Annotated in this window: 53 protein-coding genes and 2 tRNA genes (2 of these 55 cut by a window edge); 18 read left to right on the forward strand and 37 right to left on the reverse strand. The window is 53.1% G+C overall.

What is annotated here, in order from left to right; all coding sequences use genetic code 11:
• A protein-coding gene (locus IVG45_RS11005; RefSeq protein WP_196437846.1) for a hypothetical protein crosses the window boundary here: on the forward strand, window positions 1-474 show its 3' portion. It extends 1,371 nt beyond the left edge of the window; only the last 474 of its 1,845 coding nucleotides appear in the window; the start codon falls outside the window, past its left edge; it ends in the stop codon at window positions 472-474.
• A 172-nt stretch (window positions 475-646) separates the two neighbouring features.
• Here the strand turns inward: IVG45_RS11005 and erpA are convergent, their stop codons facing one another.
• The 4 genes from erpA to pgaB all read right to left on the reverse strand — a co-directional run bounded on the left by erpA (window position 647) and on the right by pgaB (window position 4,844).
• Entirely contained in the window at window positions 647-979 is a 333-nt protein-coding gene (gene erpA, locus IVG45_RS11010; RefSeq protein ID WP_196437847.1) for an iron-sulfur cluster insertion protein ErpA, read from the reverse strand.
• Window positions 980-1,132: 153 nt separating this feature from the next.
• Window positions 1,133-1,573 carry a poly-beta-1,6-N-acetyl-D-glucosamine biosynthesis protein PgaD gene (gene pgaD, locus IVG45_RS11015; RefSeq protein ID WP_196437848.1) on the reverse strand — a complete coding sequence of 147 codons (441 nt, stop codon included), beginning with the start codon at window positions 1,571-1,573 and terminating at the stop codon, window positions 1,133-1,135.
• On the reverse strand, window positions 1,570-2,919 hold the full coding sequence (pgaC, locus tag IVG45_RS11020; RefSeq protein ID WP_196437849.1) for a poly-beta-1,6-N-acetyl-D-glucosamine synthase: 1,350 nt from the start codon (window positions 2,917-2,919) through the stop codon (window positions 1,570-1,572). Before pgaC ends, pgaD begins: the two co-directional genes overlap by 4 nt.
• 5 nt (window positions 2,920-2,924) lie before the next feature.
• Window positions 2,925-4,844, reverse strand: coding sequence for a poly-beta-1,6-N-acetyl-D-glucosamine N-deacetylase PgaB (gene pgaB / locus IVG45_RS11025; RefSeq protein ID WP_196437850.1), 1,920 nt, complete (start codon window positions 4,842-4,844; stop codon window positions 2,925-2,927).
• Window positions 4,845-5,316: 472 nt separating this feature from the next.
• Here pgaB and nhaD point away from each other — a divergent pair, with 472 nt between their 5' ends.
• From nhaD to IVG45_RS11055, 6 genes are all read left to right on the forward strand, one after another.
• The gene (nhaD, locus tag IVG45_RS11030) at window positions 5,317-6,762 is read left to right on the forward strand and encodes a sodium:proton antiporter NhaD (RefSeq protein ID WP_196437851.1); all 1,446 of its coding nucleotides are present in this window, start codon (window positions 5,317-5,319) and stop codon (window positions 6,760-6,762) included.
• Between the two features lie 63 nt (window positions 6,763-6,825).
• Window positions 6,826-7,014 carry a Sec-independent protein translocase subunit TatA gene (locus IVG45_RS11035; RefSeq protein ID WP_196437852.1) on the forward strand — a complete coding sequence of 63 codons (189 nt, stop codon included), beginning with the start codon at window positions 6,826-6,828 and terminating at the stop codon, window positions 7,012-7,014.
• Between the two features lie 99 nt (window positions 7,015-7,113).
• Window positions 7,114-7,698, forward strand: coding sequence for a DedA family protein (locus tag IVG45_RS11040; RefSeq protein WP_196437853.1), 585 nt, complete (start codon window positions 7,114-7,116; stop codon window positions 7,696-7,698).
• A 289-nt stretch (window positions 7,699-7,987) separates the two neighbouring features.
• A complete protein-coding gene (locus IVG45_RS11045) occupies window positions 7,988-9,328 on the forward strand; it encodes a hemolysin family protein (protein WP_196437854.1) in 1,341 nt (446 codons plus the stop codon).
• A gap of 297 nt (window positions 9,329-9,625) precedes the next feature.
• Complete coding sequence (locus IVG45_RS11050) at window positions 9,626-11,083, forward strand: TrkH family potassium uptake protein (protein WP_196437855.1); 1,458 nt, start codon at window positions 9,626-9,628, stop codon at window positions 11,081-11,083.
• Window positions 11,084-11,170: 87 nt separating this feature from the next.
• On the forward strand, window positions 11,171-11,950 hold the full coding sequence (locus IVG45_RS11055) for an exodeoxyribonuclease III (protein ID WP_196437856.1): 780 nt from the start codon (window positions 11,171-11,173) through the stop codon (window positions 11,948-11,950).
• 56 nt (window positions 11,951-12,006) lie between these two features.
• On the opposite strand, the gene IVG45_RS11060 is transcribed toward IVG45_RS11055, so the two are convergent.
• From IVG45_RS11060 to IVG45_RS11095, 8 genes are all read right to left on the reverse strand, one after another.
• A complete protein-coding gene (locus IVG45_RS11060) occupies window positions 12,007-14,700 on the reverse strand; it encodes a nitrate reductase (protein WP_196437857.1) in 2,694 nt (897 codons plus the stop codon).
• A 10-nt stretch (window positions 14,701-14,710) separates the two neighbouring features.
• The gene (locus IVG45_RS11065; protein WP_330165393.1) at window positions 14,711-15,931 is read right to left on the reverse strand and encodes an NAD(P)/FAD-dependent oxidoreductase; all 1,221 of its coding nucleotides are present in this window, start codon (window positions 15,929-15,931) and stop codon (window positions 14,711-14,713) included.
• Window positions 15,932-16,075: 144 nt separating this feature from the next.
• Complete coding sequence (locus IVG45_RS11070) at window positions 16,076-17,329, reverse strand: alginate export family protein (protein ID WP_196437858.1); 1,254 nt, start codon at window positions 17,327-17,329, stop codon at window positions 16,076-16,078.
• A gap of 117 nt (window positions 17,330-17,446) precedes the next feature.
• Window positions 17,447-19,210, reverse strand: coding sequence for an ABC transporter ATP-binding protein (locus IVG45_RS11075; RefSeq protein ID WP_196437859.1), 1,764 nt, complete (start codon window positions 19,208-19,210; stop codon window positions 17,447-17,449).
• A gap of 10 nt (window positions 19,211-19,220) precedes the next feature.
• Window positions 19,221-20,234: an ABC transporter permease gene (locus IVG45_RS11080; RefSeq protein ID WP_196437992.1), complete on the reverse strand. Its 1,014-nt coding sequence runs from the start codon at window positions 20,232-20,234 to the stop codon at window positions 19,221-19,223.
• Between the two features lie 230 nt (window positions 20,235-20,464).
• A complete protein-coding gene (locus IVG45_RS11085; protein ID WP_196437860.1) occupies window positions 20,465-21,859 on the reverse strand; it encodes a CmpA/NrtA family ABC transporter substrate-binding protein in 1,395 nt (464 codons plus the stop codon).
• Between the two features lie 914 nt (window positions 21,860-22,773).
• A tRNA-Met gene (locus tag IVG45_RS11090) sits at window positions 22,774-22,850 on the reverse strand.
• Window positions 22,851-23,039: 189 nt separating this feature from the next.
• Window positions 23,040-24,212 (reverse strand): phosphoglycerate kinase, encoded by a 1,173-nt coding sequence (locus IVG45_RS11095; RefSeq protein ID WP_196437861.1) that lies wholly within the window; start codon window positions 24,210-24,212, stop codon window positions 23,040-23,042.
• Between the two features lie 130 nt (window positions 24,213-24,342).
• Here IVG45_RS11095 and IVG45_RS11100 point away from each other — a divergent pair, with 130 nt between their 5' ends.
• From IVG45_RS11100 to IVG45_RS11110, 3 genes are all read left to right on the forward strand, one after another.
• A complete protein-coding gene (locus IVG45_RS11100) occupies window positions 24,343-26,100 on the forward strand; it encodes a VWA domain-containing protein (protein ID WP_196437862.1) in 1,758 nt (585 codons plus the stop codon).
• Window positions 26,097-26,711, forward strand: a complete 615-nt coding sequence (locus tag IVG45_RS11105; RefSeq protein ID WP_196437863.1) for a hypothetical protein — start codon at window positions 26,097-26,099, stop codon at window positions 26,709-26,711. The genes IVG45_RS11100 and IVG45_RS11105 overlap by 4 nt, the downstream gene beginning before the upstream one ends.
• A gap of 433 nt (window positions 26,712-27,144) precedes the next feature.
• Window positions 27,145-27,221, forward strand: a tRNA-Arg gene (locus tag IVG45_RS11110).
• Between the two features lie 151 nt (window positions 27,222-27,372).
• Here the strand turns inward: IVG45_RS11110 and radC are convergent.
• The 17 genes from radC to IVG45_RS11190 all read right to left on the reverse strand — a co-directional run bounded on the left by radC (window position 27,373) and on the right by IVG45_RS11190 (window position 41,259).
• Window positions 27,373-27,894 carry a RadC family protein gene (gene radC, locus IVG45_RS11115; protein WP_196437864.1) on the reverse strand — a complete coding sequence of 174 codons (522 nt, stop codon included), beginning with the start codon at window positions 27,892-27,894 and terminating at the stop codon, window positions 27,373-27,375.
• Window positions 27,895-28,821: 927 nt separating this feature from the next.
• The gene (locus tag IVG45_RS11120; protein WP_196437865.1) at window positions 28,822-30,885 is read right to left on the reverse strand and encodes a cell wall-binding protein; all 2,064 of its coding nucleotides are present in this window, start codon (window positions 30,883-30,885) and stop codon (window positions 28,822-28,824) included.
• Entirely contained in the window at window positions 30,882-31,814 is a 933-nt protein-coding gene (locus IVG45_RS11125) for a toprim domain-containing protein (RefSeq protein ID WP_196437866.1), read from the reverse strand. The genes IVG45_RS11120 and IVG45_RS11125 overlap by 4 nt, the downstream gene beginning before the upstream one ends.
• 85 nt (window positions 31,815-31,899) lie before the next feature.
• Window positions 31,900-32,442 (reverse strand): S24 family peptidase, encoded by a 543-nt coding sequence (locus IVG45_RS11130; protein WP_196437867.1) that lies wholly within the window; start codon window positions 32,440-32,442, stop codon window positions 31,900-31,902.
• Window positions 32,439-32,714 carry a hypothetical protein gene (locus IVG45_RS11135; RefSeq protein WP_196437868.1) on the reverse strand — a complete coding sequence of 92 codons (276 nt, stop codon included), beginning with the start codon at window positions 32,712-32,714 and terminating at the stop codon, window positions 32,439-32,441. The genes IVG45_RS11130 and IVG45_RS11135 overlap by 4 nt, the downstream gene beginning before the upstream one ends.
• 136 nt (window positions 32,715-32,850) lie before the next feature.
• On the reverse strand, window positions 32,851-33,495 hold the full coding sequence (locus IVG45_RS11140) for a hypothetical protein (RefSeq protein WP_196437869.1): 645 nt from the start codon (window positions 33,493-33,495) through the stop codon (window positions 32,851-32,853).
• Window positions 33,496-33,546: 51 nt separating this feature from the next.
• The gene (locus tag IVG45_RS11145) at window positions 33,547-33,813 is read right to left on the reverse strand and encodes a type II toxin-antitoxin system RelE family toxin (protein WP_196437870.1); all 267 of its coding nucleotides are present in this window, start codon (window positions 33,811-33,813) and stop codon (window positions 33,547-33,549) included.
• Window positions 33,797-34,021, reverse strand: a complete 225-nt coding sequence (locus IVG45_RS11150) for a DUF6290 family protein (protein WP_196437871.1) — start codon at window positions 34,019-34,021, stop codon at window positions 33,797-33,799. Before IVG45_RS11150 ends, IVG45_RS11145 begins: the two co-directional genes overlap by 17 nt.
• Window positions 34,022-34,061: 40 nt before the next feature.
• Window positions 34,062-35,186 carry a site-specific integrase gene (locus IVG45_RS11155; protein WP_196437872.1) on the reverse strand — a complete coding sequence of 375 codons (1,125 nt, stop codon included), beginning with the start codon at window positions 35,184-35,186 and terminating at the stop codon, window positions 34,062-34,064.
• 398 nt (window positions 35,187-35,584) lie between these two features.
• Window positions 35,585-35,815, reverse strand: a complete 231-nt coding sequence (gene tnpA, locus IVG45_RS23000) for an IS66 family insertion sequence element accessory protein TnpA (protein WP_442923358.1) — start codon at window positions 35,813-35,815, stop codon at window positions 35,585-35,587.
• Window positions 35,816-35,918: 103 nt separating this feature from the next.
• Window positions 35,919-36,158: a hypothetical protein gene (locus IVG45_RS11160; RefSeq protein ID WP_196437873.1), complete on the reverse strand. Its 240-nt coding sequence runs from the start codon at window positions 36,156-36,158 to the stop codon at window positions 35,919-35,921.
• Window positions 36,159-36,351: 193 nt separating this feature from the next.
• Window positions 36,352-37,287 carry a vWA domain-containing protein gene (locus IVG45_RS11165; RefSeq protein ID WP_196437874.1) on the reverse strand — a complete coding sequence of 312 codons (936 nt, stop codon included), beginning with the start codon at window positions 37,285-37,287 and terminating at the stop codon, window positions 36,352-36,354.
• 29 nt (window positions 37,288-37,316) lie between these two features.
• Window positions 37,317-37,919, reverse strand: a complete 603-nt coding sequence (locus tag IVG45_RS11170) for an MxaK protein (protein ID WP_196437875.1) — start codon at window positions 37,917-37,919, stop codon at window positions 37,317-37,319.
• The gene (locus IVG45_RS11175) at window positions 37,916-38,902 is read right to left on the reverse strand and encodes a vWA domain-containing protein (protein ID WP_196433930.1); all 987 of its coding nucleotides are present in this window, start codon (window positions 38,900-38,902) and stop codon (window positions 37,916-37,918) included. The genes IVG45_RS11170 and IVG45_RS11175 overlap by 4 nt, the downstream gene beginning before the upstream one ends.
• Entirely contained in the window at window positions 38,899-39,792 is an 894-nt protein-coding gene (locus IVG45_RS11180) for a nonribosomal peptide synthetase MxaA (protein WP_196433931.1), read from the reverse strand. The genes IVG45_RS11175 and IVG45_RS11180 overlap by 4 nt, the downstream gene beginning before the upstream one ends.
• A complete protein-coding gene (locus IVG45_RS11185; RefSeq protein WP_196433932.1) occupies window positions 39,789-40,628 on the reverse strand; it encodes a DUF58 domain-containing protein in 840 nt (279 codons plus the stop codon). Before IVG45_RS11185 ends, IVG45_RS11180 begins: the two co-directional genes overlap by 4 nt.
• 4 nt (window positions 40,629-40,632) lie before the next feature.
• Window positions 40,633-41,259, reverse strand: coding sequence for an MxaP protein (locus tag IVG45_RS11190; protein ID WP_196433933.1), 627 nt, complete (start codon window positions 41,257-41,259; stop codon window positions 40,633-40,635).
• Window positions 41,260-41,656: 397 nt separating this feature from the next.
• Between IVG45_RS11190 and IVG45_RS11195 the strand changes: the two genes are divergently transcribed.
• A complete protein-coding gene (locus tag IVG45_RS11195) occupies window positions 41,657-41,911 on the forward strand; it encodes a hypothetical protein (protein WP_196433934.1) in 255 nt (84 codons plus the stop codon).
• 542 nt (window positions 41,912-42,453) lie between these two features.
• Here IVG45_RS11195 and IVG45_RS11200 read toward each other — a convergent pair.
• From IVG45_RS11200 to IVG45_RS11220, 5 genes are all read right to left on the reverse strand, one after another.
• Window positions 42,454-43,473, reverse strand: coding sequence for an AAA family ATPase (locus IVG45_RS11200; RefSeq protein ID WP_196437993.1), 1,020 nt, complete (start codon window positions 43,471-43,473; stop codon window positions 42,454-42,456).
• A 169-nt stretch (window positions 43,474-43,642) separates the two neighbouring features.
• Entirely contained in the window at window positions 43,643-43,924 is a 282-nt protein-coding gene (locus IVG45_RS11205; protein WP_196433935.1) for a methanol dehydrogenase [cytochrome c] subunit, read from the reverse strand.
• Between the two features lie 141 nt (window positions 43,925-44,065).
• Window positions 44,066-44,542, reverse strand: a complete 477-nt coding sequence (moxG, locus tag IVG45_RS11210; RefSeq protein ID WP_196433936.1) for a cytochrome c(L), periplasmic — start codon at window positions 44,540-44,542, stop codon at window positions 44,066-44,068.
• Window positions 44,543-44,558: 16 nt separating this feature from the next.
• A complete protein-coding gene (gene moxJ / locus IVG45_RS11215) occupies window positions 44,559-45,401 on the reverse strand; it encodes a methanol oxidation system protein MoxJ (protein ID WP_196433937.1) in 843 nt (280 codons plus the stop codon).
• Window positions 45,402-45,498: 97 nt separating this feature from the next.
• Entirely contained in the window at window positions 45,499-47,307 is a 1,809-nt protein-coding gene (locus IVG45_RS11220) for a methanol/ethanol family PQQ-dependent dehydrogenase (protein ID WP_196433938.1), read from the reverse strand.
• Between the two features lie 350 nt (window positions 47,308-47,657).
• Between IVG45_RS11220 and IVG45_RS11225 the strand changes: the two genes are divergently transcribed.
• Complete coding sequence (locus IVG45_RS11225; RefSeq protein ID WP_196433939.1) at window positions 47,658-48,314, forward strand: response regulator; 657 nt, start codon at window positions 47,658-47,660, stop codon at window positions 48,312-48,314.
• Window positions 48,315-48,415: 101 nt separating this feature from the next.
• Here the strand turns inward: IVG45_RS11225 and IVG45_RS11230 are convergent, their stop codons facing one another.
• The 3 genes from IVG45_RS11230 to IVG45_RS11240 all read right to left on the reverse strand — a co-directional run bounded on the left by IVG45_RS11230 (window position 48,416) and on the right by IVG45_RS11240 (window position 50,554).
• Window positions 48,416-48,940, reverse strand: coding sequence for an SRPBCC family protein (locus IVG45_RS11230; protein ID WP_196433940.1), 525 nt, complete (start codon window positions 48,938-48,940; stop codon window positions 48,416-48,418).
• Between the two features lie 409 nt (window positions 48,941-49,349).
• Window positions 49,350-49,874, reverse strand: a complete 525-nt coding sequence (locus tag IVG45_RS11235) for a PepSY domain-containing protein (RefSeq protein WP_196433941.1) — start codon at window positions 49,872-49,874, stop codon at window positions 49,350-49,352.
• Between the two features lie 62 nt (window positions 49,875-49,936).
• On the reverse strand, window positions 49,937-50,554 hold the full coding sequence (locus tag IVG45_RS11240; protein ID WP_196433942.1) for a LuxR C-terminal-related transcriptional regulator: 618 nt from the start codon (window positions 50,552-50,554) through the stop codon (window positions 49,937-49,939).
• A 422-nt stretch (window positions 50,555-50,976) separates the two neighbouring features.
• Here IVG45_RS11240 and IVG45_RS11245 point away from each other — a divergent pair, with 422 nt between their 5' ends.
• The 6 genes from IVG45_RS11245 to IVG45_RS11270 all read left to right on the forward strand — a co-directional run.
• Complete coding sequence (locus tag IVG45_RS11245; protein WP_196437994.1) at window positions 50,977-53,013, forward strand: TonB-dependent receptor; 2,037 nt, start codon at window positions 50,977-50,979, stop codon at window positions 53,011-53,013.
• 99 nt (window positions 53,014-53,112) lie between these two features.
• On the forward strand, window positions 53,113-54,330 hold the full coding sequence (gene zigA, locus IVG45_RS11250) for a zinc metallochaperone GTPase ZigA (protein WP_196433943.1): 1,218 nt from the start codon (window positions 53,113-53,115) through the stop codon (window positions 54,328-54,330).
• On the forward strand, window positions 54,323-54,568 hold the full coding sequence (locus tag IVG45_RS11255; RefSeq protein WP_196433944.1) for a hypothetical protein: 246 nt from the start codon (window positions 54,323-54,325) through the stop codon (window positions 54,566-54,568). Before zigA ends, IVG45_RS11255 begins: the two co-directional genes overlap by 8 nt.
• Window positions 54,565-55,350: a ZIP family metal transporter gene (locus IVG45_RS11260; RefSeq protein ID WP_196433945.1), complete on the forward strand. Its 786-nt coding sequence runs from the start codon at window positions 54,565-54,567 to the stop codon at window positions 55,348-55,350. The genes IVG45_RS11255 and IVG45_RS11260 overlap by 4 nt, the downstream gene beginning before the upstream one ends.
• Before the next feature lie 11 nt (window positions 55,351-55,361).
• Window positions 55,362-56,078, forward strand: coding sequence for a DUF1826 domain-containing protein (locus IVG45_RS11265; RefSeq protein ID WP_196433946.1), 717 nt, complete (start codon window positions 55,362-55,364; stop codon window positions 56,076-56,078).
• A gap of 10 nt (window positions 56,079-56,088) precedes the next feature.
• Window positions 56,089-57,671: the 5' portion of a formylmethanofuran dehydrogenase subunit A gene (locus tag IVG45_RS11270; RefSeq protein ID WP_196433947.1), read on the forward strand. Its footprint extends 64 nt past the window's final position; only the first 1,583 of its 1,647 coding nucleotides appear in the window; the start codon lies at window positions 56,089-56,091; its stop codon lies off the right edge, out of view.

Below are 57,671 nucleotides of genomic sequence, written 5' to 3' on the forward strand. Positions count from 1 at the left end.
TTAGGCCATGAAACCGAACAACGGCTGGGCGGCGTCATCGATCCGGATTTGCACTTTATTCCGTTCACTGCCTATGCCAAGCTGCAATCCGCCTATCCGGTCAAAAATGTCACGGTCTTACCGTCATTCCGACAGCAACAACTGCAAAAACAATACCAGGAGGATTTCGCGCCCTGGGTCTACCTCCGGGAATCGAACATCTTCAGCGCCCAACTGTATCGCTATAATCCCGACGATGCCGCCTTCCTGTTTTTTACCGATGACGGCTGGCTGTTGCGGCCGCTGTTCGGAGCCTTTAATACCATGACCGGCCTGGGCCAGAGCTTGCTGGGCCTGTTCGAATTGCCTATTGACGGCGGCGAGGCACTGACCAACGGCACTCGCGGGCTGATGATGAGCCTGCCGGAGCTGGCGTTTATCAATATCCGCAAGGGCAGCTATAAATTTGCCTGGCCCCAGTCCTTGCCGGATTAGCCGGGTATTCTATTGCCGACGGCTTGTTCAAAATCATCTCCATCCTGATTTTATCGGCCATATTCATTAACCGGGCATTTTACCCACATTGCCGGAAACTCAAGTTTGAGCCTGCAGGGAGTGGCCCCGCTATTTAGGGCATAAAATCACCAGCACTACGAAGCGCCGAATGTTAGGCCGAGAAAGACGAACCGCAGCCACAGGTAGTGGTGGCGTTGGGGTTGCGGATCACGAACTGGGCGCCGGATAAATCTTCCTTGTAATCGATCTCGGCCCCATTCAGATACTGAATGCTCATCGAGTCGATCAAGACGGTAACGCCGCCGTTCTGAATCTGAGTGTCGTCGTCGTTGACTTCTTCATCGAAGGTAAAGCCGTACTGAAAACCCGAGCAACCGCCGCCGGTGATGTAGACTCTGAGCTTGAGGTTATCGTTGCCCTCTTCCTGAATCAAACCCGCGACTTTGCTTGCGGCACTGTCTGTAAAAACAATAGGATCGGCCATACAAACCTCTTTAACTGATTGATAAGGAATAATTATGCTTTTACCCAGTATTTTAATCAAGAATTTTTGCTCCCGCTTGAAATAACCCGCTCCGCATGACTCGCCATTCCGCATGACGGCTAAAAAATTGGCGTGGAAACACAGGCAATTGCCTTATTTTATGCAGTCGATCCGAGTGATGGCGGCGTGGTCATCGAAATGAACGGTCAGTGTCTTGCAAGCCTTGGCATTAAGCAGTTGAGCAGTCTCCAGCTCGAACAGATTGGCCAAGGCCCGATCGCTGACTGGTGCTAGGGTTTTGTGCTTGGTCGATGCATGCAGCCATGACAGGAAAAAAGTCCAAACCAACCAAAGCAGCGCAATGACGATGATGATGCCGCCGTACATCTGCAACAATTCCAACAGGGTTTTGTAGCCGCCGAACCAGCGGATTTCGTCCGACCAGCTTTTCACCCCCATCAACCAACCGCCCAAGGTGAACAACGGCAGCAGGAAATACAGCCACAATAACCAACTCATCGCCGATAAAAATACCGAACCCAGTCTTTGTTGCAGACTTTGCAAATGCGGCTGGTTGATGATGATTTCTTTCATTTTTGCCTCAAACCTCTATCCAAGGTGACCCACACCGCGCGTTGACCTCTCTTTTTGCGCAACGCCTTGATACAACCGTGAATGGTGGTGCCGACACTGATCAGCCAATACACAATCGGATACCAAATCATCCAATAGTAATGTTGCGCCGAACCGCCGCTAGTTTTTTCATAGACCGAATCAATCGTCAGACTAACGGCAAACTGAATCAGACAGGTGACGCATAACAACATGCTGGTCCAATGCGGGGATAAATCTTCCAACGCCTCTTGCGGCTGCTCGGTCATAATCCATTGCAACGGCGCGGCGATTAGTAACCCCGCCACCAAGAACGCCCAGCATAAACTGATACAACATTCCAAATACAGCGGCCACATGCCGCGCGAACCCCAGCGCCACAACGGCCGGAAATAGCGCCGCAACACTTCCACCCCACCCTGCGCCCAACGGCTGCGCTGCTTCCACAAACCTTTCAAGGTTTCCGGCATCAACACCCAACACAAGGCATTGGGTTCAAAATGGATGCTCCAGCCAGCCAGTTGCAGTTTCCAGCTGATGTCGATATCTTCGGTAACCATGTCGGGACTCCAATACCCCACATCATGCAGGGCGGTTTTACGAAAACCGGCAATCACGCCGGAAATGGTAAAAATGTGTCCGTATGAACGCTGGGCGCGTTTGATCATGCCGACAATCGCCGAAAACTCACCGACCTGGACCTTACCCAGCAGGGTAGACCGATTCCGGATACGCGGATTGCCTGTTACCGCTCCCACATTGGGGTTCTCCAGAAAATGCCTGGCTATCCAGGCGGTTGCATTGGGCGCCAACAAGGCATCGCCATCGATGCCTATCAGAATTTCGCTATTGGCCAGCAAGGCCGCCGTGCGCAACCCCACCGCCTTGCCTTGGTTGCTGGCCAGATTGACGACCCGAAGTATGGGATGTTGCCCGGCCAATTCATGCAGAATATCCAAGGTATTGTCCTGGCTGCCGTCGTTGATGGCGATGATTTCATAATTGGGATAGTTCTGCCGCAGTAAATACTCGATGGTTTCCCGGACATTATCGCCTTCGTTGTAACAAGGAACCAGAATCGACACCATCGGGTATTCGGCTAAAACCGGCAAATCGGACAGCACATTGCCTCGATTCCGCTCCCAGCGCAGATAGTAAATGATGCCGCCTATCATCCAGACATAGGCCATCAGCAGCGGATAATAAAACACAAACCGCGACAGCCATTCATTGAATGACTGCCACGGCATTTCTTCCAGATATTCCTGTGTTATCAGCCACCAGTCAATCAGATGCTGAACCACGGGGTACGTGATTAATTGATCCATAAGGGTCATTCCGGTTTAGTTGCCGGGAAAAACTTTTTCAACTCTTCCAGTTTTGGGTGATCGTGATGCACGTTATCGGGGTAATAACCGATATGTTTAGCGCCCAATTTTTTCAGCAAATTAAATTGCTCGGTGAAAATAGGCATTGGAACGTCTTGTTTTTTGTTCCAATCGACTGCTTGCAACTCGAACAGCATTTTTTTGAGGCCATCCGGATATTTGGCGGTTTTTTGAACCAGTTCGGTCAGCCACTGTTTAGGATGATCCGCTTTTTCCATGAACGGCATGGCTTCGATCGCGACGTAGTCGTAATGTTTTAAATAAGCCGGGAAAGATTGGGCATACCACTCTTCGCTATAGGGTTCCAATAAGGGCAATGCGTAGAAATTACGGGCGGTTTTAATATAAGGCCGGTAAAACCTGACCCTGTCGGCCAGGTAATCGGTAAATTGCCCCAACAGTTCGGTTTTGTGCTGGGCCCAGCGCAGGCTCAATTCAGGCGAGGCATGAATGGCCTCGAACTCGGCCGGCAAGCCCCAAACCTTATGAGTCATCTCCATCGCCAGCGGAGAAACATCCTCGAAATTAGATAGAATGCCGTCATCGTGAAACAGAATGCCGTTGAAATCGCAGTATTTAGCCAAGTCCTCGTAAATTTCAGCAATATACTGTCTGGCTTCCGGATTAAAGGGGGATAACCGGGTGTAAATGTGTCTGGATAATTGCGGCCCACCGTCGCGCCATTCCTTTACAAACCATTTTAACGGCACATCGGCTTTGTAAGCCAAGATCGGCATCCAGGCATACACTTTGACGCTAGCCTTAGTATGTAACTGCGAGGCGACGTGATTGAACATGTCGCGCCGCACCGGCAAATGCCGATTCGGAAAATACAGTTCATCGGCATTGCCATCCCCGTCCGGGTCGGAATAAGCCTGTAGAAATACCGTGTTGGCGCCGCTGGCCTTGATACGTTCGAGTAATGCGCTCAGATTACGGGTAGTCTGTTCTTCGTCCTCGTCATAAATATAATCCATGTCGACATGTGCCACGCGTAATGTTAAGTCGCTACGCTGATTCTTGACCACCTCGGCGAATTGCTTCCCGTTGATGTCATCGGTGATCATCAAGCGCTTCATCACGCCCACGTCGGCCAGGCTATTGACGCCATCGCTTAACCCCATGGTGAGCGGCATGCCATATTGCTTAGCCGCTTCCAAGGCAATCGTATTATATTCGCCATAAGGCCAAACCATTACCCGGGGCCGGATGCCCAGCAACTGAAACAAGCGTTCCGAGCTTTTTTCGATTTCCTTGAAAATTCGGCCACGGTAATCCTCGTCTTTTTCGTATTCTTCGTATTCGCTGCTATATAAGCGCGCGGTCACGGCGCTATGCTCGGTGCCTTGCGGATTGGCTGTTATGCCATGATGCAGATCATGGGTATGGGAAGCGATTTCAACCAAGCCACTGGCCATGACTTCTTGAATTTGAGCAACCGACATCAAGGGTTTAACGCCTTTGGTGTTTTCCCCCTCCAGCCACGAACCGACCACGGCAAGCGTGGCCGGGTATTTATACTTTTTCAATAAAGGCAAGGCGCGGGTGTAAAAACTCAGATAACCGTCATCGAAGGTTAATAAGACCGCCTTGCCGGGCAATGATTTTTCGCCCTTCACCGCATCCACCAAATCTTGAATACTGATCACGTGGTAGTCGTTCTTTTTCAGCCAGGCGAAATGTTGCTCCAGATGCTGCTTATTGACCGCGATGCGGTCGAATGGCGGTATTTTTTCTTCTTCTTCCAAAATATCGTGATAGTTCAATACCAAAAACCCGGCATTGGAGCCATTGGCAGCCACGAGTGGCGAAACAGTCAAACAAGCAAGCACCACAATTAAACGCAATAAGGCAAATATAGTCATTTAGGGATGGGAAGAGCGGATGGTGAAAAACCAACAGCGAGGTTGGCAACGAGCCCGACAGGGCCGGGCATTTTACTCTAATCCATTAAATTTTAAATCGATAACCCACGCCGGATTCGCTCAATAACCCCTGGACTAGGTGTCGAATTAAATTCAAGCATGTGAGGCAACTGATTCAAGCGGATACGCCAAGCCCTTGCGGACATGTTAGTCCAAAACCGCCGACAGCCGACATTGAATCGGCGCCTGAGCCCATCTCAAAAACAGATCGCCTTGCCAATACCCCCAGCGTACTTAAGCATGTCGCAACCCGGCAAATATGACTAGCTTGAATTGAAGATTACTTTTTTGCCGTCGAAGGCGTTAAAATTAGCCCATGTCGAGACAGGACTCATATCGTTTCGTAACCTGCACAAACCAAGGTTCCGACCATGGACGATTGGGCGTTCCACCTTTACTTATATCTGCCCATATGGAAATCATCCGCTCTAAATTCTTGCTTACTCTTGCATTATTCGTCCTCCCCAACTTTGTATTCGGCGCCGAAGCCTCTGTGCAGCCGGAACGGCTGGACCTGACCCATCACTGGGTAGGCTATTTGGCAATCGTTATTTTTACGATCGCCTACATCCTGGCCATGATCGAGGAAGTCACCGAACTGAATAAATCCAAACCGATGGTACTGGCCGCCAGTTTGATCTGGGCTTTTATCGCCGGCATCTATGTGTCGGGCGGAATGGGTGAACAGGCCGGTACTGCTTTCCGAGCGGCGCTTGAAAGCTATGCGGAGCTATTTTTGTTCATCATGGTATCCATGGCTTATCTGAATGCGATGGAAGACCGCGGTGTATTCAACAACCTACGGGTCTGGCTGTTGAGCAAGGGTTTTAGCTATCGCAAGTTGTTCTGGATTACCGGGATCATGTCGTTTGGCTTGTCCTCCGTTTGCAACAACCTGACCACGGCCTTGTTGATGGGAGCGGTCATCATGACCATGGGCAAGCACAATCGCCAATTTTTAAGCGTTGCCTGCATCAATATCGTGGTTGCCACCAATGCCGGCGGCTCCTTTAGCCCGTTCGGCGATATTACAACGCTGCTGGTCTGGCAAAGCGGCATGGTGCCATTCGCCGATTTTTATTCGTTATTCATCCCGGCCGTGGTCAATTTCGTACTCCCGGCCTCTATCATGTATTTCTGGATTCCAAAGTCGCAACCGGCGGCCGTCGGCAAGGCGCCCACCATGAAACGCGGCGCATTGACCATGATCGTGCTGTTTCTATTGACCATCATTACCGCTATTTGCTTTGAAAACTTTCTGGAACTCCCGCCCGCAGCCGGCATGCTGGCCGGATTGACCTATCTGAAATTCTTGGGCTTTTATCTGCAAAAGACCGAATCCAAGCCCGAGACCAGCGATTTTGCTCACGTTTACAAATTGTTCGACGTCGAATTGCCGGAACGGAACAAAAGCCATAAATTCGATGTCTTTAAAAGCGTGGCCGATCTGGAATGGGATACTTTGTTGTTTTTCTATGGCGTCATGGTCAGCGTCGGCGGTTTGAGTTTCATCGGTTATCTGACCCTGGCATCCGACGTACTTTATGTTGGCATGGACCCGACCATCGCCAATATTCTGGTCGGAATTCTGTCCGCTTTTATCGATAACGGTACTATCATGTACGCGGTGCTAACCATGCACCCCGAGATTTCGCAAGGCCAGTGGCTGCTGGTCACGCTGACAGCCGGGGTGGGAGGCAGTCTGCTGGCTATAGGTTCCGCGGCCGGGGTCGGTTTAATGGGCCAAACCAAGGGCATCTACACCTTTGGCGTTCATTTAAAATGGATGCCGGTAATTTTACTGGGTTTTTTCGGCAGCATAGGCGTTCACTTCCTGCTGAATGGCCATTATTTTTAAGCAAACTGTTTAGCCGGCAATGGTTTTTTACCGAGCAAACACTGAAATAAACGAGGAGTTATCATGGGTTTTAGTCTTCCGCATCTATTAGTGGTACTGGCGATTGCTATCTTAGTGTTTGGCACCAAGCGTTTGAAAAACATAGGCGAGGACCTTGGCGGCGCCATCAAGGGCTTTCGTAAAGCCATCAAGGAAAGTGAAGCAAACGACAACGCTTCATTGCCGACCGATAAAGATAATGCCCCACATTAAAGCCATGGGCTGTAAAATACCGAATCGCGCCCGCTGCTATTGCCTTTGTGCTTTAATAGAAAACTGGCGGGCATTTCACTATCACCCACACCCCATGCAATGGATTTAGAACAACTCATTATCGATTATGGCTACTTGGCCTTGTTCATCGGCACCTTTTTGGAAGGCGAAACAATACTGGTAATCGCGGGATTTCTAGCCCATAGCGGATATTTGCAACTACCCTGGGTAATTTCAGCCGCTTTTCTCGGCACATTCGCCGGCGATCAAACCTTTTTTTATCTGGGCCGTTTCAAGGGCATCCGCTTTCTGGAAAAACGTCCTCTCTGGCACAGTAAAACCGATAAAGTGTTCGACCTATTGCATAGGCATCAAATCAAGGTCGTGCTGGGTTTTCGCTTTCTATACGGTGTCCGCAATGTGACGCCTTTTGTGATAGGCGCCAGCCGCATGCATCCGGTCAAGTTTTTCATATTGAATTTCCTGGGGGCTTTGATCTGGGCGATAGCGGTTGGCTATCTAGGCTATGAATTTGGCGACATCGCTCAATCTATTCTGGGCGAAATCAAACAATATGAAATTCACTTCCTGGTCGGCCTGATCGTAATAGGCCTGCTGCTATTTTGGCGCTCGACCCATAACGCCAGACAAGAACGCAACAAAAAGAACCTGACCGAATCTTGATGATGGAGTGTATTTCGCGACCCGATTTTGGCAAGGATTACCGAAATTCGACCGCGATCAAAGCATCGAAACGCTTGCCGCATCGGTTAACGGCAACCCGGAGGAATCGAGCCTATCGCAAACCACTCGAGCTTCGGCCGGCAATAACCACCTATTTTTCCCCATCGCCCATGGCAGGCGCCGATGCTTTAGCCGCGACGATAAGCCTTCGGTCGCCGCTAAAGCACCTGCCACACAGTCCATCGAGAACTTATTTGTTCCCGGTTTACATAAATTTGTTTTTTATTTCATGAGTACACTTTTTTTGGTTGCCGGCGCTCTGCTGCTGGTGTTTTTAAACGGTTTCTTTGTCGCGCTTGAGTTTAGCCTGGTCAAACTGCGGCAAACCCGCATCAAAGCCATCGCCCAATCCAAGGGTTGGCGCGGGCGGCTCCTGGCCAAGGTTCACAGCCAGTTGGATGTTTATCTTTCGGCCTGCCAACTCGGTATCACGTTGGCTTCATTGGGTCTTGGCTGGATCGGCGAACCGGCCTTTGCCGAGCTGCTTGATCCATTGTTTGCCAAAATGGGCATCACCTCGCCCGAGTTGATCCACAACGTTTCATTTGCTTTCGCCTTTTGCACCATCTCGTTTTTGCATATCGTGGTCGGCGAACAAGCCCCCAAATCGATGGCGATCCGCAATCCAGAAGCCGTCGGCTTGTTTAGCGCCGGACCGCTTTACCTGTTCTATTGGTTGATGTACCCAGCCATTTGGCTGTTGAACGGTAGCGCCAATCTGGTGCTGCGCATCGCCGGCCTTTCCTACCAGCATGGCCACGACACGCATTATTCGACCGAAGAACTCAAACTCATTTTGCGTTCCAGCCGGCCCAGCGAACGCTTCAACGATGAGGAATGGAACGTACTGGCCAAGGCGCTCGACTTCAACAAACTGGAAGTTTCGGAATTGATGCGGCCCATCCATGAAATCACCGCGCTTTACCGCAATTGCAGCTTGCAAGAAAACCTGCTGACGGTATTTAACAGCCGTTTCAGCCGCTACCCCTATTTCGACAGCAACGGCACCGACGTACTGGGGGTGATACATCTGAAGGATCTGTTTTTCGGCTTGCAGCAAGATGGGGGCATCAAGGATCTGGAAACTTATTTGCGTCCGATTCAATACATCCCGTCGCATATGCCGGCGGTTGAATTGTTCCGCCAATTCAACCAAGGTTCGCCGCATTTTGCCGTGATCGGCTTGCAAGGACAAAAGCCGCGCGGCTTCATCACCTTGGACAATTTACTGTCGGCCTTGGTCGGCGATATTCACGACGAATTCCGCCCATGTGATACCGGCTGGCAAACGCTGGAAGACGGCTCGTTACTCGGCAAGGGCAGCCTGCCGATCTTTTCGTTGGAGCGCGTGCTGGGTATCGACATCGAAAACGAAGAACTGGACATGGAAGATGTCGATTCGGTCGGCGGCTTGGTGTTGGCTCAATTGCGCGACATTCCGGAAGAAAACGAAACCGTATCATTCGATGAGTTCGACATCACCGTGACCTCGATGAACGGTGCCCGCATCGAATGGGTGAAAGTCAGAAGCAAGCCCACCAACGGCGCCGAGCCAACCGACCGCAGCTGATTCGAGCCTAGCTGGTCTCAAATAGCTCCCCCACCAAGGTGACATACTCGAGAACATTCGCCGGTTTTTTATATTTTTTTACCGGCGAACCGTAAATTTTTACAAAATTTTTAGACCGTATTGTTTATATTTATCTGCCCTGATCAAACATGAATGACTGTTGGCTACGCGCATGACAAATCCGGAACCCTTGGCCACCCCAACGCCATCTACGTCCTCGGCAAAACCGAACTCCTCGGTCAAGTCTAATTTCAGCGCATAATAGCCCCGCCCTTCCCACTTTCACTCCGGCAACCGATGCACCGTTTTTGTACGCTTGTCTTTGTCCTTGGCCTGATTTTGATGGTGTTCGGCCTGACCTATGCATTCCCTATTGTCGCCTCGTTGTATTTTAACGATGGCATGGTCAACTATTTTGTCGACGGCATGTCCATCAATATCGGCGTGGGCGGGATTCTGGCCGGTACCACCATGCGTTTTCGCGGCGAGTTGAAAAACCGGGACGGCTATCTGTTGGTGGCGTTCTTTTGGGTGCTGATGGCGTCGGCCGCCACTTTACCCCTGCTCTGGGGCATACCCGGCTTGTCGTTTACAGACGCGTTTTTCGAGACCATCTCCGGTTTCACCACCACCGGTGCCACCATTCTAGTCGGACTGGATCAATTAGCCCCCTCCCTGAATTTATGGCGTCATGAACTGAACTGGATAGGCGGCTTGGGTATCATCGTACTGGCGGTAGCCGTGCTGCCGCTGCTCGGCGTCGGCGGCATGCAGCTCTATAAAGCCGAAATCGCCGGCCCGGTCAAGGACAGCAAAATCACCCCGCGCATTACCGAAACCGCCCGCCTGCTGTGGCTGGTCTATGCCGGTATTACCTTGGCCTGCATCCTATGCTTGAAGCTGGCCGGCATGGGCTGGTTCGATGCCATCTGCCATGCCTTCGCTACCCTGGGCCTGGGCGGTTTTTCCACTCACGACGCCAGCGTTGGCTATTTCGATTCGGCCGCGATCGAGCTGGTGTTGACCGTGTTCATGCTGATTTCGGCGATGAATTTTGCCACCCACTACACGGTTCTACATCAGCGCAGCCTGAAACCGCATCTGGCCGACCCGGAAACCATGCCGATGTTGGCCTTGATTTCCTCCAGTATTTTGCTCTGCGCCGGTTATCTGTGGCATTTCGACATCTATCCCGACTTTTTCGTCGGCTTGCGCCATGTGACCTTCAACTTGGTCTCGATCGCCACCGATTGCGGTTTTGTCAGTGTCGATTACGACCAGTGGCCGCCCTTTGTACCGTGGTGGATGCTGTACCTGAGCTGCATCACCGTCTGTACCGGCTCCACCGGCGGCGGCATCAAGATGTTCCGTACATTGCTGCTTTGGAAACAAGCCGGCCGGGAAATGTTCAGCATCCTGCATCCGCGCGCCATCAACCCAATCCGGATCGGCAACACACCGATCGCCAACAAGGTCATCTTCGCGGTGTTGGCCTTTATTTTTCTGTATTTTATTTCAGTGGTGGTTTTGACCTTTTCGCTGATCTTTGCCGGTCTCGAGCCGATTTCAGCCCTCAGCGCCATCATCGCTTGCATCAACAATGCCGGCCCCGGTCTGCATCAAGTCGGCCCTGCGACTAATTACGCCAGCCTGAGCGATTTTCAAACCTGGATTTGTTCGATCGCCATGCTGTTGGGCCGGCTGGAAGTGTTTACCTTAATCGTACTGTTTACGCCGGCTTTCTGGAGAAGTTAGACGTTGCTTAAATATGATTGGACAAACTTTCCGAAATTGATTTCAAAAAACCATACTCCCATTTGATCCAGTCCGTTCCAATCACCCATGCGCATCATTTCGCTCAATCTCAACGGTATCCGCTCGGCGGCGAGTAAAGGTTTTTACCACTGGCTGGCCGAACAACAGGCCGACCTGGTCTGCCTGCAGGAGATCAAGGCCCAAGCCGCCAATATGACCGAACAAATGCTGAATCCGGACGGTTACAGCGGCTATTTTCATTACGCTGAAAAGAAAGGCTACAGCGGGGTCGGCATATACAGCAAACGCCCGGCCGATGAGGTCATCGAAGGCTTGGGACATGATGACATCGACGCCGAGGGACGTTATTTGGAGGCGCGGTTCGGCAACTTATCGGTGATTTCGTTGTACCTGCCATCCGGCTCCAGCGGCGAGGATAGGCAAGCCGTGAAATTCAGCGTGATGCAGCGGTTTTATCCGCATCTGTCGGCCTTGAAGGCCAGCGGCCGCGAAGTGGTGATCTGCGGCGACTGGAACATCGCCCATCAGCAGGCCGATTTGAAAAACTGGCGCGGCAATCAAAAAAACTCCGGCTTTTTACCGGAGGAAAGGGCCTGGTTCGGCCAAGTGCTAAACGATCAAGGCTGGGTGGACGTCTATCGCCGCCTGCATCCTGACGCAACCGATGCTTGTTACACTTGGTGGAGCAACCGAGGCCAGGCCTGGGCCAAGAATGTGGGCTGGCGCATCGATTACCAAATCGCGACGCCAAACCTGGCCGGCACGGCGCAATCCACGCGGGTGTATAAAGACCAGCGCTTCAGCGATCATGCCCCGTTGATCATCGACTATGCCCAGGGATTTTGATCAGCTAATCGGTCGAATAGAATCAATTAGGCTAGGTTTTCCGGCTGAACGCCAGCCTAACCTTCAACCAAGGTTTGACAAGCCTTAGGCAACAAGCTTTTCAGCTCCGGTAAACAGGAGCCGCAGCCGGTACCGGCGCTTAAACATTCGCCGATGCCGGCGACACTATTTAGGTTACGGGTTTTGATCGCATTCAGTATGGTGTTTTCGCCGACGTTGAAACAAGAACATACGGTGCGGCCAACATCTTGTTCGCCTTGCGGCGGTAAGCCGCTGAGCAAGCTCAGGCGCTCCCTGCGATTTAATCCCGGTTTTGCAAACAGGCTACCCAACCAGCCCGGATCCGGTAACACAGCCTTGGCGCTGATGAACACGCACGCCGACAAGCACTGATCATCGAGTTGCGCCAACCGATAATCGCCGGCCTCGATGTCCCGGTATTCCAGGCAGTTGTCTTGATCCTGCCGGCCGCCGGCCATTATGTTCCGGCTCCAATGCGGCAAATCGTCGATTGCAGCCCGGCCGGCCAACTGATAACGCCAAAAACCATCACCCTTGATTTTGACCTGATATTCGCAACCATCAATATCCAAAGCTTGTCGCGACAGCACCAACGCCTGCCAGGCTGCCGGCCAGGGTTCGATAGTGACCGGGGTCTGCTTGCTTTCCGGCTGGCCGGACAGAGAATCGACCACCGGATTCACCAAGGCGCCTACCCTACCCCTGCTGCTGAGTTGCCCGCTCCAATGCATGGGCACGAATAAATTGCCGGGTTGTTGCGACAAGGTAATGTCCACCCTGGCCAGCATGTTGCCCCACCGGCTAGTCAGCAGCGCCAAACCAGCCGGTTGCAGGCGTAATCGAAACGCATCCTCGGGATGAATTTCCACCGTTGGCTCCGGCCTATGGCTATTCAACTTGGCCGCCAATCCGGTGCGGGTCATGGTGTGCCATTGATCGCGCAGGCGACCGGTATTCAGGGTAAACGGATATTCGGCATCGACCGGAAACAGCGGCCCTCGCGGACCGACCGCGATGAAGCGGGCCTTGCCGCTGTTGGTATAAAACCGGCCATCGCCGAACAATCGCGCGGTACCGCCGCTTGCGGCGGCTGTCACCGGCCATTGCACCGGTTGCAAGCTATCGAATCGGTCTTGATCGATGTCGGCATAAGCTGAAATATCGAAATCGCGCAACTCATGCTCGGCGTCATTTTCAAAGCCGGACAAGGCCGCGTGCTCCCGAAAAATATCGGCGCTGCTTTGATAACCAAATCCGGCAAACCCCATGCGCCGGGCTACCTGAGAGATGATCCACCAGTCGGGCCTGGCCTCGCCGGCCGGGGCAAACAGTGGCCGTTGCCGGGAGATTCGACGCTCCAGATTGGTGACGGTGCCGTCTTTTTCGCTCCAACCGACGGCCGGCAACTTGACGTGCGCCAGCTCGACTGTATCGGTCCGGGCGATACAATCGGACACCACCACGAAGTCGCATTGTTGCAAGGCGCGCTTGACTTTATCGGCATCCGGCATTGATACCACCGGATTGGTGGCGATGATCCAGACCGCCTTGACCGTGCCGTCGGCGATGGCATCGAATAGCTCCACCGCCTTCAAACCCTGCCGATTGGCGATTCGCTGACTACCCCAAAATCGCCCGACCCTGTCGACATGCTCCGGATTTTCCAGATCCATATGCGCCGCCAGCATATTGGCCAAGCCGCCGACTTCTCGCCCGCCCATCGCATTGGGTTGGCCGGTAAACGAAAACGGGCCGCAGCCCGGCTTGCCGATCTTGCCGGTAGCCAGATGGCAATTGATGATGGCGTTGCATTTATCCGATCCGGAGCTGGATTGGTTGATGCCTTGCGAATAGACGGTCACCACTTTATTAGAACTGGCAAACCAGACAAACAGTTGCGCTAAATCGGCCGCGGCCAAGCCGCAACCGGCCAGCAGCTGATCAAAGTCGCCGGCACTGGCCCGCGCCATCGCCAGGCTTTCGGCAAAGCCTTCGCAATGGTTATCGATAAAGTCTTGATTCAGCGATTCGGTCTCGGCCAGATACGCCAGCAAACCATTGAACAACAACCCATCCATGCCGGGCTTGATCGGCAAATGCAGGTCGGCAATATCGCAGGTGCTGGTCGCGCGCGGATCGATTACCACGATTTTTAAGCCTGGATTTTGCTCCTTGGCTCGGCGCATGCGCTGAAAGGCAATCGGGTGGCACCAGGCGGTATTGGAACCGACCAACACGATCAAATCGGTTTGTTCCAAATCTTCGTAATTGCACGGCACCGCATCGGCCCCGAAGGCGCGCTTGTAGCCCACCACCGCCGACGACATGCACAATCTGGAATTGGTATCGATATTGGCCGAGCCGATGAAGCCTTTCATCAGTTTGTTGGCGACATAATAATCCTCCGTCAACAGCTGGCCCGACACATAAAACGCTACCGCATCCGGCCCATGCTCGGCGATGATGTGGCTAAACTTTTCGGCCACATGATTCAACGCGCTATCCCAATCGCAACGCCGGCCATTGATTTCCGGATACAGCAGACGATTTTCCAGACTGACCGTATCGCCTAGCGTGGTGCCCTTCGAACACAATCGGCCGAAATTGGACGGATGCTGGGCATCGCCCTTGATGCCGACGATATGCCGCTCGGCGTCGATCACGGTCGCTTCGATACCGCAACCGACGCCACAGTATGGGCAGGTGGTTTTGATGCTGGGCGGATACATACTGGGTTCCTCAGGCGGCCAACTCGACCGGCGTGAAAATCAGCCGATCGCGGATGGCGGCGATATTGATTTTGTTCTTGATCAGATTCAAATACCAAGCGCTGTCGCTGGTGTCGCCGTACATAATCATGCCGACGATCACATTGTTTTTTAGAATAATTTTGCGGTAAACACCCAGCGCATGATCGACCAGAACCTGTTGCTGACAACCGGCGTCTCCCTCGAAATCGCCGATCGAAAACAAATCGATGCCTGTGACTTTCAGCATGGTCGCGGACAGTAAGGTCCGGTAAGCGGCGGCCGAGTGTCCCGCCAGTTGTTGCGCACAGACCTTGGCTTGTTCGTACACCGGCGCCACCAAGCCAAACACTTCGCCGCGATGCTGCACGCATTCGCCGACCGCATAAATAGTTTGATCACTGGTTTGCAGACTGTCGTTGACGATGATGCCGCGTTCGCAGCTCAAACCAATGTCCAGACCCAGCCGGATGTTGGGTTGAATGCCGGTGGCCATCACCAGAATATCGGCCGGTAACAGGCTGTTGTCGCTCAGGCGTACGTTGCCGATATGGCGGTCTTGGCCGATAGCCTCGGCAACCGTCACACCCAGCCTAAAGGCCATGCCCTTGCTTTCCAATTGCCGCTGTAAAAAACCGGCGGCTTGGCTGTCCAGTTGCCTGTTCAGCAAATGCCCGGCCCGGTTGACCAGCGTGACTTGCATGCCGCGTTGCATCAAACCGTTGGCCGCTTCCAGTCCCAGCAATCCGCCGCCCAGAATCACCGCGTGTTGCTTGACCTTGGCTTTTTCTATCATGGTTTCGACATCGGCAATATCCCTAAACCCCATCACCCCATCCAGATCGCGGCCCGGAATATCCAGCATCAACGGCAACGAACCGGTCGCTATCAACAAACGGTCGTATTCGACCGAAGTACCGTCCTTGGCGAATACCCGGCGATTGACTCTATCCACATCGACCACGGTTTTGTCCGCGCCGCAATGCAGGGTAATCCGGTTGCGCCGGTACCAGGCAAAATCGTGGATCATGATGTCGCTGATGCTTTTGGCGCCGAACAATACCGGCGTCAGCATGATGCGGTTGTAATTACCGTGAGGCTCGGCGCCGAACACGGTAATCTGGTATTTGTCCGGCGCGATTTGAATCAATTCGTCAACAGTGCGCATGCCGGCCATACCGTTGCCGATGACGACGAGTTTTGGTTTCATCATGTTCTGCTCGTTGATAATATTGTGTCGCTATCGCGACCGATTATTCAGAAGTCGGTTCTCGCACCGGCGGGCGGAAACCGGCATTAAAATCAGCGGCGCGATAGCGACACAAACTCAGGCGACGTCAAATCCAACCAACACAACCTAAAAACTCACATTCGCCTGTAACCAAATTTTCTGCGTATCGGTCCCGAACGTATCCGCGTTGTAATTGGCGTATTTCGCCAACAATGAGTAATGCTTGCCGAACTTCTTCAACACCGAAAAATCCCATTCCTTACCGTATCGCGCGGTACCGGCATCATCGCTAAAGTCGTGATACACCCCGGTCACGATCAAACTGTCGTTCATCATCTTGTAGCTTGCGGTGGCGAACACATCACGGATACCATTAGGCGGCGTCACTAGAAACAAATCCGCCCAACCCTGAAACGCATGGTTGGTTCCCAATGGGGTTTGGAAGGTTTTGCCGTTGCCGTAACCGTTGAGTTGCTCTACCGCACCCGACAAGGTCAGGTTGTAGGCCGTGGCGCCCGCCATCAGATTAATCCGGTCGGCCTGGTAATGATTCGGGTTGTCGCCATAATCGGATTGCTTACTCCATTCGGCGGTGTAGATGGCATTGACGGTATCGAAAAATTGCGGCGACTTGCCGTCGAAACGCAAACCGTAAGTCTGCGAAGACTTGGCATAATTTTCAGCTTCGCGGTAATCGAGCCAATAGCCGTAACCGATCAGATTGCCCCAATCGCCGACCTTGTAATTCAGGTTCAGAATCGGCGAGTTCATCGATTCCTTGGTATTGGCGATGGTGCGGGCGCTATCGATATAGCCGGCGTTGACCGTCAACCCGAACAGGGTTTGATTTTTGTGGGTGAACAGTACCGAGTCGAAAGTCATTTCCATTTGCCGCCAACCGACGTTGCCGATGAAGCGGTCGTCGTCGAATTTGATCCGTTGCCGGCCGACCTTGACCAGGGTGTCGGGAATACCTTTATAACTGAGCCAGAACTGGTTTAATTCGCTGGCATCCGGATCGACCACGGTGGAATATTGAGTTCGGCCATTGCGGGTACTGTTGTAATCTTCCTGCAAAGCATACAGTCCCTCGTATTCGGCATAAGCCTGCAAGTCGTAAAGCGTGGGGGACAGCAAACCCAGCCGCAAACGAGCGGTGTTGGCATTGGCAGTCCGGTCGGTACCGGCATCGCGGTCGACATTTTCCCAGCGATAGTTCAAATCCATTTTCACCGCGCCGTTATTGCCGTAATGATAAAAATTCAAGGCGTCTTCAATGTCCTTGGTTAAATCGGCCCGCGCCGTGAGACTGGTAAGCGACAGCATCAATAGCGTCGCCGTCATCGATCGTTTGGAAGGTACTGCTGTGTCATTTGGCATAAAGCCCCCTTTGCAAGAAAAATTACAACTATTCAGCGAGTTTCGTTGTAGGGTCGAATTCTCTAAAATCATCCAAACCACTCAATGCCGAACAATTAAGAAAAATGTTGTTTTAGGTTAATGCGTGTGGTCACACTCCGACAAAAAGGTCAGCAAACTCTCGCGGTAACGGTAATAATCGGGATGCTCCAATAGTGCCTTACGGGTGCGCGGCCGGGGCAAATCGATTTCCTGAATCTTGCCGATTTTGGCGTGCGGACCGTTGGTCATCATCACTACCCGGTCGGCCAGCAGGATGGCTTCGTCGACATCGTGGGTCACCACGATCGCGGTGACATGAGTGCGCTCCCAGACTTCCATCAATACTTCCTGCAACTCCCAACGAGTCAACGAATCCAGCATGCCGAACGGTTCGTCCAACAGCAGTAATTTGGGCGACAAGGCAAAGGCGCGGGCGATGCCGACCCGTTGGCGCATGCCGTTGGACATGTCGGCTGCCTTTTTGAACATCGCATCGGCCAGACCGACCCGGGTCAGATAGTATTCGACGATGTCGTCGCGCTCATCTTGCGAGGCATGCGGATAGACTTTGTCCACCCCCAACATGACGTTTTGAAACGCGGTCAACCACGGAAACAGGCTGGGCGACTGGAACACCACGCCGCGATCCGGCCCGGCGCCGTCGATTTCGCGGTTGTCGAGAATGATGCCGCCTTCGGAAATCTGATTCAGGCCGGCTGTCATCGACAACACCGTGGATTTACCGCAACCGGAATGGCCGATGATGGAAATGAATTCGCCCTTCTTCATTTTCATGTCGAAGCCGTCCACCACCTTGATCGTGCTGTTACCATCCGGGGTCGGATAGACTTTCGACAGATTGGCGAACTCCAGATAGCGCGGTTTGCCCAGGTCGCTCTGGTTGGGTTTCAGGGCCGAGGTATCCAGCTTCCAGTCGTTACTGGTATTGGGCCGCACATCCGGCAATTTGACCTTGTCGCTGATGTCCGCTTGAGCCTTTTCCATGCCGATATTCATCAGATAACGGGTGATTTCGGCCCGCAGCCGTTTGAATTCTTCGTTATGGTTGAGCGCGGCGCGGTCGCGCGGCCGCTCCAGGTTGACGACAAAATCAGGGCCAAAACTGGCGTCGGGGCCTGGATTGAGCGGAATCACCCGGTCGGCCATGTAGATAGCTTCGTCGACATCGTTGGTAATCAATATGACCGTCTTCTTATCCTGCTCCCAGATTTGTAGAATCTCGTCCTGCAAGTTGCCTCGGGTCAACGCATCCAGGGCGCTGAGAGGTTCGTCCAGTAGCAGGATGTCCGGATTGGCGGCCAAGGCGCGGGCCACGTTAACCCGCTGGCGCATGCCGCCGGACAGTTCCGCCGGCTTTTTATCCATGGCCCGGCCCAAATTGACCATATTCACGTATTTTTCGGTATGCGCGCGGCGTTGCTCGGGCGACCAATCCTTAAATATCGCATCCACCGCCAGTGCCACGTTTTCGTACACAGTCAGCCACGGCATCAGCGAATAATTTTGAAACACCACGCCGCGATCCGGTCCGGGCTGGCTGATAGGTTGACCTTGTTTCAGCAAGTCTCCGCTATCGGCCTGAATCAATCCGGCGATCATTGATACCAGCGTGGTTTTGCCGCTGCCGGAAAAGCCGACGATGGCAATAAATTCGCCTTCCTTGACATCCAGATTGATGTTTTTCAGGATGGAGGTTCTGTGTTTGCCTTCGCCGTAAGATTTACAGACATTGTTCAATTTCACTAACGATTGCCGCGCATCATTGGCCGGTGCCAACGGGGTAAGCGTCTGCTTTCGGATCGCCAGATCGATGATTTTTAACTGGGCTGCTGCATTCATACGCTATGCCTCAAATTTTGCTGAACGAAAATACGGTTTGCAGCGACTGCATCACCCGGTCGAGAATGAAACCGATGATGCCGATGGTGAATACCGCCACCATGATCCGGCTCAGGGAATTGGAACTGCCGTTTTGAAACTCGTCCCAGACGAACTTGCCTAAACCGGGGTTTTGCGCCAGCATCTCGGCGGCGATCAGCACCATCCAGCCCACCCCAAGCGACAAGCGCATGCCGGTGAAAATATACGGTAACGCCGATGGCAGAATGATACGTTTGATCTGGGTCGACCAATCCAGCCGCAGTACCTTGCCGACATTGACCAAATCCCTATCGATGGATGACACGCCGACGGAAGTATTGATCAGGGTCGGCCACAGGGAACACAGCGTCACGGTGACCGCCGAGGTGATGAACGATTTGGCGAACCAGGAATCGTCGGTGGAAACATACACCGCACTAACCACCAAGGTCACGATAGGCAGCCAGGCCAGCGGCGACACCGGTTTGAAAATCTGGATCAGCGGATTGATCGCGGTATTGATCGTGGGGCTCATGCCGCACAGAATACCCAGCGGGACAGCCAGCAAGGTCGCAATTAAGAATCCGGCAAACACGGTATGCAGACTGGTGATGATCTGGTCCAGATAGGTCGGTTTACCGGTGTAAGGGCGGAATTTGATTTCAGCCTGCGGATCCTCGGCCAGTTTTGCCTTGTTACGCATATCCTGGCGCTGGTAAAACTCAGCCATTTTGGCCTTTTCGGCGAAATGCTCGGCTATCAAACCGTCCGCCTCATGCCAAACCGCAACTGGTCCGGGAATGGTGCCCAAGCTGGTATTGATGCGGGACGCGGTTACGCTCCACAATCCCAGGAACAGCATGAAGGCGATGATGGGCACGCCCATGATCAAGCCTAACTGGCGTAATTGTTGGGTAGGATTTTCGCCGGCGGCTATTTTGACCAGTGGTACAAACCAGGTCAGGCCGGTGATGTTAAAAAATTTGATTAGTTTATTGCTCATCATCGTTACCTTTTTGTTGTCTCTCGTGTCTCTCGTTCCCAAGCTCTGGCTTGGGAACGGTCGGTCTTGGAAGCTCAAGCTTCCTGTCTGCGTTAGACTTGGGTTCCCAAGCCGGAGCTTGGGAACCAGAAACCAGAAATAGCTGAACGCCGGTATTAAAGTGTCCGCAAAAAAAGATGCATCCCTGCACCAAACCACATTCCTTGTGAGAGCACCCACCACAGTGTTAGTTACTCAACCACCTTGCCGCCCGATACCGTCTGCTTACCCTTCAAGCCAATCGGAAACTTGGACAGATAATCGTTAGGCTTGCTGGCGTCGAACGGGATTTTGTCGATGAAGAAATTTTGCGACGGCTTGATGCCGGTGTCGGCCGGGAAGTCCTCGGCCTTGGCCTTGCCTTCCGCGACCAATTCCTTGGCGGCGGCCAGATAGATGTCGGGACGATAGACTTTTTTAGCGGTTTCCAGGTACCAGTCGTCCGGTTTGAATTCATTGATCTGGCCCCAACGGCGCATCTGAGTTAAATACCAGACCGCGCTACTATAGGAAGGGTAACTGGCGCCATGCCTAAAGAAAGTATTGAAATCGGGTAGCGCGCGCTTGTCACCCTTCTCGTATTCGAAGGTGCCGTTCATACTGTTACCCAACACCTCGGAATCGGCGCCGACATATTGGCTTTGCGACAGCATTTCGATGGCCTCCTTGCGGTTCTTGTTGTTCTCCGCATCCAGCCAGATCGAGGCGCGGATCAGGGCTTTCACCACAGCCAGATGAGTATTCGGATATTTATCCGCCCATTCTTTAGTCACTCCGAACACTTTTTCCGGCGTGTCTTTCCACAATTCTTCGTCGGTGATCACCGGCACGCCGATACCCTTGATCACGGCTTGTTGGTTCCAGGGTTCGCCGACGCAATAGCCGTAAATAGTGCCGGCTTCCAGCGTGGATGGCATTTGCGGCGGCGGCGTCACCGACAGCAAGGCTTCTGCATTGACTTGACCGGAAATGTCCTGGGGCGGCGCGTAATAGCCGGGATTAATACCACCGGCGGCCAGCCAATAACGCAGTTTCAGGTTATGGGTGCCGGCCGGGAAGGTCATCGCCATGTTAAACGGCTTGCCTTCGGCCTTGAATTTGCCCACTACCGGTTTCAACGCATCGGCCTTGATCGGATGCACCGGCTTGCCGCCTTCCATAGGAATATTGACTTTCATTTGTTTCCAGATATCGTTGGAAACCGTGATGGCATTACCGTTGAAACCCATGCTGAATGCGGTGACGACGTCCGCCTTGGTGCCGAAACCGATGCTGGAAGCCAGCGGCGCCGGGGCCAGCATATGCGAACCATCCAGTTCACCGCTGACGACCCGGTCCATGACTACTTTCCAGTTGGCCTGCGCTTCCAGTTGTACAAACAACCCCTCTTCCTCGAAAAAACCTTTCTCGGCCGCCACCGCCAGCGGCGCCATATCGGTCAATTTGATAAATCCGAACTTCAAGTCTTCTTTTTCCAGTTTGCCTGCGGCATTCACAGCAGGCGCCAAACCCAGACCGGCAATCACCAACGTTGCCGAAAGTGTCAGTAGCAGTTTCTTCGAGGTTGATCTATTAGTGGTTTTCATAATGAGTCCTAAACAAAAACGGCGGAAAATAAAAAAGGCGTCGCCGTAACACGGGTAAACCCCATGCACGACAGACGCCTTTGTCCGGTTTGCTCAACTGTGAGCGTTTTAGAAAATCAGCTCCAACATTGGAGCGTTATTTAAGCTAAAGCAATAGCGATGCCAGCTTATTGATACGTTCAAACAATCATAAAAAAGTTATTTTTAAATAATGGCTTAGTGATTTTAAGGATTGATCTCGGATCATAGGCCCGCCGGAACCCAGATCGGCAATCCTACAACCGCGCACATAAATGAAACAATTCCTACATTTTTTGCACTTCGATGGTGCGACAGTCAAACAGCCTGCGCGAGGTCGAATAATCCGTTTGCAGTTATCAGCCTGTAAGCGAAAGCGGATGCCGAGGCAAAGCGTCAGTGATACTGCTGTCACCGGGGGGGCGCAGTGAACCAGTTAATACCAATCCAGTTTGAAAGTGGCTCAATCCGCGTAGTTACTGATGCTAATGGTGATCAGTTGTTTGTAGCAAAAGAGTTGCCGAGGCGTTTGGGTACGCATGGTCTGGAAGTGCCACGATTAGGCATATTCCTGATGAGTGGAAGAGTGCCGATTCGCCCCCCTCTGGCGATAAAGAAATGCCAGCAAAATGGGAGGCAATTTCCGCACCCTCATTACCAGAACCTCCAAAGCAACAACCTGTAGCTAATACAGACTGACTTATAAATCAACAGCTTAACCAAGAAAGAAATCCCAGCACCATAACAAAAAACATTGATGTCGAATCAGAACCAGGCGCAAAGCGGCGGCATGATGTCTTGATCTTTATTCCTTAAATCCGCTTACTATTTGCTTACCAGAAAGCAACAGGCAACAAAAAAGGCCTAGGTCGTTAAACCTAAGCCTTTGATTTGTCTGGTAGCGGGGGCAGGATTTGAACCTACGACCTTCGGGTTATGAGCCCGACGAGCTACCAAGCTGCTCCACCCCGCGATTGATTTTTGTATTATACAGCTTTTTTTCGTTACTGCAAATGATATTGGCTTTTATTGTTACCCAGCGCTTTTAGCGTTGTTTGAAAAACAGTACGCTTAGTGCTGACTGGCGCGGCGAATACGCATCGGGTAAATTTATTTATGAACGCAATTTGCCTTGATTATCCGCCGCCGTCTTTTCTTGGAATTAACTGCGCGCCTGTAAAATGGCGACTGCGGGCAGTTCCTTACCTTCCAAGAATTCCAGGAACGCGCCGCCACCGGTCGAGGTGTAGGAGACTTTGTCGGCGATGCCGTATTTGTCGATGGCCGCTAAGGTATCGCCGCCGCCCGCAATGGAAAACGCCGGGCTTTCGGCGATCGCCATGGACATGGCTTTGGTGCCTTCGCCGAACTGATCGATTTCAAATACGCCAACCGGACCGTTCCAGACGATGGTGCCGGCGGTTTTCAGTATCTCCGCATATTGCTTGGCGGTTTCGGGTCCGATGTCCAGAATTAGATCGTCGGCTTCCACGTCGGCGACGTTTTTAACGGTCGCGGCCGCGCTTTCGGAAAATTCCTTGGCACAAACCACGTCAACCGGCACCGGAATTTCCGCGCCGCGTTGTTTGGCGGAGGCCATCAGCCGTTTGGCTTCATCCAGCAAATCGGCTTCGTACAAGGATTTGCCGACGGAGTAACCGGCCGCGGCGATAAAGGTATTGGCGATGCCGCCACCGACTATCAGTTGATCGACTTTGCCGGACAGGGATTCCAATACAGTCAATTTGGTGGAAACTTTGGAGCCGCCAACGATGGCGACCAATGGGCGGGCCGGTGTTTCCAGTGCTTTGCCCAGTGCATCCAATTCGGCTGCCAGCAAAGGACCGGCGCAAGCGACGGCGGCATGTTCGGCGACCGCATGGGTCGAGGCTTCGGCGCGATGGGCGGTACCGAAAGCATCCATCACGAAAATGTCACACAGCTCCGCCATTTTTTGGCCCAGTTCGGCACTATTTTTCTTTTCACCCTTGTTGAAACGAACGTTCTCGCACAACACGACTTCGCCGCGTTTGACTTCAACACCATCCAGCCAGTCCTTGACCAGACGCACGGGTTGGCCCAGTAATTGGGTGAAACGCTCGGCCACCGGTTTCAAGCTGGAGGCTTCGTCATATTCGCCTTCGGTTGGACGGCCCAGGTGAGACATCAAAATCACCGCCGCGCCTCCGGCCAGTGCTGCTTCCACGGTCGGCACACTGGCTTGAATACGTAAATCACTGGTGACTTTGCCGTCTTTAACCGGTACGTTCAAATCTTGGCGAATCAATACGCGTTTGCCGGCCAGATCCAGGTCGACCATTTTATTTATAGACATAAATTCTCCTCTGGGTGAAAAAATAGGGTCATTATAAGACGAATGAGCCGGCAAACCTCATTTAAACAATGGCGCTGCCTGACTGTTGGGCTATAGTTGAGCCAATTGGACAAAACTTTACATCGCGCTTATGAGTCAGTCGAGCCTTGTTTTTTTTATCAGCATGCTGTTATTGATCAGCTGCGCTAGCCGTGCCGAGCCGAGCCCGGATGAGCTCGACGAAATCCAGGTATTAATCGATGTTTCGGGCAGCATGAAGCAAAACGATCCGCAAAATTTGCGAGTGGACGCGACCCAACTACTCATTAACCTGTTACCGGATAACACCCACGCGAGCTTGTGGCTATTTGCCGAGAAAACGACTCAGCTGATACAGAGTGATTCGGTGAACTCCGAATGGCGCAAGCAGGCCATGTTAGCCAGTAAAACCATCCATTCGCGCGGGATTTACACGCATATTGAAGAAGCTATTCAGACCGTCATGCAAAACGGCTTTACCGGTAACGGCAATAAAAATTTAATTCTGTTAACCGACGGCATGGTGGATATTTCCAAGGACATTATGGTTAGCGCAGACTCCAGGGAACGCATCCTGACTGAATGGATTCCCCGCTTACGCCAGCAAAATATCAAGGTACAAACCATTGCGCTGTCCGGACAGGCGGATAAGGAACTGCTGGATAAGCTGGCTTTCGACAGCGGCGGCTGGACTGAAACCGCTGAATCCGCCGAACAGTTGCAACACCTGTTTTTGAAAATGGCACAAAAAGTCGCGCCTAGGGACACTCTGCCATTGAGCAATAATCAATTCAACATCGACAGCAGTATCCAGGAATTTTCAGTATTGGTCTTTAAACAAACAGGGGCATCACGCACGCAATTGATCACGCCGGATCAACAAAAGATTAGCAAGAATAGTGACTTGAAGATGCTATCCTGGCTAGAAGGCGCCGGGTATGACTTGATTACGATTAAACAACCCATGGTAGGTGAATGGCGGATAGACGCCGCCATCGACCCCGATAATCAGGTCATGATACTGACCGATCTGCAATTGCAACTGGCAGAACTGGCCAATTTCATCGGCGAGAAGGACACATTGCCATTGAAACTGCATTTTACCGAGCAGAACCAATTGATCACGCGGGATGACTTTCTGGGCTTGGTGACGATTTCGCTGTCCGTCGATCATCAAGAGCCCGTCGTAATAGAACCCATCAGTAGCGAGCCCGGATTTTTTCTTCACAATCTGAGCAAACTAGGCGTAGGCAAGCACAATCTGGCTATCGTTGCCGATGGTAAAACTTTTAAACGCGAAATTGTCAGAGACATTGATGTCGTATCAACTTTCGTCGAACTGGAAAAACTGGTCGACAAACCCAATCGACAAGTGACTCTTAAATTTCTGCCAGATACCCATGCCCTGGATAGCGCATCGTTGCTTATCAATGCTCAAATACATCAAGCGGGCAAGGAACCCCAATCGCATATGGTCGAGGAAAAAGACGGCGAATGGCGTTTGACATTGGACAGTCTACCTGCCGGCGAGACCATACAGGTCAACTTTAACGTCACCGCTAAAACCCTGGATGGAAAAACAATGACTCCCACATTGGCACCGCTATTGATTGACGATAGTTTATTCACGCCAACCGAACCCGTTACCGCGGCAACACCGCCAAACCAAGCTTTAGCTGACCCAAAAATTGAGCCTGATCAGGAACATGCGCAAGCAGATAACGCTTTAGCCTCGAACCATTGGGGGATAACCATTGCTATTGTGATAGCAGTTAATCTGCTGCTTTGCGGCATTGGCTTTATGGTTTATAAGATGTTCAAAAAATTCAACGCAAAAAAACAACAACAAATTTTGGAGAGATTGGCATGATGGCAGTGGATTCCGCGTTAATTATCATAATGGCGGAAGCCTTGGCATTGCTGACATTATTGGGAGTAGCGCTATTTTTCATTTCACGAAGCAAGCGTAACAAGGAAATCAAAGCCATCGACAGCTTTATTTCTAAATTAGAGGAACAGGCCTTATTCAAAAATCTGCCGCTGGATAAGTTGCTTTCAGATACCTGCGGCATTGACCGCAAGACCATTGATGCCACGTTACAGGAAATCACCGATTCCGAGCGGGCGCTATTTCAGAAAGTAATTCAGCTATTTTTGCAACGCGACATGAACCTGTTGAGCGAAATTGATCAGGGTATCGGAGACTTATCCGAGCCTTATTGTCGCCTGCTAGCGCATATGGCGTCGGGAAAAACATCCACATCGCCGGAAGCCGGAAATTCCACTGGACTGGAACGTGTTAATCAGCAGCTGGTACGTCAGCTGGATACCGCCATGCAAACCATCGATGAAATAACCTCCGAATACACCAGGGTGTTCAGCGGCAATCAAACCGCGTTGGAGTTGGAAAATAGCAGCAAAAAAATGATGCAAATTTTTCAGGATACTGAACGCAGCATTAAACAACTGGCGCAGCAATAAGAAATCACAACTGAAGTTTCCCGCCCTCTTGAGGTTTAAATCCCCCATGTCATGCCTAAAGACCAAGAGATACGCGGTGTCTGACATTCTAGTTTTTTGAGAAAGTTTGTACCCATTGCCGATACCGAGCGACAGTTTTTGGGGATTGGGTAAATTTATTGCCATAAATTACCAATGCCTAGAAAAAGTTGAAACTTCAAGTTACCCAATCCATGATTGGGACAATCAACGGCAGGCCCTGTGGTCTCGATGGATTTTCAATTCTCGAAAGACATTCAAAAAACTCAAACAGCGCCGAATACTCCGAGCTCTACCCAATCACACTTTGATAGACATAAACTCCGGCAACGAGGCGTGCATCTGACAACTGCAAGTCGAGTTACTGTTGAACGCCATGTTGACTTCCGACATGTGTTAAAATCTTATCGGTCAAGTCCCGGTAGCTCAGCAGGATAGAGCAGCCCCCTCCTAAGGGGCAGGTCGGACGTTCGAATCGTCTCCGGGACGCCATTAAAATCAATGAGTTAGTGAATTTTAAGGCTTCTATAAAAGCTCAATGATCCACTTATGATCCACTGAAAAATAAATCATTCCGACAAACAGCATAAAAAAGCCGGTAATCCAATCAAGACCACCGGCTTTTTTATTGCGTTTCGGTTGATCAGATTAAGCCATGTTCAGCGAACGAATATGCTTCACCGCTACCGATGATGAAATGGTCTAACGTTCGAATATCCATCAAACCTAATGCCTCTTTTAGCTTTGCGGTTATTTGTTTATCGGCTTGGCTGGGGTCAGTTATTCCGCTTGGGTGATTGTGGGCAAACATGACCGCCGCCGCGTTGAGTTGTAGCGCACGCTTGACGACTTCGCGCGGATAAACTGAAGCGCCGTCTATCGTTCCCCGAAATAGCACTTCTGTTTTTATCACCCGGTGCTGATTGTCTAAAAACAGACAGATAAAAACCTCATGCTCTACATCTCGATAGTTGGCTTGCAACCAAGCCCGGACAATATCGGGGCTTGTTAGCGCATCGCCTTTATAAATCCGCTTATTGAGCAGAATTTTTGCGGCCTTGATGATTTGATCTTCGGTTAATGGAATTCGCGCCCGATATTTGCCCGATTTGTCGGCGACAAAATAAGGCAGTTTGGCCGGGGTGTTGGTGGTTGGTGTTGGCATGGAGTCCGCTCCTGTTCTGATTGAATCAAGCGCCGCCCTTTGGTCTCAATCGCTGGGTGGCGTGGCTAAGTGGGTTGAGACTACCGCGAACAGGGGCGGCCAGCCGTAAGGCTGCCCAAATAACCACGCCATAACGAACCAGCACGGCAAAGCCGCGCCAACCTATGGACGCGCCGCAACAAGGGCGGCTTTAATGCTCTGTTCTGTCGGGGTCTCAATCCCGGCCCGCTATTTTGCGGGCTTGGTCATTGTCTCGGGTTGTCGGCTTGGCGTCAATGATCGCGCTTTATCGCCCAACCTTGGCCGGCAGAAAGTAAACCCGCCCTCGACGGTTCTTGCTCTCGGCAGCGCCGGCCATGCTCCCGCGCCCATTGAAACAGTTTGACCGGCTCGCGGGTTTTGTTCGGCCTGGGCAACAACAAAGCGAACAACAGCCAACAGCGCCAGGCTTACGGGTCCTTACTAGGGTTTCGCATCGAGGGTAATTCGGACCCCGTATCAAGTGCAGTTAGCCGCCTGATTTGTTACTAAACACAAAGTATAGGGGGGGGGTATATCTCCAGGGCTGGGGATTTTGGGGAGTTGTCTGAAAACCGCGCCCGCCGTGGCCTGTAGCCTGTCGAGGCGCTTTTTTTCTTGGGGAGTTGCTGGGGAGTTGCTTGGGGAGCAAATCACCGCCAGGTCATCGCTCCCCAATTATTTTCCCAAACTCCCCAGCAACTCCCCAAGGATTCCCCAAACCGAAAAACGCTGTAAGCCTTGATACATCTACCTTACAGACATTGCTCCCCAAACTCCCCAAGAAATAAAACATATACCCCCTTAAAACTTTTGTTTCGCCACCGGCCTTTGCAGCAAAAACCGCCGGCCATCCGGCACAAAAAAACCGGCACAAGGCCGGTGGTTTGGGTAGTGGATCGCTTCGGGTTAGGTGTCCGATTTGAAGCGGTTTTTAAAATCGTGCTCGGTCTGCCAGTCGTCATCGCAGCCGGTAATTAAGTTGGAGCTCGTCACCAGCACGCGGACATTTCGCCCGGCAACTGTGCGCTTTGGGTCTGGTCGAATTGCGCCGGTTTTGCTGTCGGTTTCGTTCGCCTCCAATATGCCGCGCTCTAAAAGTCGCTTCCAAAGCGTCGCCCGGTTAATAATGATGGGCTCGTTCTGGCTATTGGCGAATTTTTGCACCGCTTTAAAGGTTGGCTCCGCCTCCAACCAGATTTCGGTTTTTATCTCGTTAATCCAGCCAATCGGGCAGCCGCGCGGCACTAAGGTTTTAATGATTTGTTTTTTCGGTTCCTCCTTCCCTTGATTGGCCTGGTCGGATTGGTTGGTTATCGGTATCGCCACTTCCTCAATTGATTCCCGCCAGCCGAAAGCAAATTCCTTTTCATCGGGCGGCCCTTGGTCTAGGTGGCTTTTAACGTGAACTTCACCCGTAGAAAAACAGCCACGCAACAGCGCAATAAACCTTTCTACCTCGTCGCTTTGGTGTTGGTACTGGCTTTGTAGTCGCATCGCCGCTTTTAGTGCTTCGTCGATACTGTCCGCCAGCTCAACCACGCGGATAGAGTTCACCACCCCAATTTCCTCCAGGTAATCCAGCAGCAAATCAGCCGCCGAATAAAGGCTGGCGTACAGGTCTGGCGCTCGGGTGTGTGCGCCGGAAAACTCTTTTAGATGATCGTCGCGCAAGTCGCGCACTTTGACCGGGAAAGATTTTTTCAAGTCGTCGATGCGGGGGGCAAGCCATTGAATAAAGCCCGCCATCGCCGCCGCCAGGTGACCGGCCCGCGCGTAATTTTGCAACCGGGTCAGGGTTGAAAGATCCACGTCGCCCCGTTTCATTTCCGCAACCAACAACCGGCCCAGCAGCGAAGCCCCGCGCGGCAAATCTTCCCCGGTGGCAATTAGCAGCCCGCGCGGAAAGTAGGCCGCCTTGCCGGTCATGTCCGCATTCCGCCGCCCGCGCCCGGCCTGGTTACCCACGGATCGAAACAGCCGTTCGGCCTTGGTGTGCAGTCGGTTGGCCTCTTGATTGTTGACGCTGGGGGCGAAGTCGTCCACAGAAAACGCCGCGTCTTTCGCTTGGTGGGCTTTGTGTTCCAGGTCTGCTTCGGTGTCGGTGAAGTTGGCCGGGAAGCTCCGCGCGTCGAATTGGCCGAAACAGGCCAGCGCCGCCGCCGCGCATTCCGACTTTTGCGAACCGGACCGGCCCGCCAGAAACAAGCTAAAGTCTATCGGCAGCACCTCACCCAGCACCGCCCGCGCCACGCCGGCGAACAGCGCCACGCCCACCGCTCGGTTATTCGGCGCTATCGATAACAGGTTGAGCAAAGCCCCGGCGAACTGGCGTGGTTGGTCAGGGGGTGGGGGGAGAAAGTATTTAGAAATATGACCTTCCCCCAATTCAACCTTGATCGATTCATTCAGGCCGCCGGCATGGATCGCGCCCGATCCCGTCAGGTAATGCCATTCGCCATCGATGCGCCGCCAGCCGGTGTGCTGAAAGACCGTGGTTATCGGGATTTCGCCGGATAGCTTCAGAATGGCATTCGCCAGCCGTCGCGGGGTGGCCTGGTCGGCCTCGACAATCGCCCGCGCTCCCCAATGCTTTAACGGCCATTGCATGGCTTGGTATTGGGTGGCCGGGATGGTCAGCGCCGGCAATGGTCCGCCATGGCGTTGCTTGCCCTCGATCAGAAACGCGGCTTCGGTTTTTGCGCCGTCATCGAGTATGGTTTGCTCGGCTACCAAGGCAATAAAGTTATCGGTTAAGGCGGTCGGGATTTCGTTAAATTGCGGGGCTTGATCGTCGCCGGCCTTCTTGCTGTCGCGGCCCTTACGCATAAACCAAACGCGGCCATCGTGAATCATAAAATCGCCAGTTCGACGGTCGGCCCATTTATCCGGTTCGCCCTTGGCATTAACCGGCTTTGCGGTCTTGACCACGGATAAAACCGGGTTATCGGGTGGCTTTTTCTGGTCGGTCATAGCGCCGCCTTGCCAGTGGCGAAGTCGTTAAAATCACCCACGGGCGAAACGCACAACAGACCGCCCACGGCCCGCGCCGCTTCGGTGGCATATTTCACGCCGGGATTGCCTGGGGTTTGGTCGTTATCGGCGCAAATAATCAGCTTGGCGTCGGGTCGGTGTTTGCGTATCAATTCGGCCACCCCTCGCAGATTGCCGGCACTCATCGCGCAAAAGGTTTGGTAGCCGGTCGCTTCGTACATTGTCGCGCCGGTGGCCCAGCCTTCACAGATAATGCGTTCGGGGGTTGGCTGGCCGATGCAATGAAACAGCCCGCCCAACTTACCGCCGCTTAAAAAATCCTTGTCTCGATCACCCAGCGCCGGCACCTTGTCGGAAAAAATGGCCTGAAGGTTCCAAAGCCGGTTTTTTATATCGACCAACGGCACCAGCAGCACATTTTTAACGGTCAGGCTTTGCCATTGGCCGGCATCGTCCTTGATGCGTTTTTGCCAGACTGGCAACAGCCGCAGCCCGTGCGGGTTTACTTGCTTGCGGATCAGGTAGGGGTGTTGCTCGCCGGTGTCGATGGGTTTGGCTTGATCCCACAAGCGCCGCGCCACTTCCACCGCCCGTTCATGTTTCGCGGCTCGGTCGGCTTCGGTTTGCAGCTTGCGCCGTTCGTGCGCTTGGCGTTCTTCGTTGGTTAGCGGTTTGGCCGGTGCGTCGGCTTTCCAGGTGGCCTTTGTCCCGGCCTTAAAATCTTCGAAGTAACCCGCCGGCTTTGCGCCTTCCAGGTGCAATTTATAAGCCCCGTTCAAACTGCCGGATTTATGCCCGACAATATGAAAGCGGTGTAAAACGCCATCGGCAATGATTCGCGGGGGCGGCTCTATGCCGTTCTCAAGCATGGCGGCTTTGAATGCGTCTATAATTTCGTGTGTTTGCATGATTTTCCTTTTTTACGGGCAAGCCTTCCCCGTGGCCGCTTTGCGGCTTTTTTGTTTTTCGAGGTGGGGCTTGCCCGTGTTCTGGTTAGTCTCGGGCTCTAAGGTTGCGCTCGGCTTCTGCTGTAACCGCGTTGATTAGCTTGTAACATTTAGCCTCGACAAATCCTGTCGAGGCGATTAGTTTCAAGGTTTCGGCGAAAGGCTCCGCTTCTTCCAGGGATTCAGGAATAAAGCCAACGGTGGTTTTGAGTGTCTCTATCTCAAGCAGCACATCGCCTGCGGTTCGAATCAAGTCACTCACCGAGTAAATTAGTTCCGTTGCTGCCGTGCTCGTGTCGTCGTCAAAATCGACCGCCGCCAGGTCGGATAAGTCGGAAACCTCGCCGCCGCCATTTTTTGGCGTTTCATGCTTCCGCTTGGGCAATGCCGCGCGGGTTGCTACTGCAAAATAAGCCACGCCTTCGCGGTACGGTTCGATGCAAAAATCGTTTATGTCGTCGGTATAGCTCACGGCCACAATATCGCCGGGCTTTGCCTGCCGGCCACGTTGGAATAATAACCGGGAGCCGGTCGGCAATCGCGGGGCAAAGGTATCGCCGGCCAAAATGGTTTGAAATTTATCGCTCATGCTTGCGCCCCCGCGTTTTGGGATTCGAGCCACGCAAAGTAACGATCTTCGCGGATCAGCACCCGCCTACCATTGCGAACAATCGCCCCGGATTTTTTAAGGCCGTTGGTTTCTTCGTTAAAAATCTGGTGGCGAAGGGTTCCAACCGGAAAGGCCGGGTGCTTTTTGCTGAATTGCTGGACGGTAGAATAAAGCCAGGCTGTTTGCTTAGCGTCGGTTTGACTGGCCGCCGGGGTTGCCGTGGCGGTGCTGGTTTGGTTTTGTGGTGTCATATTCATCCCTTAATTTGTCTGGATTAAACAAGTTTCGCCAAGGCTTGCCGCCGTGACTCGGGGTTGATTAGAAAATAACGGGACAGGGTGCAGTAAAGACGGTGCACGGGTGCATTTTTACTGCACCCTTTGCCGCCTATTGTTTTGAAACGAATTTTTCTTTGTTTTCAATGCGGATAAGGCCCCGTTTATTTGCCTCAGTCCATGCTCTTTTGAATGCGTCTTTGGAAAATAGATGCGGATCACTACTTGAACAATTGGTTTTTATTGCGGCCCTTCCGCCCTCTGGAATATTTAATAAATCCTCATAACCAATCGCCCGCGCGGTTTCGCAAATAATCCTAATTTGTTGATCCCTGCGGCCCTCATCGTTGTGTTTGTCATCGGTCCACCAATTAGCCAGCAAACCAGTCACAGGCCATTGATTGATACTTTGTCGGTAGGCTTTGAATTTCTCCCTCGTTGTGCCAGACGTTTTATGAATAAAAATTCTGCCGTCATCTTCTTCAATTGGCGTTTCAAGATATTCAATTTCTAACGGTTCGTTTTGAATGAATTTATTGAACGCTCGACGTTTGTATCCAAGCAAGAAAGCAATTTCATCTAGGGTTAAAAAGTCAGGCAACCGGCCAGATTCGGCCTTAATGCGCAATATTTGCCTGTCTTCAGGCTCGTATTCTGGAACAGGCATCTCTATAGGTGGGATGTATGGGATTTGATAAGGTATACCATCATCATCAAAAGCCCAGTCTTCAAACTCTTTGCCTGGTAATCGGATCATAAAAAGCTCTCAGGTAATGACCCCATCACGCACCGCTGAAAATGCTAACGTTCATCGATAAACCTCCCGCCGGTGGCCGATCTCGATAACCAATACAATCAGCTCGTCATCTTCGATCTTACACAAAAGCCGATAGTCGCCCACACGGTAACGCCATAGGCCGGACAGATTGCCTTGTAAAGCTTTGCCCGTGTTGCGCGGGTTGTCGGCGGACTGTAACCGCTCTTGCAGGAAGGAAACGATGCGCTTTTGCATGGGCTTATCCAGCTTTTGCAGGTCGCGCTTGGCGTCGTCGGATAACTTAACTGTCCAGGCCAAAGGCTTTCACCACGTCATCAAGGCTATGGGAAACCTTGCCGCCGTCCAGGTAGCTTTGATAGGCAACCTCGGCGCGTTTTGCGTCTTGGCAATCTTCCAGATATTCAAGCAAGGCCGTTTTAACCAGTTGCGCCGGGCTTAGGTGTTGCTGCGTTGCCAGCTCGTTCAATACGCCGGCGGTTTCGTCGTCGAGTTCTAAGGTCATCATGGTTTGATCTCGTGTGGTGATTGATGAAATAGGCGGACGGTTAAAGGCTGCTGCCTAATATTTTGGCGTTCATGCTGGCAAGCACGTTGCTTACATGGCTGTCCGATAGGTGCGAATAGCGCCGCACCATTTGCAAGGTTTTATGCCCGAGAATTTCCGCGATTTCTGCCAGGCTTGCGCCGTTCATCGCCAAATAGCTTGCGGTCGTATGGCGTATGTCATGCCACCGAAAATCGATAACCTCGGCCCGCTTTAGCGCGGTGGCCCATGCCTTTTTTAGTTCGATAGGCTTATCCGGGCAATCTGGATCAGCGGACGGAAAAACCAGCGCCGTATCAAGCCGCCGCACTTTGGACAATTCACGCATGACTTGCAGCGCCACGCCCACCAACGGCACCCGCCGCCGTTCGCCGTTTTTGGTGCTATGCAAGACAATCGCGGCTTGATCCAGGTGGACCACGCCCCACGCGGTTTCGGTCGGTGGGTTGGTTGGCACTCTCCAATACAAGTTCATGAGTTCGCCCTGTCTCATGCCGGTCGATAACGCTAGAATAAAGGCCGGATAAAGCAATGGGTTTGCCGATTCCTTACAGGCCGCCGCCAAATGCTCACGTTCTTGGTCGTCCAGATAACGCACCCGACCCGGTGGTAGCTCGGGCATTTCTACGCGTCGATCCCTTAGCGGGCTTTGTTCCAGCCAATGCCATTCATTAACGGCATACTTCAAAACATTCTGAATAACGCCGAAGTATTTTTTTACCGAGTCGGCAGAAAAAGGCTTCCCGCTTTTGTTGGTTTTCTTTACCAGCTTGTCCCGTGATTGTGCAAATAGCGGGCTTTCAAGGTCGGCCATGACATGCGCCCCGAGCTCATCCCGCCACCATGCCAGGATAGGCCGCCGGTTGCGTTGTTCCTTGCTGGTAAATTTGACGGGTAGCACGTCGCTTAGGTAGCGGTCGATAGCGTCGGCGAACGTGTGCTTTTTGGCCTCGGTGGTTTTGAAGTGTCGTCCTTCTCTAATGGCGCTTTCCGTTGACGCTGCCCATTTTTTGGCGTCGGTCAGTCGCTTAAAGGTTGCGGTTTGTAGTGGGTAGCCTTTAAGCCGCACCCGAACAAAGTAGGAAGTTTCGCCTTCATCGGATAGGCGTTTAGTGATGGTTGCCATTGTCGCCCCCTTGGGATAGCAACCGGCAATTTGATATGATGCTTTCAGCCATTGCTTAACCCAGCGTGTTAAGTGAATCGGTCAGGGCTTGGTTGATGTTCGCAGCATCAGCCAGGCCCGTTTTGTTTGTGGTTTTGGATTATAGATTGATCACCCAAAATGATCCACTGATGATCCACTAAACTATAAAAAACCTCGTTTAATCTCGATAACAGGCAACAATAAAAACATCATAAGTTATTGTTTTATATTGTTGTTATTTGTCGAGACTTGCCGACGCTTTTTATAAATATCGCCCTCCTAAGGGGCAGGTCTGACGTTCGAATCGTCTCCGGGACGCCATATAAGCAAAGTGGATTGGCAAAAACCGAAGCCTTTTTTTATCGGCCTTGGGCCAGTCAAAACTGTCCTGATGTAAGAGCCGCCGACACAGCCAAACGCCATTCATCCCTAAGCGACAAGCGTAATCGGACCGGTTCGGTACGAATCAGCCTCGGCGTGAAACGGCGGACATTGATTTGCTGTTGCTTGCAATACTCGGCTTGCAATAAACCGCTGCGTTGCCACGCATCAATAGGATGAGACCATGTCGATGTTATGGTCTTACCTATGCCTGATGAAAAAATCACAGGATGCCGCTGGCGAAATCCTTTTCATAGGTGGTTTATGGCCGAGCGCTTACTAAAAAGCCGGTGTTACCCGGCTTAATGTGGCTGAAAGGCAACTTTTTCGCTACTCGAAAGAAACCTCTTCCAAACAAGCCAAGCAGCCGAGTCCCCTAGCAAAGTCCTGTATCTCGCTCGCCATGTGATAGTTGATGATGGAATCCGTCTTTAAATCGATAATCGCGTACTCGATAACACCGTCGCCGCTCTCGAGTCGCGGCTTGTACTTCAATAATTTTTTTGATTCCTTAGCCAGTTTACGGTTAACCCTAGCCATTAGCGCGCGAATTGATACCAATTTTTTCATATTCAATCTCCAGGCGTTGTAACAGAAACTTGAGTATAGGGGATTATGTGCAAGTGTGAAATCGCAGTCGGCAAAAATGCCGCAAACCAGTGAAATTTAAGGTTGCATTTTTGTCCATCTTAATGGTCAATACCGACACGAATTAGGGAGCGTTATCTTGCGTCAAACGCTAGCGGCGACGAGAACCTCGGCTTCATTTACCCACCCAAATCAACATCAGCAACAGCAAAACGGCTGAAGCATAATATCCCCGGATATCCGCATCCAAATCGGTTATCAAGGCAAACTCGGTATTGAGTAGAGCACCTTCCAAGGCTTCGCTGGTTTGCAAGCGGTGATACGCCAAACCGCTTTCGGCCGCCAATTGTTGCAAATAGCCTTCCTGCAAGGCGCTGAGGTGTTCGGAGCCTGTCGCCGCCTGCTTCCCGAACGGCGCGTTGCGGGCGTCGTAACCTTCGATTTTTTCCGGATTGAGATCGGATTCGCCAAAGCTTGAACGGTGCGGGACGTCGTCCGGCTCGTAAACGCCTATGCGTTGCCCCTTGGCGTCGAATTTTGGAATCGCCACCGGCTGCAAGCCGCCGGTACCGACGATCAAGCCCTTGAGCTTACCCTTGACCTCGGCGAAATCGGTCCGATAGCGCGAATTCAACGGCGGCGCCTCCTGGCCGTCGCTGATGAATACCAGCGTGGTTTCCTTGTCTTTCAGTAAAGACATCGCATTCAACAGGCCGCCGGCGATGCGGCTGTCCGCCGCCCAGGCCATTCGCCAATCCAACGAGTCTATGCTTTTATCCAGCTCGGCGTAACCGGAACAGACTTCCACCGGCTCGAACAATATCGTCGAACGGCGTTCGGTGAATACGCCTAGACCGACTTGGGACTGGCAGGGTAAACGGCCGATCAAATCTCGCAGACTGTGTTTGACGAATTCCAGGCGGCTAATCGCCTTGTCGCCGACACGATAATCCTCGGCATTCATGCTGCGGGTGATGTCGACGACGAAGATCAGCTTATAAACCGGCTGTTTTTGTATTTGTGTCGGATACAAGACCATGACCAGCAATGCCAATAGCGACAGGCTCAGGCACCAGAAGCGGTAGTCTTTTAATAAGGTGCTGAAATTCATGGTGTTGGATCAGGAGAAAAGGCAAAAGGCTACGGCAAGCCGCGCGGAAATCCCGGCACCGTGGTCCACAGCTGCGAAGGCTTGGCGGCATCGTTATCAGGCTCGGCAGGGCTAATACGGTCGAACTCAGGCAAAAGGCGCATCGCCAGTTCCAGGTTGTATTTGGCATCCCAGAAGCCGCTATCCAGCGTCAGCGCCTGTCGGTAAGCCTGTTTGGCCAGCGTCAGCAACGGCATGGCCTGATTGATGCTGCCGGCTTCGACTTCCACCATCGCTTGAGTCAGATAGACATTGCCCAGGTTGTAGCGGCTCTGAGACTGCAAGCGGATATCGCCCTGCCCCACGATCAGGCTCAAGGTATCCAGCGCTTCGTCGTAACGCTGCTTTTGCCGCAAATACACCGCGCGAGCCAGACGGACTTGTGGTGAATTACCGTAGGATGGGCTGACGTCAGGAAGCCCATCGCCATCTTTACGCGATTGATGGGCTGCGCCTTGCTTAGCCCATCCTACCCAATCGGCGATCAACTGGTTTTCCCGGTGAACGCGATACAGACTCCAGCATTGAAAAACGCCTAGCGACAGACTCGCCAGCAGCAGCGCCCAAATCATTCGATGTTTCAAGGCTCTCATCCGTTTCCGACCTCGCATAATTTCAAACCCAGCAACAAGGCGATCAAGCCCGCCAGCCAGCCGTAGCACACTCCCGATAAATCGCGCTTGGGGATAGCTTCCAGGTAATGCAGCGGCAACTGTTCCAGACGATTGATGTCGGCAATGGCTTTTTGCATCGCGCCTGGGTTTTCGGCTTCGTAGGCCTGGTAGGGGATATTCAGACTGGAAAAGAAGCGGTGCAGGTAAAGTTCCGGCATAGCCTGAGCATTGTCGTCGCGACTGTCTTCGGGCTCGGCGAAAATGCCGGGGCTGTTGTCGGTACGCAGGAACAGCCAGTACAGACGCACCTGCTGTTGTTTGAACAACACCCGCAAGGCTGCTTCGCTATCCGGGTCTATCACCGCCGCGCCGTCGGATACCAACAATACGATACGCGATCCGCTAACGGTTTGATGATCAAAAAACGACAAGGCCAGCCCCAAACCCTTGCTGATGTTGGTATAGGCCAGCGCCGGATTGGCCGTGGCATCGATGGCGGCGCGTATTGCCTGTTTATTCTCGGTCAAGGGCATCACGAACAGCGGCGAAGTACTGTATTCGGCGACGCCGATCAAATCGTGTTCCCGGTGATCGACGAACTCGTTCAGCAGCCGGCGCGCCGCATCGGCCTTGGACTGTTCCGATCCGCTCGGCGCCTTGCCGGCGAAACTATTGTCCATGCTATTGCTTCTATCCAGCAACAACACGATATTGGCGCCGTGGCCTATGCGTTCGATTTTCTGCTCCTTCATATACATACCGGACAAGCCCAAAAAAAGCGCGGCCAACGCCGCCATGCCCAGCAGGCGGATCAATATCGTCAGTGTTTGCGACAATGGATCGGCCGGCAGCATCTCCAGCCACGGATACGGCGCGGTCCGCATGCCGCTACGCAGCAGAGGCACCAGCATCAACAGCAAACCCGATAATACCCAGGGTGTTTCGAATGCCAGATTATTCATAGCCTGCCGCACTCGATATCCCGGCACAGCCGGCATAAGTCGTTCAGTTTGCGCCAATCTTCGAGGCCGAAGTCTTGTTTGCCGGCGAACAGCACCTGGTTGGAGAAATTAAAGAACCAATCCATGGATTCGGTGGCGCCGCGATATTCGGGATGCGCTTGGTAAAATTCGCTCAGCTTGTGTTTGAATAAGGGCCGGCCGTTCAGGGTATTCAAGGCATGATGAATCACGGCCAAGCCGCGCTCCAGCTCCCGTTCCGACAGCCGCGACAGTTCGCCGGCCGCGCGCTTGAAGATGCGCCGTTTCGGCCAGGCCGGGAAATAGCCATACAAATAGGCCAGATAGCCGGCCGTGGACAGGGCCAGCGTCAGGCTCGCATAGATTCCCATCCATTGAGTTTGAGTCGGCAAGGGCATAGGCAAGGCGTCCGGACGCATATAGTTCAGACCGCCCTCGTCCTTTCTGACCGCCAGTTCCTTGATCGGCGACAAGGTGAAATTCCAGGAAGGCACGGCTTGCTCGACGCGCTTGCCGGCCTGCTTGAATTGCAGGGTAAAGCCGGGGACGACCAGCATCTTGACTTCGTTGGGGGCGTAGAACACCTGATACACCAAGTCGATGACCGTATCGCCGGTCTCGCCATCGGTCTCGATTGTTACCCGGTTCAGATTCAGCCAGCGATTGATTTCGCCTTGTTTTGGAACGCTGTTCGGGTTCAGGCTCATTTCTGTGCGAGTTTCGACGACCACCCGGTGGCGAATTTCATCGCCGATCAGATAACCGAAAGGACGCGGTGTTTGCAGCTCGAAACGGCTGATGGGCTGGGACGAGAATCCGGAACACGCGCTCAACAAGGCACAAATCAACAAAATAGATAGACGGCTTTTCATAAGATATGCCGTTGAAAATATTGCGTCAGCGACTCCGCCCGATAAGCACCGCTCAAAAACATGGGCTCCATGCCGAACGAACGAAAGGTCTGCCGCAAGGCCGCCCGGCGTTGTTCGAAGTCTTGAATGATGTGTTGCTTCAAATCAGGCCGCATCAGCAAGGTTCTGGCGCGCCGGCTTTCCGCATCCAGGAATCTGACCAAGCCCCATTCCGGCAAATCCTGGTATTCGGCCTCGTCCCACCAAACCACGGGCACCACGGCATGAGGAGCCAAGGGTTGCAGGATTTGCCGCAGCCTGGTCAACGAAAAATGACAATCGGACACCAAGAACAACAAGGATCGCCGCTTGGGCAATAAGGGCGCGATCCGCTCCAGGCTGTCGGCCGTACCACTCGCCTTCAGGCCGGTTAAGCGCCGCGACATTTCCCGTACCGGCTCCATGGCAGGTCCGGCCGGCAACAGCCAGCGGTGATCCAGGCTGGGTCCGCAGCCGATGAAACCGAAAGTATCGCCCAGCTGCAAGGCCGATTGCGCGGCCGACAGCAGGAAATCGGCTAGCATCGGCAATCTGCCTGTCATCGACGCCGATAGGTCGGCGATCACGGTCACCGATAGTTTGCTGTGCTGTTGAAACACCCGCACCCTATAGCTATTGAAGGGATCGAGCAAACTGGCGCGCAGATCGATACGGCGCGGATCGGGGCTGGCCAGCAAGGGTTCGTGGCGTTTGAACAACTGACCACTACCGACCATTTGTCCAGGATGAGCGCCGGGAAACACGCTGTAACCCGAATGCGCCAACCGGTAATGAAACGATTCGATGGCTTGAGTCATGGCCTTATTGATTGACGACCAGATACAGCACGATGCCGCCAACGCTCAGATAGCCCGGCGCCAGATATTTGATCGGCGCATTCATCAGCAGGCTGACCACGCCGGAATAGCTTTTGTCGTCGCGGTTATGAATCGATTCGCCCAGCAGCCATAAAAACGAATTCACGAAAGCCAGGGCTAAAATCGAAAACAGGCCGACATCGCTGAACAAGAACGACTTATCGGCCAGCAGCGCCATCTTGTCGCTGGTATGCAGAAAATTGGCGATCAGTATGCCTATCATCAAACCACCCTCGTCGAAGGCGACCAGAAAGAAGGTGTAGCTGAGTCGTCTTAGTTGATTGGCCAGCCACTGCGCTTGCGGCAGGTGCAGCGACAGATAAATCGCCGGCAGACTGATGCAGAACAGCAGCAGACCGATCACCGCCAATAAAATCCAGAAGTTGTAACCGACCGCGTCATTGACCGCGTTTGTGTAATAGGCGGCGTAGGCCAATTCGGCCTGTCCGTCCAGCGAAGTGGCGACGAAGGAGCCGATCAGGCCGACACCGGCCCAAGTGAGGTAGGTTTCGGCGTAGTGGCTTAGGCCGGATTTGGGGATGATTTTTTGGGTTAGTTCTTTGATGGTCATGGGCATCTTATTTATGTGTCGCTATCGCGACGGATTTTTAGTAGTCGGTTCCCGTACCGACAGACGGGATACTTTTCTTTGCTTGTCCAAAGAAAAGTATCCAAAAGAAAAGACACCCCGATGCCGCTTTGATCCTGCGCTCCGAAAAGTTTGTCGGGGGTTGCTTGAAGGGGCATCCCAGCCCCTGCAAGCAACGTGCGGCATCCTTGCCGCACCCCTTCGGGCGAATCCCGCCAAACATTCCGGTGCTCGGCGCGGCATAAGGGGAATACCACCCAAACCCCCATTCGACAATCTCTGGCACCGTGTCAATTGACGCGTTTTTCCTTTAAAAACAATTAGTTGACAATATTAGGCATGTCGATAAAATTGCCGTTTTATACCAATAGGATTTGAAATGACTACCCTTACATTAGATCGCGACACGGCTTCAAAACTTTCATCCAAATACTTCATTGAAAACTCACCCCAAAAACCACTTGAAGGAGTTGATTACATAAAAATTGCTAAAAAGGTTCTAAACGAATCAGCATCAAAAATCGAGCAAGATATATTGATTCAAGCTGGACTCGAATGGGGTATATATGCAATCGTTGATCTGGAAGAACCGTTAGCGAATCACTTAGCAGCATCCGACTCACAAAACTTCTAACCAACCTCTCTCCCCCCAAAATAGTCCCTCTGCTAACCAAGCTCCAGCTTGGTTAGCACAACCTTGAAAACTCCAGTTTTCAAAACATAGGAAGCAGTAGCTTCCAAGATGACGTTCCCAAACTTGAGTTTGGGAATCAGAAAAGCATGTATCTGCTCTTGCTGACAAACCGTCAAATCACCGGACGGGGTTTATCCCCTTATGCCGCGCCGAGCACCGAGGTGTTTGAACGGATTAGCCCGACAGGGGCGATGCAGGGATGCATCGCGTTGTCTGCAGGGGCTGGGAAGCCCCTTCAGACAACCCCGTTCAAACACCTCGGAGCGCAGAATCAAAGCGGCATCGGGGCCGCCTTTTCTTTGGATACTTTCTTTTGGCGGAGCAAAAGAAAGTATCCCGCTCGCCGGTGCGGGAACCGGCATTAAAACAACCCGTCGCGATAGCGACACCAAACCGCAAACCTACAATCCATTCAAAGCCTTCCCCGGAAACGCCTATCGGCTTATTCCGGGCTACACAATCTAAAAGCCCCAACACCACTATTACGGTGCGGCAATATTTTCCAAAATCCCTTTCACCAAAACCGGCATCAACTCCTCCTTCCGATACCCATACATCGGATTCAAAAATATCCGATGCGCCATCGTCACTTGAAAAACCGCCTGCATGTCTTCCGGCAACAACATATCCCGGCCCTCCAGCCAAGCCCTAACCTTGGCGGCGCGGATGAAGTAACTCATGCCCCTGGGGCTGGCGCCGGCCTGTATCAATTGCCCCATCTCGACATCGCCGAGACGGATGCCATATTGCTCCGGTCGGCTGCTGGCTTTCCATAACTCCAGGGCGTAACGGTGCAAGGTCGGGCTGGTTTGGATATTTTGCTGAATCAGCGCCGCCAGTTCGTTGAGCCGGTAATAGGCGATGATGTCGCTGTCTATCCCGGCCACCAAGGTATCGACATCATGAAAGCGCGGATCGAACATCAGGGCATCCAGCACGGCGCCTTCTTCCGGGGTATCGATGCTGATTTCCATCATGAAGCGGTCGCGAGCCGCCGCCGGCAGTTCGAAGGTTTCTTCCTTTTCCACCCGGTTTCGATCGGCGAACACCTGCACATGCGGCATCTGATAATCGCGGTTGAAGGCGCTGACGCTGCGTTCGGCCATCACCCTCAGCAGTAAGGAATGCACCTGCGGCCGGGCGCGGTTGATTTCGTTGAAGAAAAAGATAGCCAGCTTTTCGCCCTGTTTTAGCAAGGGCCCCGGATCGACGCACGGCCGGCCGTCGCTGTTCAAATAGGTGTAATAGACGAGATCGGACGGCATCAGGTCTATGGTGCCTTCGATGCGTTGATATTGACCGCCCAAGCCTTGCGCCATGGCCCGCAGCAAGGTGGTCTTGCCGACGCCGACCTGGCCTTCCAGCAATACATGGCCGCGGGCGAAGACCGCCAGCAGCAGGTCGCGCACGGCTTGGCGCTGGCCGATCACGGTGCGGTTGATCTGTTGCTCGAAACGAAGCGCCTTGTCGCGCCAATCGCCGAGTTGATGTTCTGTATTCATGCTCATAAAAAAACTCCGGCGCATTGCTTTGCCGGAGCAGAGTGGTCTTATCTTGAAGGGGTGGCGTTTGCTGAAAAATCCGTTAGCGCTAACGCCGATAATCCATCAGCACGGGGAAACCTGCTTATGACCAGGCTTCGCCTTACGAGGCAATGGCCCGTGCTAGCGATTATTGGCCTTCGACGTCGTAAACGAACTTGCCGGTTTTCGCTAGAACTTCCGTGCGCTTGGCATTACGTTCTTCCATTTCCTTGATCGATTGCGATTGTTTGTTCAACTCGTTGGGATCGTGTTTGGGGTCGTATTTACTGCCGGCCACTTGTGCGGGATAACCGGGCTTGGGTTCCCAGCAGACGCCGGGTTCCTTGCATTTGGTGCCGTCGTAGGCGTTTGCCGAACCGGACAAACCCAAAACAAAAAGTGTTGCGCTCAATATCAATAGTTTCTTCATGTTGATCTCCTGATAATTTGTGTCCTAGTTCCCACGCGCTGCGTGGGAATACAGGGCTTGGCCGCGCTGCGGCAAAATCGCCACCGCAACGCGGTAAATCGGCGTTCCCACGCGGCGCGTGGGAACGAGTCGACTAAGCATTTATTTCAACCATTCGGCTTTCTTGGGATCGCCTTTGTAGATGTGCCGGATAAACGCCATGATATGCAGCATGTCGTCGGTACTGAAATTGACGTATTGCGGCCCCATCATGCCGTTGGCACCGCCGAACAACAGCTCGAACAAGCCTTGGTCGTTGGCGTTACGCGGATAAGTCCAATAATCGTCCGCCAGGCCGGGGCCGAGTTTGCCTTCGGCCTCGTGACCATGACAGCCTGAACAGCCGGTCATGTACAGACTTTCGCCTTTTTTAACCGCTTCTTCGTCGCCGTTGTAGGGATTCTTACCGGTTTGCATAAATTGCTTGAATTTATCGGTATGCCCCCCCTTCTTGGCGAAGCTCAAGTCCAGCACTTCGCCGGTCAAGGCGTGACGCAGGGTAATGTCGGCCTGGGCGGACGAAGCCGCCGCAAAAGCCAAGGTCACTAGAGCACCCTTGAAAAATGTTTGTAATTTCATTGAAAAATAATTCCTGTTAGTTCATGGACAAGGCGGTTTCGGGTTCGTCCAGCAGCGGAATGCCTTCCGCTTCCAGGAGTTCCGCGATCTCGTCCTGTTTATCTCTGATCAATTTGTTCAACTGTTCCAACAAGGCCACCTCGCCCTTACGCACGCCTATCGCCGTGCTGTAGTGGAAGCCGACTTTCTCGCCGTCGGAACGTTTGTTGTTATCGGGAATCACCGTCATGGTCAGTGGCGTGGCAGCCGATTTGACGTAACGCGCCGCCGCCGGTCCCCATAACACCGCCACTTCGGCCTTACCCGAAGCGACTTCGTTGACCAGTTTGTCGTTTTCGTATTTGACGTACTGGTTGCGCTTGGACTTAAAGCCGGCCAATTCATGCTGGTAATTGAACATATCGTTGTAACGGCCTATGCTCCGCAGCATGGTTTCCGCCGGAGTGCCGGGCACGAAAGCGATACGTTGAGCTTTCTTCAAGGCTTCGCTATCCCAGTTTTGCAGGTCCAATCCATCCTTTTCCCGGCTGACAAACACGTAGCCGGAGCGGTAATAAGGCACGGTGGTATACAGCCTCGGATCGCCGTGATCGACGCCCATCACCACGTCGCACAAGCCCTTGTCGACATAGTCGCGGATGAAGTAACGTGGGTCGGTCCAGCTGACGATTTCCAGCTTGCGCCCCATTTGCTGGGCAATGTACTGCGCCAGCTTATTCTCGAAACCATCGCCGTCCTTGTTGGAATAAGGCATTTCGTTTTCGGCCGAGCAGACTTTCAGAGTCGCCTGCTCGGCCTGCGCTGATGCCAAACCCAGACCCAAGGCCAGCGCGGTTAATAGGTGTATTGGTGCTTTCATGAATTTCGATTCAACGTAGGGTGGGCACGCCGTGCCCACCTGGTGGCGAAAACGGTGGGCACATTGTGCCCACCCTACGATTTTAGGGGCTCTTGCCTTACAGCGAGAACACCATCACGCCGCCGCCCATTTGGGTGTAGTGCGCCAATTCCTTGAACGCACCCACCGCGCCCAGACCGGCAGTCGGATCAGCCAGATCGAATACCAGACCAACGCCGGGCCAGCCGCCGACACCGTAATAAATCGCCACGTATTGCTTGTTGTCGTGCTTATAGGTGATCGGGTGACCAATGACGCCGGAAGGCAGTTTGAACTTCCACAGCTCTTCGCCGGTTTTGGAATGTCTAGCCTTGATGTAGCCGTCCAGGGTGCCGTAGAACACCAAGTCGCCGGCGGTAGCAGTGGTACCGCCCCAAACCGCGAATTTTTCCTGAACTTCCCATTCCATCTTGCCGGTAACCGCGTTCATGGCTTTAACCTGGCCCAGAGTACCTTTAGGCCCCGGATACATGTTCAAAGTTGCGCCGACGAAAAACTGGCCGGCTCGGTAAGGCAGCATGAACGGTTCCCAATCCATGCAGATATGGTTGGTGCCCATGAAGAACAGTTTTTTGTTCGGGTCGTAAGACTCGATACCCTGGTTGTGATAACCCATCGCCGACGGACAAATACCTGTGGCTTGGTGATCCATGTGTGTGGAATACTCCGGATCGCGGATCGGCAGACCGGTTTTTAGGTCGACTTTCTTGACCCAGTTGACGGTGTCGTCGATTTTGAAGGCGTTAACCAAGTTGCCATTCTCACGATTCAGAGTGTAGACCAAGCCGTTACGGTCAGGGTGGGTCAACAATTTGGTCATCTTGCCGTCGACCATTTGCTCGGACAAGCCCATGTAGTTGACGCCGGCATAGTCCCACTCGTCATGCGGAGTTTTTTGATAGCCGAACTTGGCTTCGCCGGTATTAACGTCGCGGCCCCAGATGGTCATGGTCCATTTGTTGTCGCCGGGACGCATGGTTTCGTTCCATGGCGCCGGATTGCCGGAACCGTAATACAGCATTTCCAGATCGCTGTCGTAAGCGTACCAACCCCAGTTGGTGCCGCCGCCGATTTTCCAGGCATCGCCTTCCCAGGTTTTTAGACCCAGACCGAATTGGCCGTAATGTGGATTGGCGCTGTTAAAGTCCTTGGACAGTTTGATGTCTTCGTCCGGACCAGTGGCGTAAACCCGCCAGGCTTGCTTGCCGTCCTTGATGTTGTAGGCTGTGGCGTAACCACGCACGCCCAGCTCGGCACCGGAAGTACCAACGATGACTTTGTCCTTGACCACGAACGGCGCGACGGTCAGCGTCGAGCCCATCGCGATGTCGGAGTTTTCCATTTTCCACAGCACTTCGCCGGTCTTGGCGTTGATCGCCACCACATGGCCGTCCAGCTGATTCAGGAAAATGGTAGCCGGATAATCCTTGCCGGCCGGCGCATAAGCCAAGCCGCGGTTGACCACGTCGCAGCAAGCGACCGCGCGAGCCGCCGGATTTTGCTTGGGCTTGAACTGCCACAAAATTTTGTCGGGCTCGTCCAGGTTGATCGCGAAAACATTGTTCGGATAGGGGGTATGCACATACATGATGCCGTCTACAACCAGCGGCCCGCCTTCATGACCGTTCAACACGCCGGTCGAAAACGACCAGGCCACTTTCAGGTTTTTGACGTTGTTGGCGTTGATGTCGATCATTTCACTGAAATGGGTCGAACCGTAATCTTTAGTCTGCATCACCCAGTTGGTGTTCTGCTTGGCGAGCTGTTCCAGCTCCTTGTTGGCCAGCGCCGGTTGCGTCACGCTCAGGATGCCGCCCGCCACTAAAGCGGCAGCTTTCCCTACTACGCGCAAATCGAGTTGTTGCATGTTTCCTCCAGGATTTTTTATCGCTTTAATAATGAGGCGTGGCGCCGTGGGTCAAAGGAAGTTGTTTAAAAACAGCTTTGTTGATCAAACCACATCACAAGTTATCGACCCACCGGCCACGCTGGTGCAAATCTTATAGAAACCGCGCCGGTCACCGTTACGGAAGAATCCATAAAACCAACGGGAATTCAACGAAAAAACACCTGGAAAAATTCCCATGCTAAAACCCGCGATTCGCAGCGATAAACAGGAAAAGCTCCCATGGTTTAACCCGAGAAAAATAGGCAAGATGGGGCAGGTAAAAAACCTAAAAATTTGATCCCATACTTATTACAAGAGGAAACTATCGAGTGCCAGGCAAAATCAACGTGCTACTGGTGGACGACCACGCCGTAGTCAGAACCGGTTATAAAACCTATCTATCGCTTTCCGAGCGCATCGGCGAAATTTACGAAGCCGATCGCGGCGAAAGCGCCTGCCAGTTGTATTCCCGGCTATTGCCCGATGTGGTGGTGATGGATTTATCGATGCCCGGCTTGGGCGGGCTGGAGAGCATTCGCCGCCTGCTGAACCGACACGCAAATTGCAAGATTTTGGTATTCAGCATCCATAACGAGCTGGTTTACGTCACCCGCGCCATCAAGGCCGGCGCCAAGGGCTACATCACCAAGAATAACGCCCCGGAAACGCTAATTACCGCCGTATGCATGCTGGCGGAAGGCGGCACCTACGTCGATCCCGACCTGGCCCAACAACTGGCGATCAGCTCGGCGGTCGATCAAGACGAAACGGCGAAAATCAAATCCCTGTCGCCGCGCGAATTCGATATTTTCTGTTTGCTGGCCACCGGACTGACCAGCCGAAAGGCCGCCGAAAAATTATGCCTAAGCTATAAAACGGTATGCAATCACAGCACCGCCATCAAGGAAAAGCTGGGCATCAAAACCCTGTCGGAGCTGGCGCTGCTGGCCAACCGCCACGGCATCGTGAAAAGCGCGGAGTTCTAGGTTCGGGAAAGATTCACAACTGGTCCGTTCATGACGAGTTTGTCCCGCCATGAACGCTATCATGATCCGGCTACGATGCGCCGGAGCTCTACTGACCATTCTTATTCAAGCTTAGCCTTCAAACCGTTCAGGCCATTTTTGAAAAACTGGGTCATGGCTTTGACGGCGGCTTCGTCGTTTAGGTTATCCGGCGGTGTATTGCCGGTATCGCCGCGATAAAAACGGCTTTTTAGCGTCACGACACTGCTATCGGCGCTGTCGCCATGGGCCACCTTCAGCTCGACGGTATGGGAGCTGGTGGGAAAAGCCTTGCTGTTTTCGGTTTTGAGGCGATAGCTGTACTCGTGTTCCTGTTCGCTGTAAAAATCCAGCTCTTCCACCAAGGTCTCGTCATTCTGAAAAGTCAGGGTCCGCACCCCGCCCGACTGGTTATTGCCGTCGCCCTGGCTTTTTTTCAGGTCCGGGTGCCAGTCGCCAATCGCGTCGAATTGCTTGACCGCCGCCCAAACCTGGGCCACCGGCGCATTAATCGCAACCGACTCCTTGGCTTTTTGCGGCGTGGGGCCGTGAGCGTGGCCGGGCATGGTAACCAGCAGGGAACAGAGGGCAAGAATGATAGGTCGCATAGTAATACCGATTTTTTGAAAAACGCTCATTATCGGCGACACCCGCCGGCCGGCATCGGGAATAGCTCCCGATATTCGGCGGGTAAATTTCATTTTATGCTTGTGGGTTGCTCGGGGCTACGACTGCCGGTATGACAAGGGGCTCTTTGGAGAGGCGCGGCGTGTTCGCCGGAGCGTACTGCCATCCAACGATGAAGGACGGAAAAAGTGTTACCGGGACTCGCGCACTCGAGCGCCAAGGTAATGTATGGCAATACATTTACCTCATCCCCAAAAACCGTCGTTGACTACGCGCTACAAAATCCGCCGTTGATTGAGCGGCGTCGAAATCAACGACTCGCATTCGACTCCGCTCGGCGGACGATATAGCAATCGGCGTACAAACCTGTTCAAGGATGAGCTAGGATTATCAACGTTTTTCGTCGGATTCTTCGCCGATCTCCCATTCCTCGATAGAGGTCTCGATGACTTTGCCGGTTGCTGCGTCCACTTCAACCTTGGTCTCGACAGCCTTATCGTTAACAATGTCGAATTCATAGGAGGAGGCTCCGTTTTCCTCCACTTCGTATTCGACTTCCTGGATCGTTCCCGGCACAGCCTTCAAGGCCACGCTAGCTGCGTCTTCCTCGGTGACTTTTACGTTTTTCTTGAAGGCTTGACTATTCGGGTCGGCCACTTCGCTTTCCTTTTCGGTGATTTTGCCGCTATCGGCATCGCACATAAATTCCCATTCGGCTAGATTGGCATCGCGAATTTCAAATTCGTAAACCGCTTTACCGGCAACATTGAGTTTTTCCAGTTTGACAAACTCGCCCGCCTTTTCATTTTTTATGGCCCGCACACAGCTCTCCAGCCCTTGATCCACGGCATGAGCAGTACCGGCCGCCAGGCCAAGTCCGATTAAAACGGCAATATTCAGAACGGATTTTTTCATGTCGATCTCCAGTTGGGTGATAAAGAGGAATAATTCCCATTTTTTGGGAATAATAGCCGTAATCAACCGATCAAGCCATGAGTTTTTGCAAATTCAAACATGGCTTCGCGGCTTTCGATACCTAACTTAGATTTGATGTGAGATTGGCAATTGGACACCGTCTTGCTGCTAACCTCCAGTTGTTCGGCTATCGATTGCAAAGAACAGCCTTCCGCAAGCAGGCAAAACACATCGAACTCGCGCGAAGTCAAAAGGCTAAACGGCGCCAAAAGTCTTTTGATCTGGCGCAGGGCCAATTGCTGGGCAATGTCTTGATCGAGATGGAAATGCCCGGCCTGAATTCGCGCCAGAATGGCAACGAACTGTTCGGCGGTCTGGGGCTGCTTCAATAAACCCACCGCTCCGGCTTTCAAGAAATCCACGGCATTCAGGCTGGAATCCGACAAGCTCACCAGTATTTTGCACTGGGGATTCAGCCTTCGTAGTCGGCTAATTTGCTCCACGATCCAACGGCCGCCGGCCTCGCCGTCAAACAAAACACAATCAATGCCGTCGATGGCAAACTCCGGCGGTGGCGGAGATTCAAGCGTTATCAGCTCGACACCGGCCAACGCCAGTCGATCTCGATCAACAGTCGACGCGGAACCGAATGCGAGCAAAGTTAGAGGTGCTATTGCCATTTTTGTCGAAGGTTAGCGCGATGCGCTGATCATGGCTGACGACTGCCCGCACACAAGTGACCGACAGATTTTCGCTGATTGTTCGGCACAATCCCCGGATTCAGACTGACAACCCAATAGACAGAAATCAAGCGGGAAATTGTGCATAGGACTGGTGGGGATGATTTAAATGAAATCAAAGTGTACTGAAAGCCGGATACGAATAAAACAAATGAATCAACTCGAATGGAATCACAATTTGAGGTATGTTATATTGTAACAATCATGATGCGGACGCGAATAGCTTGCCTGAACGAAAAGGGGCAAGGTTCGCCGAGAATAGCTTGAACCGATGACTCTAAAACCGGACAGCATCGGATCGTTATTCCACATGCCCCCATGCAAGATTAACCTTATTCAAAAACCGTAGATTTGGACTAATGATGTACAAAAAACTCATTTTACTGGCCGCGTCAGGAAGCCTTGCCCTACCGGCCCAAGCCGAAAAGCAGCCACCCACCGAATTGGAACCGGTGATCGTTACCTCGCCGCTGCCCTTGAAACAATCCGAAAGCGCAATGCCGGTGACGGTACTGAGCGATGACGAATTGCGGATGAAAACCGGCCACAGCATAGGTGAAACCCTGAAAGATGAACTGGGCATCAGCAGCCAATCCTTCGGTCCCGGCGTCGGCACTCCGGTGATTCGCGGCCAGGCCGGACCACGGGTACGGGTACTGAGCAACGGTATCGGCGGCAATGATGTCTCGGCGATCAGCCCCGACCATACCAGTAGCGTCGAACCGTTATTGGCCGAGCGTATCGAAGTGCTGCGCGGCCCGGCTACCCTGCTCTACGGCAGCGGCGCAATGGGCGGCGTGGTCAACGTGATCGACAATCGCATTCCGGGGCAGCTGCCCGATAAATTATTGGGCGGCGCGCTGGAGCAACGCTTCGACTCCACCAGCGACGAGACCAGCACCGCGATGAAAATCGAAGGCGGCAAGGACAACATCGCCTATCACCTGGATGGCTTCTATCGGCATCGGGATAATATGGATATAGGCGGCCGAGGTATCGATACCGCCAATGTCGCAATTACCGATCCGTCCCTGGAAGTGGTCGATAATCCCGTTGGCTATTTGAACAACACCGGCGCCGAAGCCATCAGCGGCTCGGCAGGCCTTTCCTGGATCGACGACTTCGGTTTTGCCGGCGCCTCGATCAACAATGTCAACAACAACTACGGCATCGCTCCGGACGGCACCGACGAGGAAACCGTGCAAATCGCCATGCGTCAGAACAAATACGATTTCAAAAGCGAATTGAACAATCCGTTTAAATTCGCCAAAAGCCTGCGCACCCGGCTCGGCTACACCGATTATCAACATACCGAAATCGCCAACGGCGACCCCGGCGCCTTCTACACCAACCAAACTTACGAAGGCCGAATGGAGTTGACCCATCAAGACTTGGGACCCTTGCGCGGCGTGGTTGGGTTTCAAGCTCAGTCCAGCAACTTCAACGCCATCGAGAAACTAAGCGGCGACAGCATCGTGCCGCGCTCCGACATCACCAGTTACGGCGTATTCGCGGTGGAATCCTTCGACATCGGCGCCGTGACCTATCAACTCGGCACCCGCGTAGAGCAAACCGATATTCGTCCCGACGGCCTCGCCGGCCTGAGTTATACCCCGGTCAGCGCATCCGCTTCGGCCTTATGGAAACTGGATAACCGTAATAGCCTGAATCTGGCTGTCACCCGCTCGTCCAGGGCGCCGCAAGTGCAGGAGTTGCTGTCCGATGGCTACCATGACGCCACCCGCAGCTACGACCGGGGCGACATCACGCTGAAAGAAGAAACCTCCTACAATCTGGACCTGGGCTATCGCCTCAAAACCGACTGGCTGCGCGCCGAGTTCGATCTGTTCCACAACTGGGCCAGCGATTACATCTTTCAGCAACGCAGCGGCGAATTCGTCGACCAAGACGGCAATCCTTGCGAAGAGGGCTGCGTACCGGTGGTCAGCAGCGGTCAAGGCGACGCTATTTTCAAGGGCTATGAAGCCAAGCTGATCATGCCTATGCTGGAAAACCGTTACGGTCTGTTGGAACTGACCCTGTTCAGCGACTACACCCGAGGCCAATTCGTGGGCGGTGGCGACGTGCCCAGAATGCCGCCGTTACGTTATGGCCTGCAACTGGACTACAACAAGGACAAACTATCCAGTTTTCTACGCTTTACCCGCGCCGAGGACCAGCCGCATGCCGGCGATTTCGAGACTTCGACCGCTGGATACTTTTTGCTGAATGTCGGCGTCAACTATCAGATCAAGGCCTACCGGGACGCCAATCTGATGCTGTTCGCCAAGGGTAACAATCTGCTGGATCAAAACATCCGCAACTCGACGTCTTATTTGCGTAACTTTGCACCGGAAGCGGGACGCGGCGCGGAAGTGGGTTTTAGATTGAGTTATTGAGCGAGTAAGGCAAACCGGATATTCGACGCCTAACCCGGCGCTGTCGTCCCGACCAGGCAGCGCCTTTTTAATAAACATCAAACGCTACAATATAACATTATGCATAGTTACGACATCCCGCAAACACGCTTACCGGTCACCGTGTTATCCGGATTCCTCGGCGCCGGCAAGACCACCTTGCTGAATCATATCCTCAATAACCGCGAGCATAGGCGAGTAGCGGTGATCGTCAACGACATGAGCGAGGTCAACATCGACGCCGCACTGGTCAAGAACGAGGTGCAACTGAATCGAGGCCAGGAAAAACTGGTCGAAATGAGCAACGGGTGCATTTGCTGCACCTTACGCGAGGACTTGCTGATCGAGGTCGGCAACCTGGCCAAGGAAGGCCGTTTTGATTACTTGGTGATCGAATCCACCGGCATCGCCGAACCCTTGCCGGTTGCCGAAACCTTTACCTTCCGCGACGAACAGGGCGTCAGCCTGTCCGACATCGCCCGTCTCGATACCCTGGTCACCGTGGTCGATGCGGTCAATTTCATGCGCAATTATATGGAAGCCTTAAGTTTGAAGGAAAGCGGGGAATCCTTGGGCGAGGACGACGAACGCAACGTCGCTGACCTGTTGGTCGATCAAATCGAATTCGCCAACGTGATCCTGATTTCCAAGATCGATCTGATCAGCAGCGACGAAATCATCAACCTAAAAGCCGTCCTGCACAGCCTCAACCCCGAGGCGGAGATCGTGACTATGGTGTTGGGCCAAGTCGATTTGAATAAAGTGTTGAACACTGGCCTGTTCGATTTCGACAAAGCCGAGCAGGCCCCCGGCTGGCTGAAGGAATTGCGCGGCGAGCATACGCCGGAGACGGAAGAATACGGCATCAGCAGCTTTGTTTACAGTGCCAGGCGGCCGTTTCATCCGCAACGATTCTACGAGCATCTGCACTTTGGCGAATGGGACAACGGCACCTTGCTGCGTTCCAAGGGCTTTTTCTGGCTCGCGTCCCGCCCCGAGCATGCCGGCACCTGGTCGCAGGCCGGCGGCGTCATGCATCAGGGCTTGGCAGGACGATGGTGGGCTTCGGTCCCCAAGGAACAATGGCCGGCGGAATATCTGGACGACATCGAATCACAATGGGAGGAACCTTTCGGCGATTGCCGCCAGGAGTTAGTGTTCATCGGCCAGAATGTCGATGCGGCCAAAGTCCGCCGCGAACTCGACGCATGTCTTCTGACCGATGCCGAATTGGCGACCGGACCGGACACCTGGCGCAACTACCAGGATGATTTTCCGCAATGTTTTGCCGATGGCTAGCATCGATACGTACTTACACATCATCGGCATCGAGTTGCTGGCGATGCTGGCCATCGTCTTGCCGCTGTTGGACGACAAGGTCCACAAGCGCGCCTTGTCCACCGTATTTCTAGCCGTGCAGGGTTTCATGCTGGCGCACTTCGCCACCCACTTACTGCCCAGCAAAATCGCGGCTTTCATCTATAGCTCGCACCACGAATACCGCTCAATCAAAACCTTGGGGCCGAATCGAACATGACTATTGCCTTAACGACCGTAGCCGGCACTATTGCCGCCTGTCTCGCCGTCAGTTTGTGCTCACTGTCGAGTGCGATTGCGCTTTGGCTGAAACCCGAGACTTTAAAATGGCTAGTACCCAATCTGGTCGCTCTCGCGGTGGGTGTGCTGCTGGGCGATGCCTTTATTCATTTGATTCCCGATGCCATTCAGCGCCACGGCGCTGTCAGCAAGGTATGCCTGACGGTATTGATCGGCATGTTTGGTTTTTTCGTGCTGGAAAAAGGCGTGCGCTGGCGGCACGATCACAACGTTGATTGCCGTCCAACGGCTGATCGCATTTTGCCCTTGGCGAAAATGAATCTAATCGGCGATGCCATGCACAACTTTGTCGACGGTATTCTAATCGCCGGTAGCTTTCTGGCCGACCCGGCCATGGGGCTAACCACCACGCTGGCCATAATTACCCACGAGATTCCACAAGAGTTAAGCGATGTTGGCGCTCTGTTGCGCGGCGGCTTTGCGCCGCGCCAAGCCGTGCTCTACAACTTTTACTGTTCGTTGACGGTCTTGCCGGGCGCGACTTTTACCTTGCTGCTCAGTCAGGTTGCCGAATCGTCGTTGATCGTGCTGCTGCCGATTGCCGCCGGCGGCTTCATCTACATCGCCGCCTCCGACCTGATCCCCGTACTGCATGAACGCTCCAGTTTGGTTCATCTCGGCGGTCAAAGCGCGGCTTTTGCCACGGGCGTAGTCTTCATGCAATTCATCGTTATTTTCGAACAAGCCTTATTGGCTACCTAAGGAGTTTTTCAATGTTCGCTCGCGTTCCGTTTCGTCAACCTGACAGTGCATCACCACTATTGGCCGGTCCATTCCGTCCGCTATTCAACCATTCGGCAACCAAGACCGTCATTTCCAATCACTTCGCCGATTTGTCGCGCATTTATGACGACGACGTCAATTTGTGCCTGATTGAACGCCCGTTACCGGCCGCCATCGAGCAGTTCGTCTACCAGGCATTGCACGATGCCGGCAGTGTTGAGATTAGCCAGCCGGTCGACCCGCTTCATTTCGACTTCGGCAAGCTGTGGCCACAAGCCGCACAGCTGAACGGTTATCAAGACTGGCTGGAGGATATAGAGATGCTGATCACTGCCTTCTGCGAATTGTTCGAGCGCCGTGAAGCCGGTTTGCGGCTGCGCACGCTGGACAAAGCCATGTGCCCACGATTCCACGTCGACCGGGTGCCGGCGCGAATGATCTGTAGTTACGGCGGCATCGGTACCGAATGGTTGCCGGAATATGCACTTAATCGCCGCAAACTGGGCATGGGCGGCTGTGGCCAACCCGATGCCGAATCCGGTTTGATCGCCGACCCCACCGCCATTCGGCAAATGCCCGCTTATGCGGTGGGCTTAATGAAAGGTGAGAACTGGGAAGGCAATGAAGGCCATGGTCTGGTGCACCGCTCGCCGCAGCCAACCGCCGTGCAACCGCGCCGCTTGTTGTTGACCCTGGACATGCTGTAAGGACACGGATTTGCTGATCAAGTTGAGTGGCGGGCGAATTTTCGATCCCGCGCAGAACCTGCATGACGAACAGCGCGACCTGTTTATCCGCGACGGCCTGATGACAAACGATCCCGGCCGGGATGCCAAGTTTGACGTAGTGTACGACCTGGCGGGCCAAATTGTCATGGCCGGCGCCGTGGATATTCACAGCCATATCGCCGGTGGCAACGTCAACACCGCCCGCTTGCTGTTGCCGGAACAACACCGCAACCATATGGCTAGGCGCTTAAACCAGCCGTTTAGCACCGCAAAGTGGTCGACGACCGATATTGGCTACCGCTACGCGCGGATGGGTTACACCACCGTGGTGGAACCGGCCATGTTGCCGGTCAATGCGTTGGACGTTCATCTGCAAATGGCTGACATTCCGATCCTGGACACGGCCGCACTGGCGATACTGGGTAATGATGACTTGCTTCTGAGATTGATGCGTGACAAGGCCAGTCAAAGCCAAATCAACGATTACGTCGCCTGGACCTTGAATGCCACTCGCTCACTGGGCCTGAAGGTCATCAATGCCGGCGGCGCCAATGCCTTTAAAAGCAACGTTCGTCAATTCGATCTGGACGATATCGTGCCCGACTACGGCGTCAGCTCCAGGCAGATTCTGCAAACCTTGCAAACTGCCGCCTGCCAGCTCGGCGTGCCGCACCCGGTGCATGTGCATTGCAACAACTTAGGCATTCCCGGCAACGTCGACACCATCATCGCTACCATGGAAGCCGCGCAAGGGCTGCCGATGCATTTGGCCCACGTCCAGTTTTACGCCTACGGCAACGAAGGCGCGAAAGGATTTTCCTCGGCGGCAGCACAGCTACTAGAAGCCTTCAACCGCCACCCCAACATCACCATGGATGTCGGCCAAGTACTGTTTGGCCAAACTGTGACCATTTCCGGCGATGTCATCGCTCAATACAGTCGCCACGCTGATGCCAGCCCCAACAAGTGGGTGATGTGGGATGCCGAATGCGAAGGTTCCGGCGGCGTGGTGCCTTATCGCTACCGCGAGGCCAGCTTCGTCAACACCTTGCAATGGGCGATTGGTTTGGAGCTGTTTTTGCTAGCCGAAGCCCCGGAACAACTGTTTTTCACCACCGACCACCCCAACGGTGCGCCGTTTACGGCCTATCCGGAATTAATCCGGCTGTTGATGGACGCCGATTACCGGCAAGCGTATATGGCTCATTTGAATCAAGAGGCTTTGGCCTTGACCTTGTTGCCGAATCTGACTCGAGAATTTAGCTTGAGTGAAATTGCCACCATGACCCGTTCCGCCGCTGCGCGCTTGCTAGGCTTGCACGACCGAGGCCAGCTTGCGCCGGGTGCCATCGGCGATATAGCTGTATATAAACCGCAAGCCGATTATCGCGCCATGTTCGCCGATGCCGCTTTGTTGTTCAAAAACGGTCGCTTGGTAGTCAAAGACGGCGAAGTCATTGCCCGGCCCGCCGGACATGCTCAAACCGTTCAACCTGATTTCGACCGGCACATCGAACGCGATATTCAAAACCACTTCGACCGCTTTTACAGCCTGAAATTAAACAACTTCAA

Source organism: Methylomonas sp. LL1, assembly GCF_015711015.1.
Taxonomy (GTDB): Bacteria; Pseudomonadota; Gammaproteobacteria; order Methylococcales; family Methylomonadaceae; genus Methylomonas.

Excerpts from the sequence above, each read along its gene's own strand:
- IVG45_RS11055 (WP_196437856.1), top strand. The coding sequence starts at position 11,171 with ATGCGCATCATTTCGCTCAATCTCAACGGTATCCGCTCGGCGGCGAGT.
- IVG45_RS11170 (WP_196437875.1), bottom strand. The coding sequence starts at position 37,919 with ATGAGAGCCTTGAAACATCGAATGATTTGGGCGCTGCTGCTGGCGAGT.
- IVG45_RS11200 (WP_196437993.1), bottom strand. The coding sequence starts at position 43,473 with ATGAATACAGAACATCAACTCGGCGATTGGCGCGACAAGGCGCTTCGT.
- IVG45_RS11085 (WP_196437860.1), bottom strand. The coding sequence starts at position 21,859 with ATGAAAACCACTAATAGATCAACCTCGAAGAAACTGCTACTGACACTT.
- IVG45_RS11205 (WP_196433935.1), bottom strand. The coding sequence starts at position 43,924 with ATGAAGAAACTATTGATATTGAGCGCAACACTTTTTGTTTTGGGTTTG.
- IVG45_RS11040 (WP_196437853.1), top strand. The coding sequence starts at position 7,114 with ATGGATTTAGAACAACTCATTATCGATTATGGCTACTTGGCCTTGTTC.
- IVG45_RS11150 (WP_196437871.1), bottom strand. The coding sequence starts at position 34,021 with ATGATGACCTTAGAACTCGACGACGAAACCGCCGGCGTATTGAACGAG.
- radC (WP_196437864.1), bottom strand. The coding sequence starts at position 27,894 with ATGCCAACACCAACCACCAACACCCCGGCCAAACTGCCTTATTTTGTC.
- IVG45_RS11195 (WP_196433934.1), top strand. The coding sequence starts at position 41,657 with ATGACTACCCTTACATTAGATCGCGACACGGCTTCAAAACTTTCATCC.
- IVG45_RS11265 (WP_196433946.1), top strand. The coding sequence starts at position 55,362 with ATGTTCGCTCGCGTTCCGTTTCGTCAACCTGACAGTGCATCACCACTA.
- IVG45_RS11075 (WP_196437859.1), bottom strand. The coding sequence starts at position 19,210 with ATGAATGCAGCAGCCCAGTTAAAAATCATCGATCTGGCGATCCGAAAG.
- IVG45_RS11065 (WP_330165393.1), bottom strand. The coding sequence starts at position 15,931 with ATGATGAAACCAAAACTCGTCGTCATCGGCAACGGTATGGCCGGCATG.
- IVG45_RS11080 (WP_196437992.1), bottom strand. The coding sequence starts at position 20,234 with ATGAGCAATAAACTAATCAAATTTTTTAACATCACCGGCCTGACCTGG.
- pgaD (WP_196437848.1), bottom strand. The coding sequence starts at position 1,573 with ATGAAAGAAATCATCATCAACCAGCCGCATTTGCAAAGTCTGCAACAA.
- IVG45_RS11035 (WP_196437852.1), top strand. The coding sequence starts at position 6,826 with ATGGGTTTTAGTCTTCCGCATCTATTAGTGGTACTGGCGATTGCTATC.
- IVG45_RS11130 (WP_196437867.1), bottom strand. The coding sequence starts at position 32,442 with ATGAGCGATAAATTTCAAACCATTTTGGCCGGCGATACCTTTGCCCCG.
- IVG45_RS11175 (WP_196433930.1), bottom strand. The coding sequence starts at position 38,902 with ATGAATAATCTGGCATTCGAAACACCCTGGGTATTATCGGGTTTGCTG.
- IVG45_RS11190 (WP_196433933.1), bottom strand. The coding sequence starts at position 41,259 with ATGACCATCAAAGAACTAACCCAAAAAATCATCCCCAAATCCGGCCTA.
- IVG45_RS11100 (WP_196437862.1), top strand. The coding sequence starts at position 24,343 with ATGAGTCAGTCGAGCCTTGTTTTTTTTATCAGCATGCTGTTATTGATC.
- IVG45_RS11095 (WP_196437861.1), bottom strand. The coding sequence starts at position 24,212 with ATGTCTATAAATAAAATGGTCGACCTGGATCTGGCCGGCAAACGCGTA.
- nhaD (WP_196437851.1), top strand. The coding sequence starts at position 5,317 with ATGGAAATCATCCGCTCTAAATTCTTGCTTACTCTTGCATTATTCGTC.
- IVG45_RS11050 (WP_196437855.1), top strand. The coding sequence starts at position 9,626 with ATGCACCGTTTTTGTACGCTTGTCTTTGTCCTTGGCCTGATTTTGATG.
- IVG45_RS11105 (WP_196437863.1), top strand. The coding sequence starts at position 26,097 with ATGATGGCAGTGGATTCCGCGTTAATTATCATAATGGCGGAAGCCTTG.
- IVG45_RS11045 (WP_196437854.1), top strand. The coding sequence starts at position 7,988 with ATGAGTACACTTTTTTTGGTTGCCGGCGCTCTGCTGCTGGTGTTTTTA.
- IVG45_RS11125 (WP_196437866.1), bottom strand. The coding sequence starts at position 31,814 with ATGCAAACACACGAAATTATAGACGCATTCAAAGCCGCCATGCTTGAG.
- IVG45_RS11240 (WP_196433942.1), bottom strand. The coding sequence starts at position 50,554 with ATGGCAATAGCACCTCTAACTTTGCTCGCATTCGGTTCCGCGTCGACT.
- IVG45_RS11135 (WP_196437868.1), bottom strand. The coding sequence starts at position 32,714 with ATGACACCACAAAACCAAACCAGCACCGCCACGGCAACCCCGGCGGCC.
- IVG45_RS11060 (WP_196437857.1), bottom strand. The coding sequence starts at position 14,700 with ATGTATCCGCCCAGCATCAAAACCACCTGCCCATACTGTGGCGTCGGT.
- pgaB (WP_196437850.1), bottom strand. The coding sequence starts at position 4,844 with ATGACTATATTTGCCTTATTGCGTTTAATTGTGGTGCTTGCTTGTTTG.
- IVG45_RS11120 (WP_196437865.1), bottom strand. The coding sequence starts at position 30,885 with ATGACCGACCAGAAAAAGCCACCCGATAACCCGGTTTTATCCGTGGTC.
- IVG45_RS11245 (WP_196437994.1), top strand. The coding sequence starts at position 50,977 with ATGTACAAAAAACTCATTTTACTGGCCGCGTCAGGAAGCCTTGCCCTA.
- zigA (WP_196433943.1), top strand. The coding sequence starts at position 53,113 with ATGCATAGTTACGACATCCCGCAAACACGCTTACCGGTCACCGTGTTA.
- IVG45_RS11165 (WP_196437874.1), bottom strand. The coding sequence starts at position 37,287 with ATGAATTTCAGCACCTTATTAAAAGACTACCGCTTCTGGTGCCTGAGC.
- IVG45_RS11180 (WP_196433931.1), bottom strand. The coding sequence starts at position 39,792 with ATGAAAAGCCGTCTATCTATTTTGTTGATTTGTGCCTTGTTGAGCGCG.
- pgaC (WP_196437849.1), bottom strand. The coding sequence starts at position 2,919 with ATGGATCAATTAATCACGTACCCCGTGGTTCAGCATCTGATTGACTGG.
- IVG45_RS11230 (WP_196433940.1), bottom strand. The coding sequence starts at position 48,940 with ATGCGACCTATCATTCTTGCCCTCTGTTCCCTGCTGGTTACCATGCCC.
- IVG45_RS11070 (WP_196437858.1), bottom strand. The coding sequence starts at position 17,329 with ATGCCAAATGACACAGCAGTACCTTCCAAACGATCGATGACGGCGACG.
- erpA (WP_196437847.1), bottom strand. The coding sequence starts at position 979 with ATGGCCGATCCTATTGTTTTTACAGACAGTGCCGCAAGCAAAGTCGCG.
- IVG45_RS11220 (WP_196433938.1), bottom strand. The coding sequence starts at position 47,307 with ATGCAACAACTCGATTTGCGCGTAGTAGGGAAAGCTGCCGCTTTAGTG.
- IVG45_RS11255 (WP_196433944.1), top strand. The coding sequence starts at position 54,323 with ATGGCTAGCATCGATACGTACTTACACATCATCGGCATCGAGTTGCTG.
- IVG45_RS11140 (WP_196437869.1), bottom strand. The coding sequence starts at position 33,495 with ATGATCCGATTACCAGGCAAAGAGTTTGAAGACTGGGCTTTTGATGAT.
- IVG45_RS11260 (WP_196433945.1), top strand. The coding sequence starts at position 54,565 with ATGACTATTGCCTTAACGACCGTAGCCGGCACTATTGCCGCCTGTCTC.
- IVG45_RS11160 (WP_196437873.1), bottom strand. The coding sequence starts at position 36,158 with ATGAAAAAATTGGTATCAATTCGCGCGCTAATGGCTAGGGTTAACCGT.
- IVG45_RS11155 (WP_196437872.1), bottom strand. The coding sequence starts at position 35,186 with ATGGCAACCATCACTAAACGCCTATCCGATGAAGGCGAAACTTCCTAC.
- IVG45_RS11235 (WP_196433941.1), bottom strand. The coding sequence starts at position 49,874 with ATGAAAAAATCCGTTCTGAATATTGCCGTTTTAATCGGACTTGGCCTG.
- moxG (WP_196433936.1), bottom strand. The coding sequence starts at position 44,542 with ATGAAATTACAAACATTTTTCAAGGGTGCTCTAGTGACCTTGGCTTTT.
- moxJ (WP_196433937.1), bottom strand. The coding sequence starts at position 45,401 with ATGAAAGCACCAATACACCTATTAACCGCGCTGGCCTTGGGTCTGGGT.
- IVG45_RS11185 (WP_196433932.1), bottom strand. The coding sequence starts at position 40,628 with ATGACTCAAGCCATCGAATCGTTTCATTACCGGTTGGCGCATTCGGGT.